This is a genomic window from Methanosarcina sp. KYL-1 (genome assembly GCF_024372725.1).
In the GTDB taxonomy this organism is placed as follows: Archaea; Halobacteriota; Methanosarcinia; order Methanosarcinales; family Methanosarcinaceae; genus Methanosarcina.
In genome coordinates this window covers 1-54121 of the sequence record NZ_VOUA01000027.1, presented here as the reverse complement: position 1 = coordinate 54121, position 54121 = coordinate 1, and the positions used below count along the sequence as shown (strand labels likewise).

40 protein-coding genes and 1 pseudogene are annotated in these 54121 nt (G+C 48.4%); 29 read left to right on the top strand and 12 right to left on the bottom strand.

Annotation, left to right across the window (positions count from 1 at the left end):
* The 5 genes from FTO70_RS14780 to FTO70_RS14760 all read left to right on the top strand — a co-directional run.
* Nucleotides 1-224, top strand: a 224-nt coding sequence (locus tag FTO70_RS14780; protein ID WP_255336533.1) for a hypothetical protein, incomplete at its 5' end; no start/stop codon positions are given.
* A gap of 77 nt (nt 225-301) precedes the next feature.
* On the top strand, nt 302-973 hold the full coding sequence (locus FTO70_RS14775; RefSeq protein ID WP_255336532.1) for a hypothetical protein: 672 nt from the start codon (nt 302-304) through the stop codon (nt 971-973).
* On the top strand, nt 970-4518 hold the full coding sequence (locus tag FTO70_RS14770) for a tubulin-like doman-containing protein (RefSeq protein WP_255336531.1): 3549 nt from the start codon (nt 970-972) through the stop codon (nt 4516-4518). Before FTO70_RS14775 ends, FTO70_RS14770 begins: the two co-directional genes overlap by 4 nt.
* Complete coding sequence (locus FTO70_RS14765) at nt 4515-6011, top strand: hypothetical protein (RefSeq protein WP_255336530.1); 1497 nt, start codon at nt 4515-4517, stop codon at nt 6009-6011. The genes FTO70_RS14770 and FTO70_RS14765 overlap by 4 nt, the downstream gene beginning before the upstream one ends.
* Nucleotides 5992-8154, top strand: a complete 2163-nt coding sequence (locus tag FTO70_RS14760; protein WP_255336529.1) for a hypothetical protein — start codon at nt 5992-5994, stop codon at nt 8152-8154. The genes FTO70_RS14765 and FTO70_RS14760 overlap by 20 nt, the downstream gene beginning before the upstream one ends.
* A gap of 688 nt (nt 8155-8842) precedes the next feature.
* Here FTO70_RS14760 and FTO70_RS14755 read toward each other — a convergent pair.
* Nucleotides 8843-9505, bottom strand: a complete 663-nt coding sequence (locus tag FTO70_RS14755) for a class I SAM-dependent methyltransferase (protein WP_255336528.1) — start codon at nt 9503-9505, stop codon at nt 8843-8845.
* Nucleotides 9506-9764: 259 nt separating this feature from the next.
* On the opposite strand from FTO70_RS14755, the gene FTO70_RS14750 reads away from it, so the two are divergent.
* Nucleotides 9765-9899 (top strand): hypothetical protein, encoded by a 135-nt coding sequence (locus FTO70_RS14750; protein ID WP_255336527.1) that lies wholly within the window; start codon nt 9765-9767, stop codon nt 9897-9899.
* A 383-nt stretch (nt 9900-10282) separates the two neighbouring features.
* On the opposite strand, the gene FTO70_RS14745 is transcribed toward FTO70_RS14750, so the two are convergent.
* The 3 genes from FTO70_RS14745 to FTO70_RS14735 form a co-directional block, all read right to left on the bottom strand.
* Nucleotides 10283-11878 carry a histone deacetylase gene (locus FTO70_RS14745; RefSeq protein WP_255336526.1) on the bottom strand — a complete coding sequence of 532 codons (1596 nt, stop codon included), beginning with the start codon at nt 11876-11878 and terminating at the stop codon, nt 10283-10285.
* Nucleotides 11875-13689 carry a hydantoinase/oxoprolinase family protein gene (locus tag FTO70_RS14740; RefSeq protein ID WP_255336525.1) on the bottom strand — a complete coding sequence of 605 codons (1815 nt, stop codon included), beginning with the start codon at nt 13687-13689 and terminating at the stop codon, nt 11875-11877. The genes FTO70_RS14745 and FTO70_RS14740 overlap by 4 nt, the downstream gene beginning before the upstream one ends.
* A gap of 348 nt (nt 13690-14037) precedes the next feature.
* Complete coding sequence (locus tag FTO70_RS14735; protein WP_255336524.1) at nt 14038-16983, bottom strand: PAS domain S-box protein; 2946 nt, start codon at nt 16981-16983, stop codon at nt 14038-14040.
* A gap of 382 nt (nt 16984-17365) precedes the next feature.
* Here FTO70_RS14735 and FTO70_RS14730 point away from each other — a divergent pair, with 382 nt between their 5' ends.
* On the top strand, nt 17366-17551 hold the full coding sequence (locus tag FTO70_RS14730) for a hypothetical protein (protein WP_255336523.1): 186 nt from the start codon (nt 17366-17368) through the stop codon (nt 17549-17551).
* A 224-nt stretch (nt 17552-17775) separates the two neighbouring features.
* Here FTO70_RS14730 and FTO70_RS14725 read toward each other — a convergent pair whose 3' ends face one another.
* Nucleotides 17776-17943, bottom strand: coding sequence for a rubredoxin (locus FTO70_RS14725; RefSeq protein ID WP_255336522.1), 168 nt, complete (start codon nt 17941-17943; stop codon nt 17776-17778).
* A 153-nt stretch (nt 17944-18096) separates the two neighbouring features.
* Nucleotides 18097-19347, bottom strand: coding sequence for a Glu/Leu/Phe/Val dehydrogenase (locus tag FTO70_RS14720; RefSeq protein ID WP_255336521.1), 1251 nt, complete (start codon nt 19345-19347; stop codon nt 18097-18099).
* 60 nt (nt 19348-19407) lie between these two features.
* On the opposite strand from FTO70_RS14720, the gene FTO70_RS14715 reads away from it, so the two are divergent.
* Nucleotides 19408-20742, top strand: a complete 1335-nt coding sequence (locus FTO70_RS14715; protein WP_255336519.1) for a tyrosine/phenylalanine carboxypeptidase domain-containing protein — start codon at nt 19408-19410, stop codon at nt 20740-20742.
* A 686-nt stretch (nt 20743-21428) separates the two neighbouring features.
* On the opposite strand, the gene FTO70_RS14710 is transcribed toward FTO70_RS14715, so the two are convergent.
* Both FTO70_RS14710 and FTO70_RS14705 read right to left on the bottom strand, forming a co-directional pair.
* Nucleotides 21429-22712 carry an NAD(P)/FAD-dependent oxidoreductase gene (locus FTO70_RS14710; RefSeq protein ID WP_255336518.1) on the bottom strand — a complete coding sequence of 428 codons (1284 nt, stop codon included), beginning with the start codon at nt 22710-22712 and terminating at the stop codon, nt 21429-21431.
* A 94-nt stretch (nt 22713-22806) separates the two neighbouring features.
* Nucleotides 22807-22980 carry a hypothetical protein gene (locus FTO70_RS14705; protein WP_255336517.1) on the bottom strand — a complete coding sequence of 58 codons (174 nt, stop codon included), beginning with the start codon at nt 22978-22980 and terminating at the stop codon, nt 22807-22809.
* 125 nt (nt 22981-23105) lie between these two features.
* Here FTO70_RS14705 and FTO70_RS14700 point away from each other — a divergent pair, with 125 nt between their 5' ends.
* From FTO70_RS14700 to FTO70_RS14660, 9 genes are all read left to right on the top strand, one after another.
* The gene (locus FTO70_RS14700) at nt 23106-25580 is read left to right on the top strand and encodes a phosphoadenosine phosphosulfate reductase family protein (protein ID WP_255336516.1); all 2475 of its coding nucleotides are present in this window, start codon (nt 23106-23108) and stop codon (nt 25578-25580) included.
* A 418-nt stretch (nt 25581-25998) separates the two neighbouring features.
* Nucleotides 25999-27117, top strand: coding sequence for an AI-2E family transporter (locus FTO70_RS14695; RefSeq protein ID WP_255336515.1), 1119 nt, complete (start codon nt 25999-26001; stop codon nt 27115-27117).
* 376 nt (nt 27118-27493) lie between these two features.
* Nucleotides 27494-29401 (top strand): threonine--tRNA ligase, encoded by a 1908-nt coding sequence (locus FTO70_RS14690; RefSeq protein ID WP_255336514.1) that lies wholly within the window; start codon nt 27494-27496, stop codon nt 29399-29401.
* A gap of 582 nt (nt 29402-29983) precedes the next feature.
* Nucleotides 29984-32197 carry a DEAD/DEAH box helicase gene (locus FTO70_RS14685; protein WP_255336513.1) on the top strand — a complete coding sequence of 738 codons (2214 nt, stop codon included), beginning with the start codon at nt 29984-29986 and terminating at the stop codon, nt 32195-32197.
* A gap of 357 nt (nt 32198-32554) precedes the next feature.
* Nucleotides 32555-33274 (top strand): carboxylesterase, encoded by a 720-nt coding sequence (locus tag FTO70_RS14680; RefSeq protein WP_255336512.1) that lies wholly within the window; start codon nt 32555-32557, stop codon nt 33272-33274.
* Between the two features lie 153 nt (nt 33275-33427).
* Nucleotides 33428-34246: a nitroreductase family protein gene (locus FTO70_RS14675; protein ID WP_255336511.1), complete on the top strand. Its 819-nt coding sequence runs from the start codon at nt 33428-33430 to the stop codon at nt 34244-34246.
* Nucleotides 34247-34955: 709 nt separating this feature from the next.
* Nucleotides 34956-35561 (top strand): TetR/AcrR family transcriptional regulator, encoded by a 606-nt coding sequence (locus FTO70_RS14670; protein ID WP_255336510.1) that lies wholly within the window; start codon nt 34956-34958, stop codon nt 35559-35561.
* A gap of 96 nt (nt 35562-35657) precedes the next feature.
* Entirely contained in the window at nt 35658-36650 is a 993-nt protein-coding gene (locus FTO70_RS14665; RefSeq protein ID WP_255336509.1) for a transposase, read from the top strand.
* Nucleotides 36651-36885: 235 nt separating this feature from the next.
* Entirely contained in the window at nt 36886-37533 is a 648-nt protein-coding gene (locus FTO70_RS14660) for a class I SAM-dependent methyltransferase (protein WP_255336508.1), read from the top strand.
* A 46-nt stretch (nt 37534-37579) separates the two neighbouring features.
* Here FTO70_RS14660 and FTO70_RS14655 read toward each other — a convergent pair whose 3' ends face one another.
* The gene (locus tag FTO70_RS14655) at nt 37580-38233 is read right to left on the bottom strand and encodes a TetR/AcrR family transcriptional regulator (RefSeq protein WP_255336534.1); all 654 of its coding nucleotides are present in this window, start codon (nt 38231-38233) and stop codon (nt 37580-37582) included.
* 204 nt (nt 38234-38437) lie between these two features.
* Between FTO70_RS14655 and FTO70_RS14650 the strand changes: the two genes are divergently transcribed.
* The 3 genes from FTO70_RS14650 (at nt 38438) to FTO70_RS14640 (ending at nt 41592) form a co-directional block, all read left to right on the top strand.
* Nucleotides 38438-39373 (top strand): SAM-dependent methyltransferase, encoded by a 936-nt coding sequence (locus FTO70_RS14650; RefSeq protein ID WP_255336507.1) that lies wholly within the window; start codon nt 38438-38440, stop codon nt 39371-39373.
* 78 nt (nt 39374-39451) lie between these two features.
* A complete protein-coding gene (locus FTO70_RS14645) occupies nt 39452-41041 on the top strand; it encodes an amidohydrolase (RefSeq protein ID WP_255336506.1) in 1590 nt (529 codons plus the stop codon).
* Nucleotides 41042-41256: 215 nt separating this feature from the next.
* Nucleotides 41257-41592, top strand: a complete 336-nt coding sequence (locus FTO70_RS14640; RefSeq protein WP_255336505.1) for a TrmB family transcriptional regulator — start codon at nt 41257-41259, stop codon at nt 41590-41592.
* Between the two features lie 43 nt (nt 41593-41635).
* Here the strand turns inward: FTO70_RS14640 and FTO70_RS14635 are convergent, their stop codons facing one another.
* Nucleotides 41636-41995, bottom strand: a complete 360-nt coding sequence (locus FTO70_RS14635; RefSeq protein WP_255336504.1) for a hypothetical protein — start codon at nt 41993-41995, stop codon at nt 41636-41638.
* A gap of 324 nt (nt 41996-42319) precedes the next feature.
* On the opposite strand from FTO70_RS14635, the gene FTO70_RS14630 reads away from it, so the two are divergent.
* Nucleotides 42320-43894: a dicarboxylate/amino acid:cation symporter gene (locus tag FTO70_RS14630; protein WP_255336503.1), complete on the top strand. Its 1575-nt coding sequence runs from the start codon at nt 42320-42322 to the stop codon at nt 43892-43894.
* Nucleotides 43895-43961: 67 nt separating this feature from the next.
* Here FTO70_RS14630 and FTO70_RS14625 read toward each other — a convergent pair whose 3' ends face one another.
* Nucleotides 43962-45746, bottom strand: a complete 1785-nt coding sequence (locus tag FTO70_RS14625; protein ID WP_255336502.1) for an aldehyde ferredoxin oxidoreductase family protein — start codon at nt 45744-45746, stop codon at nt 43962-43964.
* Nucleotides 45743-46357: a 4Fe-4S dicluster domain-containing protein gene (locus FTO70_RS14620; RefSeq protein WP_255336501.1), complete on the bottom strand. Its 615-nt coding sequence runs from the start codon at nt 46355-46357 to the stop codon at nt 45743-45745. Before FTO70_RS14620 ends, FTO70_RS14625 begins: the two co-directional genes overlap by 4 nt.
* A gap of 399 nt (nt 46358-46756) precedes the next feature.
* Here FTO70_RS14620 and FTO70_RS14615 point away from each other — a divergent pair, with 399 nt between their 5' ends.
* The 8 genes and pseudogenes from FTO70_RS14615 to FTO70_RS14580 all read left to right on the top strand — a co-directional run.
* On the top strand, nt 46757-46939 hold the full coding sequence (locus FTO70_RS14615) for a hypothetical protein (protein ID WP_255336500.1): 183 nt from the start codon (nt 46757-46759) through the stop codon (nt 46937-46939).
* A 1073-nt stretch (nt 46940-48012) separates the two neighbouring features.
* Nucleotides 48013-48150: a hypothetical protein gene (locus FTO70_RS14610; protein ID WP_255336499.1), complete on the top strand. Its 138-nt coding sequence runs from the start codon at nt 48013-48015 to the stop codon at nt 48148-48150.
* Nucleotides 48151-48499: 349 nt separating this feature from the next.
* Entirely contained in the window at nt 48500-49954 is a 1455-nt protein-coding gene (locus FTO70_RS14605) for an NAD(P)/FAD-dependent oxidoreductase (protein WP_255336498.1), read from the top strand.
* A gap of 283 nt (nt 49955-50237) precedes the next feature.
* Nucleotides 50238-51350 (top strand): IS200/IS605 family element RNA-guided endonuclease TnpB, encoded by a 1113-nt coding sequence (gene tnpB, locus FTO70_RS14600; RefSeq protein ID WP_255336497.1) that lies wholly within the window; start codon nt 50238-50240, stop codon nt 51348-51350.
* 233 nt (nt 51351-51583) lie between these two features.
* Nucleotides 51584-51937: a Rieske (2Fe-2S) protein gene (locus FTO70_RS14595; RefSeq protein ID WP_255336496.1), complete on the top strand. Its 354-nt coding sequence runs from the start codon at nt 51584-51586 to the stop codon at nt 51935-51937.
* A gap of 229 nt (nt 51938-52166) precedes the next feature.
* Nucleotides 52167-52337, top strand: coding sequence for a hypothetical protein (locus FTO70_RS14590; RefSeq protein ID WP_255336495.1), 171 nt, complete (start codon nt 52167-52169; stop codon nt 52335-52337).
* A gap of 307 nt (nt 52338-52644) precedes the next feature.
* On the top strand, nt 52645-53298 hold the full coding sequence (locus FTO70_RS14585) for a methyltransferase cognate corrinoid protein (RefSeq protein ID WP_255336494.1): 654 nt from the start codon (nt 52645-52647) through the stop codon (nt 53296-53298).
* A 21-nt stretch (nt 53299-53319) separates the two neighbouring features.
* Nucleotides 53320-54121, top strand: a pseudogene (locus FTO70_RS14580) (monomethylamine:corrinoid methyltransferase); the annotation flags it as partial.

The following is a 54121-nucleotide window of genomic DNA, read 5'->3' as shown; positions in this document are numbered from 1 at the left end:
ATTTCAAGACCATTTCAAGACCATTTCAAGACCATTTCAAGACCATTTCAAGACCATTTCAAGACCATTTCAAGACCATTTCAAGACCATTTCAAGACCATTTCAAGACCATTTCAAGACCATTTCAAGACCATTTCAGAATCATTTCAGAATCATTTCAGAATCATTTCAGAATCATTTCAGAATCATTTCAGGATCATTTTGATTGGGGGGTACAAGTATGAAAGCGGGTCATAGGGCCTTTAAAGTGACCACGTCATGTATTCTATTTTCGTTATGTATTCTATTTTTTATTTTGTTCATGCTTCCGGGGCCTGCAGCAGCAATTCAGGTCCAGGTGGAGGGGGAGCTGCCGACAGAGGTTGAGGAAAAGCAGGTAATAAGCAGCGTCCTGACGATAAGCAGCATTCCCAGTGCTGCCGATTTTATATATTTTGATACGGACCTGATAAAATCTGAAGACCAGCCGGTATATAATTTTACGGGCCTGGGACTTCAAAGTAATGAAAGCCACTATGTGCTTCCTGTTGAAGGCGGACAGGGAAAAATCGTTGTCCTGCTGAACGGCCAGGTGCCTGAAATTAGCGAGGTGAAGCAGTGTGATAAGCTTACCCTGGTAAAATACAACCCGAAGCTTACGGGATATGCCCACTACAGGATCAGGTTGACCGATGAAGACGGAAACCCCATAAAAGAAAGCGATACGCGCACGTTTTCGATCGTGGTCCCCGAAATCGAGGCGTTTGAACAGAAAATGACGCTTGTCGACGACTCTTTTTTTAATGCGTACCTGCAGGACATGTTTGATAAGGGGCTTGTTACCGAGGCAAACGAAATTGCGGACTACCTGATCAAAAAAGAAGAAAATTCTTTTAACTGGAGCTATCTTATCATCGGGCTCGCCATTGCGGCTGTGAGTTTTATACTGGGGGTAAGGACCGGCGGTTCTGAGGAGGAGGAGGAAGAGGAATGAACGCAAGGGAAAGCAGTTATTCTGCGCTTCAGCTCCCTACTGACCTGACCATCGTGGGGATTGGAGGCTGCGGAAAACGCCTGTGCAGGGAAATCTGCAACCATGACTGGATCCTTGGCAATTATCTTGCTTCCGGAAGAAGGCTCCGGATCTATACCATGGACACGGACGCAAATGAGAAAGTGGAAGATGAGGTGCAAAGAAGCGATATTAAGGCCAGGATCCAGGAAATCGGGGCAAGGGGAAATATCGAATACAAATACTATTACCTCCCTGCCCTTGCAAATATAAACCAGGTCTCGGACCTTGCAAGCCAGGAGGTCGCAGTAAAGATAAAAGAAAGGAAATCGGACCCCATGGTTAAGACCTGGTGGCTGAACGACCGGGGGGATTCCGGCCTGAGTTTTGAGGAACTCAGGACCATTGACCCCTTTTTGATTGACGATTTCGGAGGCGGGGTCCACCGGAGGCGGGCGATTTCCAAAGCAATTTTTTATAAGGTTCTGAGCCAGGGGCAGGCAAGCGGGTTTCCGACCTTTCCAAGCATCGGGACAACGGCAATCATTGTCGGTCTCGGGGGCGGTACAGGGTCGGGGATGTTTATCGACCTTGCCAGGTATATCCGGGCTCTCCGGGGAGAGGCTACCCAGATCTGGCTCTTTGCAGTAATCCCCACCACAAAAGAAGGGGAAAAGGAGCAGCTAAACGCCGCAATTGCACTTACCGAGCTCGAATACCTGAATTTGAACGAGAGGCTTTTCAACTACGTAATTCTCACATCCCTCGGGCCTACGGGCTATAAAAAAGGGGAAGAGGCAAGGGTGGAAGTGCATGAATTCGACGCCATGTTCCCTCACATCCTGACAAATTTATTCCATATCGAAAAAGGGGACATCAACCTCAGCGACTCAAAACGCCTGTATTCCTCGTTTATCTTTGCAGATGCCCATGTAATCGAGTACCCGGTAGAAGAGCTCAAGAGCCTGAAAAAGAAGTTTGAGGAAATTATCCTGGAACTTGAAAATATCACCGCTTCCAGGAAAGAAATCAACCGGGCCGTAAAAGCCCTGCTGGACAATTTCAACCGGTTCAGGGAGATGCCTCCCACCAGGGCAGATTCCGAGTTTATCAAAAAGGAATACGGAAACGTTGAAAAGCTCTGGAAAAACGAAATCGGTAAACTTCTCAATTACCAGAGCCCGGAAGCTGTCGAGTTTTACATACAGAACAACATCTCGACGGATGCAGGAATCGAAAAAATCACCAGCTATGATTCCCTGCTGGAATTCATCTCAAAGGTAAAAGCTTTCACAATCAGTGTAAAGGAGGACGAATTAAAAGACGAAAACGACAGGAAGCTGTTCAGGCTGATCCCCGAGGCTCTTCTGGGTGTCGAAGACACGGCAAAGCTTTTCAAGCGGGTTGCTGGCATCGAGGAAGAAGCAGCAAGAGGCGTGCTTATCAATGTCCTGAAAGGCAAACAGGAGCTCGTATCCTCTGTTGACCGCCTGAATGCAAAGTCCAGGGCCCTCAAGGAAGAGAGCCTGGAACTAAGATCCGTGATCGAAAGTAAGCAGGCCGAACAGGATTCCCTGAAGCAGCTTAACTCCCGGGTTGAAAGGGCTGTTGACAAAACCTTAGACGATAACGACAGAGACCTTGAACAGTACTTTATCCAGAAGAAGAAACTGAAAAGCATCCAGGAAAATGAGCAGGGCCTGCAAGCAAAAATTGACTTCTTCATCAGCAATTTAAAAACCGGAAACGTCAAAGCCGGGGATAAGGACAGCTGGCTGCGCCTGGCAGGGGTCCCTGAAATCCAGAGAGAAATCGACAGCCTCTCGCACGAACTCGAAATAGACCTCCAGGTCCTTTCCAGGCTCATGGAATCAATCGCCCTTTACTACTATTATGAGTACAGGATCGACAGGGTCAAAAAGGGAGGGTTTAAAGAGAAACTGGTCGGGGCCATAAAAGGGGATAAAAAGAAGGTCCTCAGGAAGTTTGAAGCGCAGAAAAGGAGTATGGAAGACTACATCAAAACTTCGGGAAAGGAGTATATCCAGATAAACGCTCCTTTTGAGCTTTTTGTCCGCGAAAATTTCCTGAGTGAAAGCCAGAACAAAAAGTCCGAAGAACTTAAAAACACTATCCTGGCTTCGGTTTTTCCCGGCATGGACGAAAAAGATCCCGCTTTTGATGAAATCGACCAGGCGTTTAAGTCCGGGGACAGGCCAAAGTTAAGAAGCCTCTTCAGGGAGGTCCTTACCCGGAACTACCTGCAAAAGGAAAACTATTTCGGGAAACTGGGTGCGATTGAGGCGGACTTCCATGCGCTGGAAGAAAGCGTGGAGGAAAAAAATACCCTCTCTGCTATGCTTGAGAAGCTCGAAGGCCTGACCGAAGAAACAATTGTGTACAGGAGAGACCTCAACCGGCAATATGATAAATTTTATGATGATGTTACGAAGATCAGCGACATCAAACCTTCGGGCAGCAAGACCTTAAGCAGCCTTTACCTGACAAAGTTCGGGGACATAAATCCCAAAATCCTCTCCCTGATTGACGCGAGTTCCGATATGAAGGACCTTGACTGGGACGAGAGCGGGAAGCGGGAACTTGACAAGCTCATTGATGAAGTCCTGGTCACGTACAAAAACCTGATCGAAAGCTATAAACTCGGGATCCACAACCTGATGATCCCGATCAGCACCACGGAACGCTGGAATTTCGGAAAAGCCGCCCTTGTCGTTTCCTCAAGGTCCTCGTACATCTCCAGCCGGATTGCAAGCGAACCCATAGCTGATACGATCAAAGACGAGATAAACGGGATCCTTGCCCTGAGCAACAGCAATGACGCAAAGCTTGCCACCCACAACCACACAAAGCCCTGGGACATTGCCCTTACCTTCTTTTCATCTGCAGGTTTCCTGGACAACATCTCTCCCCTTACCGCAGGAGGAGGCTTCTGGGAGATATACGAAAACAAGAAAGATAACGTGCTGCACCACGTGTTGAAGCTCCAGGAAGGAAAGTACGTGACCCGAAAAGCCCTTTTTGACCTTAAGGAAGCAGGGGAACTTGCAAACCTGGAAAAGAAAGGGATAAACGTCGGGGCGAGGATTAGCGAATTGTACGAGGAAAAGAACATAAGGGAGGCTCTGAAGAAAGAGGATGTGCTAGGGGATGTGCTTTTGAAAAAAAAGGAAGTACATTTGAAAAATGAGGGAGAGGGGCTGAAAAGTGAGGGAAGTTATTCGAAAAATGAGTGGGATGCAGCTTTAGAAAACGAGGCGCAAGATTCTGAAAATGAGAATGTGAATCTGAAAAATGAGTCGATAAATTTCGAAAATGAGGATGAGGATCTAAAAAATGAGGATGAGGATCTAAAAAATGAGGATGAGGATCTAAAAAATGAGGGAGAAAGCCTGAAAAATGAGGGGGAAAACTTGAAAAAAGAAAGAGAAAGTCTGAAAAAAGAAAGAGAAAGTCTGAAAAATGAAGGGGAAAATTTGAATAATGAGGGGAGAGGCTTTGAAAAATGAGGATCCACAGTAACAGGAAACTGTTCTTTGAACTCCTGGCAGTAGCTTTTGTCCTGCTTTTATCCTTCTTTTTTTTCAGGTTTGTAAGGGCAATAGGGTTTCCTTATACCTCCTGGTTAGGGGCGTTCCTGCTGAGTTTTTTGCCGGCTTTTTTTATTGCAAGCGCTTTAGGGCTGGCTTTACATGAGCAGTCGAGGAAAGGAAGTTTCTTTTTGTTTGCAGCCTTTTTGCCTTTCCTTTATGCCCTTTCCTTTGACCCGGAGGTTTTTAGCATAAACGGCCTGCTCCTGGGCCTCGTGACAGGGGGCCTGCTGGACTTACAGGCCCTTAGGAGTAACAGCTTCAATATCCTTGTAAGATACACAAGGGCAGGGTCCAGGATTTTCTTTTTTGCCCTGGCGGTTTACATCCTGGTCCAGCTGCTGGAACTAATATACCCTTTCTCTATCGAAGGAGTCAGGCAGTTATTCGAAAGCGGGTCAGAAGAGCCCGGAAACCTGGGGGCAGCCCTTCTGGTGGTGCTCGCGCTCTTTAAGTCGACTGACTTTATACGCGACATCCGGATTTCCGAGGTCTTCGTATACGGGCCTTCAAGGTCAGGCAAGACCCTGCTCCTGCTTGCCCTGTATAACCACTTTGTGAATTTTCACCATGGTACGCACCAGGAAGTTATCCTCTCGTATGACACGCAGGGAAACCTCTCAAAAGTGAACGAAAACAGGCTCAGGATCGAGTCAATGCTGGCAGAACTTGAAACCGGGAACATGCCAAAGAGTACCGGCCGCGCTGATATGGCGATGTATGTGTTATCCGGGAAAAGGGGGGCAATCCCGATTGAATTTTCCTTCATTGATTACAGCGGGGAGTACACGGAAGACCTCTACCCAGAAAAGTACGCCTCAGCCGTCCATTCCCTCACGGAAAAGCTCGAACGGTTCAATGTGAATACCGTTTACAGGCGGATAGGGACTATCAGCTTTATGGAACTGTTAAAAAACGAATATGCAGAAAAACTCAGGGGAGAATTCCACGACTTAATTCTTGCCTCCATCTACAAAAAAATGGAAACTGCCGGGAAAATCATTTTCCTGGTGGACGGGGACTTCCTGCTTTCCTACCAGCAGGGGGGAAGAAAGGAACTAACCCGCCTGTTCGGGCTTTATTCCCGGCTTGTGGACCTCCTGGGAAACGAGAAGTCATACGCCCTGGTGGTAACGAAAATTGATAAACTCAAAGAGCTCTCCGAAATCCCGGAAGATTCAAAGGATGCCCGGGATATAGAACAGGAAGTCTACGAACTCATGAGCCAGATGGATACTTTCAGGGAGATCATGCACAGGGCGCAGAAAGTCCCGATCTACTTCTACACTGTCAGCGTGGATGCAACGCTGTCTCCCCAGCTTTCAAACGGAGGAAAAACGTTAGAAGAACAGCAGAGGATAACCCAGATTTATCCCTGGAGGGTCGGAGAAATTGCACAGTTCGGCTTCTGATTTCAGGCCTGATTTCGGGGTATATAACTCAAGCGGGAAGCTGCTGGCAGGAAATGAGAGCTTTGAAGGATATGCCGAACTTGCCAAACAGCTGGACATTAAAAGAAGCGCCCTCTACGTTGAGACCAGGAAGAATGAAATCCTCCTCGGCTGCAGCCTCCTTGTAAAAATAAAGATGGGAAGGGAAGAACGGGCAGTCTTCATTGCAAACTATGCCCCGGAGGAGATAATTTCCAGGGCCACATCGTCCCCTGTTTCCATTTCAACTCCCACTTATGCTGCTTCTGCTGCTTCTGATACTTCTGCTGATACTTCCTCCTCCGTTTCTACTACTGCTTCTGATACAGCCTGGATCAAAAGGTTTTACGGGGAGGCAAAAACCCGTTTGGAAAACCTGGAAACGTTAAAATATCAGGTCCTCGGCCTCTGGGAAGCAGGAGACCTGGAAGAGATTCATGCAACCGATATCAATGCAGTAGGAATCCCTGAAAAAAGCCTGGCATACCCTGCAGGAAAACTCCTCTCCGGGCAGAGGGTTTCGGTCAGGACAGCCGGGCTTTCGGACGGGATTTCCTTTATGGGAAGCTTAATTTCAAAATTAGGTCCTCTGCATTCCACTGGCCTCAGCTTTGCCCTTTCCCTCTATCCTTCTCCTTCGGACGTTTCTGTAAGCCCGGGGGAACCTGATCCCGATTTCCATCTTGGCTCCGGCGAAATCCGGCCTGACCCCGGCCAGGCTTCATACGCGGTACGCTTTTATGGACTTTTATACGGAAGTTTCACCCGGCTTGCGGGAAATCCTGAGTTCCGGAAACTTCTTCAAAATAATGCCGGAAACCGGGACAAGGTTTCTGGCAGGATCCTGGAATCCCTGCTTGAAAATTCCCCCTCCGAAACGATCGATGCCTTCGCTTCTGCCGGGGCAATGGACAGTTTTTTCGGGCTGTACCGCAAAAACCCGAAAGCCCTGAAGGCAATTGTAGACGCGCTCTTTACCACCCACCTTACCTCCCGACTCATTATAATCCACGATAAAGGGCTTGCAGCCGACTTAATCATGGAACTCGGGGAAGCGCAGCCTGAAAATAAATGGCTGGAGGCTTTCCTGATAGAACTTTATCGGGGGCTTGACGACCGGGATACGAAAATAAGGATACACCGGCACTTCCTGGAAAATAAAGTCCTTTATGAAACTTTCATTGCCGAACTTATGCTACTGCTGGAAAAGCTCTCCCGGGAAAAACCGAAAGATCCCTCTCTGCTCAGGATGTGTGCAGGCACCTCTTTTTATGGAAACCGTCGCGGAAAAGAAGCTTTTGAGGCAGGGGTAAAAAAAGGACTGAAAGATCTGAGCCATTCCAGGACAACCGGTTTCCTGAAGTACGCCATCAATGTCCTGGACACTCCGGCTGAAGGGGGAAGAATCCTGCTTGAAGCCCTGGTTCCCGAAAAAGCTGCGGGCACAACCGGCGGCCTGACAGGAGGAGAGTACGGTCCTGCAGGCAGTGATTTTGCTTCGAGATTGAATAAAACGGAAGTCCGGAAACTTGATATGTGGCTTGGCCGGGATTATTTGAAAGAGATAAAAAGGAAAAAGTCCCGAAAAATGAAGAAAATTATAATTTATGCATGCAGCCTTTCGCTCATTTTGATATCCGGATTCCTGATTTTATCATACATGGCCCCAGGGCCGGTCCTCCCAGCTATCACATTTTCTGAAAATAACAGCACAGGTATGCTTCCTTTCACCATTCAGCTTGAATATCCGAACGGTAATGGGAACGAAAGCGGCATGAATGAAAGCGGTGTGAATGGAAGTGGCATGAATGAAAGTGGTGCCGCGGGCGGTTTTGGGAATGATACGATTGTAAACGATACGGATGGGAATGCAACCAACGTAAGCAATGCAACAGAAATCAATGTAACCAATATAAGCAATGAAACAGAAGTCAATGCAACCAATGTAAGCAATGCAACAGAAATCAATGTAACCAATGTAAGCAATGCAACAGAAGTCAATGCAACCAATGTGAGCAATGCAACAGACACCAATGAAATCAATGTGAGCAATGTAACAGGCACCAATGTAACCAATGTAAGCAATACGACAGACACCAATGAAACTGATACAAATGTAACATAAGTCAATACTACAGACACCAGTTAAACTGATGCAAGCAATTTTACCAGCGCAGCGGACTCCAAGGCAGCAAGATCTGACCCAGAATCGAGACCAATAAAACCTTTTTCGATTTGCTTTTCAGGTACCTGGACTCTCACCGGCCGACGAAGGAGGCCGGCCTTTTCCATAAAGTGTGGATAATATATTGATAAGCAAAAGAGTAGCCAGATGATTGAGAAGTGCACTGCGATTACTAAAAAAGTCATCGAGATGACCGGGAAGTACATGAGATAAACAAAAAGGAATCAAGTTTACTGGATTGAAGAGTTTGGATAAAATACACGAATTCAATTTGAAATTATTGCGCTAGCCGTCATAACCTAAAAATATTTTTTTTCAAACCCTTTTAAATTTTATTTTTTTGGAGAGGCGCCGCCAGGCAAGCTGGCGGTGTGTTCCTATTAATTGAAGTAAAAAAGGTTTCGGGGTAAAGTGAAGTACTTCCCGGACAAGCTGGCGAGGGAACTCCTGTATCACCCGGACTGAAAAACGGTTTAAGGTGTTGATGGCAAGTACTTAGCAGGCTGCTGGCGAGGACTCCTGTATTGTTTGGGGGTGAAAGGTGGTTTTCGGGGTAAAGTGAAGTACTTCCCGGACAAGCCGGCGAGGTAACTCCTGCACCGCCTGGAACGAATAAAGGTCTGTGGGGTCAATGGAAGCACTTCTCAGCCGCCGGTTTCCATGCCGAAATTACAGCCAGAAGCCCATCTCCGGTCCCATGTTTCACAGTTTCGATTTCCTCAATCTCTTCCGGTATTTTAAAGATTGTCTGGCAGGTCTTTATGTTTTCGAAACCCAGTTTAACCAGATGGGCCTTAAGCTCTGCTGCCGAAAGGAAGCGTGCACCTGAAGAGAATTTGCCCTCTTCCCTTTTCGATTCGTAATACTGCCCAGGTGGACTGTCCCTGTCAAGCATCCCTATTATTATCTGCCCTCCGGGTTTCAGGGCCCTTGCAGCTTCCCTGAGCCCCTGCAGGGGGTCTTTGAAAAAAGCAATTGCAGTGACTATAAGCACGAGGTCGAAGCTTCCGCCCTTAAAGGGTAGGGCCTCGGCAACCCCCAGTACGGCCTCCACGCCCCGTTTTTTTGCAAGCTCTGCCATCGCCCTTGCCGGTTCAACCCCGTATCCGATTCCCAGGGGGCCGGCAAACCTCCCTGTCCCTACTCCGATTTCCAGGGCCCTGAGCTTTCTCAGTTTTTTTGGGAGAAACTGTTTCAGGGCAAGGAGTTCGGATTCGTATGCCGGGCCGTACTTATCGTACCAGGCATCGTATTCAAGGGCATGCTTTTCAAAGGCTTCGAAAGATTTCATGATCCCCCATGTTTTTCCGTCCCTGTATTTCTGTTAATTATGCATTCTTTAATATGCATTATAAATTGGGGGATGCAGGCTATAAGCTTATTTTCGTCCGCTGTTGCCGGGGGCAGGTCTGTTTCAGGTCGCCCAACTTTACGCGGTTCACGGTTCTGAGTAAATAGAAATAAATGAAACATTTTTCAATTTGCTTTTCAGGAACCGGCGCTCTCACCGGCCGACGAAGGAGGCCGGCCTTTTCCAAAAAAAGTATGCGATGACTGAAAAAGGTAACCATTCTAACTTAAAAGGTTATCAGGATGATTTAAAAGGTTATCAGGATGATTTAAAAGGTTATCAGGATGATTTAAAAGGTTATCAGGATGACTTAAAAGGTCATCTCAGTAACTGAAAAAGGTAATCATTTTAACTTAAAAGGTTATCAGGAGGACTTGAAATATGCATTGGAATAAGCAAAAATTGCATCCAGATGACTGAAAGGATAAGTTAAGAAAGAATACAGGATTCAATTTGAAATTGGTGTAACAGCCACCACAGCCTAAAAAATATCATCATCTATTTTATTATATTTTTATACTTTTGAAGAGGCGCCGCCAGGCAAGCTGGCGGGGTTTTCTGATATAATATCGGATTAAAAAAAGGTTTCCAGGGTCAAGGAAATATTTTCCAGGCAAGGTGGCGGGTTTCATCTCTCCATATCATCTGGATTGAAAAACGTTTTTCAGGGTCAACAGAATTTAAAAAAAGGGCGGGGCGTAGAAGAAAAAGCCCCTTTCAATACACGGTTTCCTTTTTTGTCCTCATGTCGTATGCCCTGTACTCGTCCGCTTTCTTGTCCTGAAGGTAGACATGCTCATACACAGGGTCACGGATGCGCTTTTTATATTCCTCCCGGGCTTCAGCCTGGCAGTTTTTGCAGGCGTAGATCGGGACCGAGACCCCGAAGACCCTGGTGTCGTTTATGCTCCTATGGGCGTGGGAATCGATTGTTACGTAGCCCTGGCAGTCGGGACACATTTTTATGGTTTCGTCCTGGAACTCCTGGATCATGTCGGTGTCGTAGAAGATCTGTTTTTTCCGGTGGTAGAAGTCCCCGAGGCCTTTTACGGTCTCTTCGACCAGGAAGTCCCGGTTTTTCCAGTTTTCGAGCTGGGTTGCGACGATTTCGTCAAGGACTTTCCGGTCCCTTGAGGCCTGGACGAACATCCCGGGCGTGTAGTCGGGTTCCCGGACACAGGAGTAGTCAAGCCCGGCCATGGCCAGGATTATCCCGGTATTCACGTAGGGAAGGGCGCTCTGGATGGCATAGCCGCCTTCAAGCACGGCCATGTCGGGGGCGAGTTTCTCGTTCAGCCTGGCGTAGCCCTGGGCGGAAAAACGCATGTTTGCCAGGGGGTCGGTGTAGTGGTTGTCCTGCCCTGCCGAGTTTAAGACCAGTTCGGGCTTGAAGTCCCTGAGGATGGGCAGCACCAGGGAGTCGAGCACGTAGAGGATGCCCTCGTCCGGGGTTCCCGGGGGCAGGGGGATGTTTATGGTGCGGGCCAGGGCCTTTGGGCCTCCCAGCTCATTCATGAAGCCCGAGCCGGGATAGAGCGTCCTCCCGTCCTGGTGAAAGGAAATGAAAAGCACGTCAGGGTCGTTATAGAAGATTTCCTGGGTCCCGTCCCCGTGGTGGACGTCGGTATCCACGATTGCAATCCTGCGGATCCCGTACTTCCTGCGCAGGTACTCGACCAGGATGGCCTCGTTGTTGATGTTGCAGAAACCCCGGTTCCCGTGGGCAACGGTCATTGCGTGGTGCCCTGGCGGGCGGACCAGGGCAAAGGCGTTTTTGACCTCTCCCACCATGAGGGCATCGGCCAGGACCAGGCAGCTGCCTGCAGCGATAAGGTGGGGAGTCGTTGCCTGGGCTTTTATGTCCGGCACGCAGAAGTGGACCCTGGCAATGTCCTTGTAACCGGCCAGGCGGGGGGTGTACTCGGCGATTTGGGGCAGGTCCATGAGCCCTTCTTCAAAGATCTGGTCCCGGGTATAGAGGAGGCGTTCTTCCCTTTCAGGATGGGTCGGGGAAATGGCCCAGTCAAAGGCCGGGAAGAAGATCAGCCCGGTTTTTTCGGCTTTCGTGCGGTCTGCAGGGGCCAGGGGTTCGGGTCCGGACCCGGGCTCGTTCAGTTTCACGGGTTCTTTTGCTTCCATATTGAGCTCCTCGATAGTACCGGGTCCCTGTTCGGACTCGCTCATTTTTTCCTTTACTTCTCTTGCTTCTGAAATTTCTCTTTCTCTCTTCTCTTCTTCGTCTTCTTTTTCTCTTTCTTCCTTTTCAGCTACGCCTTTTAAGGCATCCTTAATTTTTCCAAACCCGAACTTCATGCCTTTTCCCTCCTCTTCCATTCAGGGATAAGGCCCGCAGGGATCTGCATGTTCACATCAAAAAGGCGCCCTGCAGTAAGCCAGCCCTTGACCACATTGAAGACCTCGCTGTGGGTGATTTCGGCTTCTCCTGCATACTCGGAAATCCCGAACCTTTCCGCCCTCTCCCTGAGGAGTTTTGCAGCAAGGGCTTCGGCATCCTCGGAGCGCATCTTATTGAAGTTGCTGATGTCGGTTGTGTTTAAACTCAGGATTTCTCCTTCTTCTGCCACCGAATACACCTTCTGCTCGGTATCGATGCGCAGGTTCAGGGTGAGGGTAGGCCTTGCAACGGCGGCCCCTATTGCGTTTCCTACTTCAGCGTGTTCCGGGATCAAGGGCCTTGCGTTGAGTTTTTCCGCAACCCCTGCGATCAGGCCTCTTGCTCCCCCTCCGACGCCCACAACGTTTTCAGGCCTTTCTTTTTTCTTCTGCAGCACTTCCCAGATCCGGTAGGCAGGTTCCTGTTCCCATTCCAGAAACATCTCCCTGACAGCAGATGCGATCATCTCCGTTGCGATGTCCACGATCCGGCAGGCAGTTTCGGTTTCGGCCCTGGTGTCATAATCGTACTCGGCTTCAATATCGGCCCCCAACCTGTCTTCATCTTTGCCTGCATCTTTGCCTTCATCTTTGCCTTCATCTTTGCTTTCGGTTTTTGCAATTCGGGAGGCAATGGATGCGACTGCTTCTTTTGCACGTCCCGGGTCTCCTATTTCAATGAGCCCGAGTACCCGGAGGGCGTCCGTAGGGGTCGGTTCCGGCCCTCCCATGCAGTAAGCAGGGCCCGCCCTGTCCGGGCCGACGGTGATTGTCCTTTTGCCCTCTCCTGCCTCCGCAACCCTGACGGCGCTGTCTCCTCCCACTGCTATTGAGCGAACGGCAAAGGCCCGGACCTGGGTCAGGAAAGCATCGAGTTTTGCGCCTCTGGAAGCCATGAGGGGCTTTCCTGAAAGGATAAGGGCAAGGTCGGTGGTCGTCCCTCCGATGTCCACTACCACTGAGGTCTGCCCTTCGGGGGTGAGAGCCAGGGCCCCGATGGTGCTGGCGGCAGGGCCTGAAAAGATTGTTTCTACTGGAAACTCCGTGGACTTTTCAAGGGGCAGGGTCCCCCCATCGGCCTTCAGGATGTAGACCGGGGCTTTGATGTCTCTTTCCGCAAGGGCTTTTTTTATTTCCGCAACAAAGGCCCGGTACTTTTCTTTCGTGGCCGAGGCAAACATTGTGCTTGCAACCCGCCTGGGAAAGTTCAATTTCCCCGAGACCCTGTGCCCGAGTTCTACTTTACATTCGGGGTGCATCTCTTCCAGGATTTCTGCAACCCGGAATTCATGGTCAGGGTTCCTCTGCCCGAATTTGCTCACGACTGCAGCCCTTAAAAAGCCCAGGTCCCGGATGCGGCTGACATTTTCCCTTACTTCCGCTTCGTCTAAGGCCTGGATTTCCCTTCCCCGGTAGTCCATTGCCCCTTTCAGGAAAAAGCTGTCAGGAAAGTTGTAACTTGCAGGGTTTAAGCCCGGGCCCGGGATGAGCAGCAGGGCCACATGGTCGGTTTTGCCCTCGGCAATAAGGTTTGTTATCACTGTTGTGCTGAAGACCACCCTTTTGATCCTTTCCGGGGGGATTTCCCCGCTGACCGCATCAAGGGCAGTAAGCAGGGATATCAGGAGGTTTTGGGGCTCTGTTGCAACCTTGGCGGTACTGTAAACTTCTCCGTTCCCGATGAGCACCGCATCGGTGGTGGTGCCCCCTACATCAATTCCGATTAACATTAGCTATTCGCCTATCCTCACCTTTTTTGAATGAATTACCTTACTATAGAAATAATTTGTGTGATGTGACGCCGCAATGATGTGCTACCGCAAAAAAACTAAAACATCCGGTTTCTACGGCCTTCCGATAGAAAGCCGTTTCGGAATCGTGTAAAAAAATCCGGCCCGAGAAATAATCCGCCCCGAAAAATACAACTGGAAACTTCCCTTGACCCCGGAAACCATTTTCAATCCAAACCTTAGATGAAAACCCCCGCCAGCTTGCCTGGCGGTGCCTTCCAATAAAAAAGAGATCCAAAAAAGAATGTTTTTGGGGTTTGTTTTTCTGTCTTTGTTTGTTTTCTGTCTTTAAGTTTGTCCGGGATCGGAAAAAATGATGGTAAATGCAGTTCCTTTTCCGGTTTCAAGCTCAATTTGCCCGTCGATTTGCTCCACCAGGGCGTGTACCAGCTGTAAGCCGAGGGTTTCGGTTTTTTTGAAATCGACGTTTTCGGGGAAGCCGGCTCCGTTATCCGAGTAGACCAGATTATAACGGGGAGAATTGAGGGATGAGTTAATGGAGGGGTTAATGGAGGGGTTAATGGAGGGGTTAATGGAGGGGTTAATGGAGGGGTTAATGGAGGGGTTAATGGATGAGTTAATGGATGAGTTAATGGATGAGTTAATGGATGAGTTAATGGATGAGTTAATGGATGAGTTAATGGATGAGTTAATGGATGAGTTAATGGATGAGTTAATGGATGAGTCAAGGGGCGAGGGTTCGGAATCCCGGGCAGCATTGCCGGAGCCCGTTCCGGGGTTAGGAGCCTGAGTTCCGGGTTCAGGTTCTCTGCGGAGTGAAATCAGGATGTTTCCTTCCGCGCCTTTCGGAAACGCATACTTCAGGGAATTCGAAAACAGCTCATTGATGATTATCCCGAGAGGAATTGCGGTGTCAATGCCGAGGAATATGTCGTCCACGTCCAGATGGAGGTGTATCCTTTCGTTTCCTATCCTGTACGATTGAAGCAGGTCCGCAGTCAATTTCCGGAGGTAGGCGGTAAAATCGATGCTTTCCATATCCCTTGATTTGTACAGTTCTTCATGGATCATGCACATTGAGATGACGCGGTTTTCGCTTTCCCGGAACGCCTCAACAACCTTCTTATCTTCGAACTTTTCGGCCTGCAGGTTGAGCAGGGAAGAAACCACCTGGAGGTTGTTTTTTATCCGGTGGTGGATTTCTTTTTTGCGCATTTCTTCAACTCTTGCCAGGGCCTGCTGTGCAATTTTTTTCTCGGTTATATCGTATAGTGCTCCCTGCACGAATTCCGGTTTTCCCGAAGCATCAGGGATGTTCTGGATTATCTCGTAAACCCAGCGGACCTTTCCGTCTTTCCGCATGATCCTGTAGTCCCGTTCAATGGCAGTCCCGGGGACTGACCTCAGGGCATTTGCATCTTCAATAATCCCCGGCAGGTCCTCAGGATGGACTATCCTGTCCCAGTTCAGTTTGCCTGAGTTAATATCCTCTTCCCCGTATCCCGTAATTTCCTTCAGGGTCCCGTGCATAAAGACGGGAGTGAAATCCATGTTGCCATGGAACACGATCCCTCTGAAGTTCTCCAGGAATGTGCGGTAGAGCTCTTCGCTTTCTTTCAGTTTTTCCGAGTAGAGCTTGATTTCGGTAATGTTTTTCATCACTCCGAGGGCTCTGCATATGCTGCCGTCTTCATCCCTGGTGAATACCCCTTTGTTTTCCACATAAAAATAGCTCCCGTCCTTCCGCAGGAACCTGAATTCCTCATGAAACTTTTCTCCGCTGCTCCAGCATTTCCTGAGCACCTGCTGCACTCTCCTGCGGTCCTCAGGATGAATGTGCTCCACCCAGTCATAATAATCAAAATTCTGGATCTCTTTAGAGCTATAGCCTGTAAGTTCTTCGAAGGCACCCCCCCATTCAGCCAGGCCGTTTTTCAGGTCAAAGCCGTATATCAGCTGTCCTGTCTGTTCAGCAATGAGGCGGTATCTTTCCTCGCTCTTTTGCAGGTTTTCTTCGGTTCTTTTGCGTCCGGTGATATCCAGCATCACCCCGACAAGCCCTTCAATCTTGCCCGAAAGGTCCCTGTATGTAGCTTTATTAAAAGAGAATTCCCTTTCCACCCTGTCAGCACACATCACTTTTGACTCATAAAACTGAGCCCCTCCCTTTCGCAGGAGCTGTGCGTCCATCTTTTTGTAAATGTCTCCCAGTTCGGCGGGAATAGCTTCCTCAAGCTCGTCTATTGAGCACCCTATCACTTTTTCTTTTGGAAGCCCAAGGATCCTTCTTGCAAACAGTTCGTTGCATCCCTGGTAAACTCCTTTCTCATCCTTGTAAAAAACGGGTGCAGGGATCGTATCAAGCAGGGTTTCCAGAAAACGGACTTTGCTCAGGAGGTTTTCTTCTATTTTTCTTTTCTCAAAGGCTTCCGAAACCAGGGCAGCAGCCGAACAAAGGAAGTATGCGTCTTCTTTTGTGAACTTCCTTTCTTCCTTGCTGTGGACTGCCATTATCCCCAGGGGTTTTTCCACGCTTCCGATAACAGTACTCATTCCAGTGGCAGTACTCGTCCCGCTGCCAGTACTCGTCCCTGTGGCAGTTCCACGGCACTTTTCGGGGCCTGCCTCCATGAAAATTTCCTTTCTGTCCCGCGGTTCCAGGAAGATAGGCCTGCTTGAAAGCAGCGTGTACCCGGCCTGGCACGCTGTCTCTTTTTTGACTATGGCCCCCAAATGTGAAGTTTCGGGTGTGGTCCCGGCTTCAAGGCTGAAATCTCCTTCTTGCAACAGTTTCAGGATTGCACAGAAATCCACTTCAAGCGCACCTGCAACAAGGGATGCTGTTTCTTTATGAAAAATCTCGGGGTCTGCGGCAGCCGTGGCCCTGGAAGCCAGTTCCCTCAGCCTTGAAAGGGCTTCATGCATTTTGACTCCCTTGCGCATTTTTTCTTCCATCAGTTTCAGGGAAGTGATCTCGGAGCCGCAAAGGGTTGCGTACTCGCCATCATTTGAAGGTATGAATGCAATCGAGTAAACCTTTCCCCCTACTTTGACTTCCAGGGTCTCCTGCCTCTTCCGGAGGATTGTTCTCCGGACGGTTTCCCTAATTCCCGGTGGAAGTCCTTCTCCCACGCAGGTTTCCCAGAGTTCCAGCAAAGGTTCACCTGACAGGTTTGCATAAAGAACCGTCCCCCCTTTTCCAGCCCTGATTATAGGGCTCGGGCTGGCTGAAAGGAATTCTTCCATCCAGTTTTCTCCTTTCCCATTTTCCATGCTACCAGTAAGGTTAATATTGAACACATCCGTTAATGCTGAAAACATCCGTGTTTTGAAGTCGTTTACATCAACTTCGTTTATATTATTTGTTCAAACTAAAGAAACCCCTCAATTTCCTAACTTCTCAGCGTTATTTTACATAATTGTTTAAAAATGTATCCTGTTATCTCCCTTCAAGATAATACCTGGCCCTTATGGTCAAGCACGGGATATATATAAAATACCGGATATTCTGAATATCCAATGGGATTTTTTCCTGCAAAGGACATTACATAAAAGTTTATTCTTTTACAGGCTTAACATTAAAACCAAATTTGAATACGAAAATAAAAGTAATCAGTTACGAAAACATTATGAGTTTTGAGGGAAGGTATCTGGCGTGGAAGACTTAAATCAGCTCAAGCGGAAACTTGACGACATGGATGTTTTAGAACTTTCGGAATATATAATGAAAAAATACCCTGAAAACCAGGAACTCTGGTATGGGTCCAAAAAAATAGTCGTAAGGAGAATCCTGAATTTCGAAAGAAACCTGATGAACGAAAGTGAGATGCCGATACAGTAATTTTTCTTCGTCTTTTCTTCGATTTTCTCATTTTTTTCTTCGATTTTTTTCTTTTCGTGCTTTCTTTATCCTGAACCAGGGATAGGAATTCATATCCTGTATATGAGGCATATGATGCACATATTGATGCGCATATGTTGTACCTGATGTACGCTTTTCTATTTTGTATTAAGTTGGCAATAAAGCCCGTATGCTCACGTTAGTTTCTTAGCCTTGTCGAATTTTCAGGGTCGCATCTTTTCGAACTTTTCCCTGGGAGCTCCGCATCTCGGGCATTTCCAGGACTTCGGCAGTTCCTTGAAAAGCGTATCGGGACCTATGGATTGTGAGGAATCCCCGCAGGTCGGGTTGTAAAGGTAACCGCAATTTATGCATCTGTACGTTAGAATCACCTGCCCGGTTTGGCCAATTGCTTAATTGCTTTGATGTTTGCCAGGCGTTAGAAACTGATATTAACTGGTGTTAACTGGTGTTAACCGGTGTTAACCGGTGATTTCAATTTTCCTTTTCCCTTCAGAGTCTCAGGATTTTTAAGGAAGTGTCCTTTAAATCCAGCCCCGAAGCTGCATGGCTTCAACTACCCTGCTGACAGCGAGGGTATAAGCAGCCTGGCGCATGCCTGTGTTGTTCATTTCTGCGAAATCGAACACGGAATGGTACGCTTCTTTCATCTTTTTTTCCAGGCGTTTCTGGACTTCGGCCTCGTCCCACTGCATGCTGTACTGGTTCTGGACCATCTCAAAGTAGGAAACAATGACCCCTCCGCCGTTACAGAGAATATCCGGGATCACATGGACCTCGTTTGTATAAAGAATGGGGTCGGCTTCCCTGGCTGTGGGGCCGTTTGCAAGTTCGGCAAGGATCCGGGGGGTGACCCTTCCGGCATTTTCTGTTGTGATCACGTTTTCCAGGGCAGCCGGGATGAGGATGTCCACTCCCAGTTCCAGAAGTTCTTCGTTGGTGATGTTTCTGGCTCCCGGGTAGCCGAGCACCGACCCGCTGGAAATCTTGTGCCCGGAAACGTCTTCAGGGTCAAGTCCCTCTTCGGCATAGACTCCGCCTTTGCTGTCGCTGACCGCAACGACCCTGCACCCAAAATGTTTTTTTGCAATGTAGGCTGCGTGGTACCCCACATTTCCGAAGCCCTGCACGGCAACCGTTGCGCCCTTAAGGTCCAGGCCCATCTTCCCGGCAGCTTCTTTTATTGCATACCAGCCTCCCCGGGCCGTTGCATCGTACCTGCCTGCGGAACCCCCCAGGCTTGTGGGCTTGCCAGTAATGACGCCGAAGACGTTTTTACCTGCCAGTTTCGAGTACTCATCCATCATCCAGGCCATGACCTGGGGGTTTGTATAAACATCAGGGGCAGGCACGTCCCTATCGGGGCCTATGACCTGGTAGACCCCCCGGATGTAGGCCCGGCTCAGGCGCTCAAGTTCCCGGTGGGAAAGCTCTTTCGGGTTACAGACCACCCCGCCTTTTGCTCCCCCCAGGGGCAGTTTGTGCAGGGCGCATTTCCAGGTCATAATGGCCGCAAGGGCCCGGATCGTCTCAATGGTCTCGTCCGGGTGGAAGCGGATCCCGCCTTTTGTAGGGCCAAGGGCTTCGTTATACTGGACCCTAAAACCCTTAAAGACCCTGACCGAGCCGTTGTCCATGTGGATCGGGAGAGCAACGAAGAGCTCGCGCATGGGCATTTTCAGGAACGCTTCGATATCAGGAGTAAAACTGAGGCCTGCAGAACAGGTGCATACGTGCTCCTTTATGTCATCAAGAAGGTTTGGCTCCGAACTCATCAATACCCCCATTGGAGTATGGGTTTTGTGTCATTAAATAGGTATTGCAGCGGTACTGTAATGGGTACTACCAAGGTTACTGCAATTGGTACTGCAATTGGTACTGCAATTGGTACTGCAACAGGTGCTGCCCGAATTGCCGTTTTCCCTGCTGCCGGAAAACTTTTTAAACTATGTTATTCAAATTTTGTCGGGGTCAAATTTCACGTGAGTTTTGGGGTGAGAAGAGTTTACGAAACCGATTTGAAATCCGAAAGCTGCGTCCTGGCATATGACTGGCGCCTCTTCGAGATCGAAGTGCAGATAAATATCCTCAGCTACCTGAACCCTGTAAATTCCGGCAGGGAAAAAGCGCGTTTCCTTAAAGCGTATGCCGCCGGAAAACACTATGACCCTATCTTTGAATACGAGAGTCCCGGTCCTGAGGTCGCAGGCCTCTGCAGGGAGCTGAAGCGGATAAAGGGAAGGCTTGAACTCTGCAAAAATTCCGTTTTTGCCCCTTACTACATCAGGAAAATCGACTATCTTCTTTATTCCCATGCCCTTTTAAAGCGCAGGGAATCCCCGGATTTTGGGGCCGAACTTGCCGCTTTTCACGGGAGCCCTCCCAAAGCCCTGCTCGCGGAGGCAAGAAAGAACCTGAAGAGCCTGAAACCTCCTGAGGAAGAAGAGGAAAACCTGGAACCTGATACTGTCCGCAGGCTTTTTCAGGACGAAATCCGGCGTTTAGGGCTGGAATGGGAAATCAGGCCCACCGGAGGCGGCGGGGCAAAAATAGCCGTAAGTGCTGCCCGCGGTGAAATTTACATCAACTTTTCCACCCTTTTTTCCAGGTCCGGGGTCAAACGCTACCTCTGCCATGAAATCGGCACCCACGTCTTCAGGGCTGAAAACGGGAAACGCCAGCCACTAAGGCTCTTTCTCTCCGGCTTTCCCGGCTACACGGAAACCGAAGAAGGCCTTGCGGTTTACAACGAAGCCCGGAGCGGACTCCTTGACCCCAAAACCCTTAAAAAATACAGTGCAAGAGTCGTGGCCGCAGCAATGTGCTCCGAAGCTTCATTTTCCAAAATTTTCGAAGAGCTTGTCTGCTATTTCCCCCCGGAAAAAGCCTTCACCCATGCCCAGCGGGTCAAAAGGGGGCTCATCGATACTTCCCACCCCGGGGGCTACACCAAGGATTACGTGTACCTGAGCGGCTTTCAAAAAGTCCGCTCCTTCTTGCAAAACCAGCCCTCGGAAGCGGAAACCTTAAAAATCCTCTACTGCGGAAAAATCGGGCTCAAGCACTTCGAACTTGCCCGTGACCTTCTGGAAAGAGAGATCCTGAAGCAGCCCCGCTACCTTCCGGAAATGCAACTTTCTTCCCCGCTTTCCAGGCCCGCTTTTTTATAAAAAGTTTCTCAGTTCACCCGCAGTACCCGATTTACTTTATTTCCTTTTTCCTCTCTTTGAAGAACCCCTGCGTCCTTTATTATTCTCAGCTTTTCAGTTCCCTGCAACCCATTTATTCTTCTCTTCGCAGAACCCCGGTGTCCGGTGTCATTCTAGTTTTTAAGTCGCCAGTGATCCATTTTTTTCTTCGCTTCGCAGAACCCCGAAGCACTCACCGGTTGCGAAGCAACCGGCGTTTTCCAAAAATGTCCTGAAATTCTAATTTAAAATAAAACAGGTATGTGTTCTGGCCTGCGAAGCCTGCCTGCGAAGTCTACCTGCAAAGAAGGTAAAAAGTAAAAGCATTTGATAGAAATTGTATAGGAGGTAAACAAAACAGGAATGAATAAAACTTAAACTATATTTTTCATATCTCTTAATTATAACCTGAAAATATTCCTTTTGAATTTATTTCTTATTTTTTTGGGGGAGGCGCCGCCAGGCAAGCTGGCGGGGGAATCCTCTTGCACCTTGACTGAAAAACGGTTTCCGGGGTTAATGGAAAATATTTTTCCATGCAGGCTGCAGGTTCATTCCCATAACGCCTGAACTGAAAAGCGGTTTACAGGGTTAAGGGATGTATTTACCGGGGCAGGAGGCCTTAATTCCAGTATTCTGCAAAAATACGCTCAGAATATCCGGTTTTTTCAAAAAAGGGTCCTGACAAACGTGCCGAAAGCCTTCATCAGCCGCAGGGAGTTTCCGGAAAGCATGAGCTTTTTCATCAGGACCGAGGGGTGGTCCATGTCCCCGTATTCCGTGATGGTATCGAGTATCCGGGGGGTGTTCAGGGAACCTATCAGTTCGTTTAACTGCCTGTCTTCCAGCTTTCCCATGTAGTCGTGGATTTTCATTCCGATTTCGAGTTCTTTTCCCAGGCCCTTTCTCCAGAGCCGATCGTATTCTGAAAGCCTGGCTGCGGAGCTGTCCCCTTCAAGGGCGGCTTCGGCTGCAACTTTTCCTGCAATCTTTGCGGCGAAAGCCCCGGTATACACCCCGCCTCCGGAGGTCGGTTTCGTCTGGCCTGCAGCGTCTCCTGCTACCAGGACTCCGTCCGCATACGTCTTTTCCAGGGGGCCGATGGGGATCCCGCCCATGACGAAGTCGAGCATGCCCCCTCCGTACCTGGCTTTAAGGTGTGGGTTTGAGCTGAGGAACTTTTCGAGGCAGGAAAGAGGGTTTTCTCCTTTCCCTAGGCGGTTTGCTTCCACCGCAAGCCCGATCCTCGAGACCTTTTCATCAAGGGGCACGGTCCAGGCGAAAAAGCCCGGGGCCGGGGAGCCGGGGAACAGTTCTACAAAATCGGTGTCCTCGGAGGTGTAGGGGGCTTCGATCTGGACTCCGGGAAGGATTCTTGCAGGTTTTCCCAGGCCCGCGTACTGGGCAACCCGGCTTTTTACGCCGTCTGCCCCTATCACCACGGCCGCGTTTATGGTCTCGGGTCTGCCGTTCCTGATGACCCGGAGTTTTGTTGGAAAGGATGGAGAGGCTGGGGAGACTGGAGAGGTGGGAGAGCTTTTCCGGTCAGCTTTTTCTCCGCAGGTCCCGCTTTCAAAATCCCTATCAAGCCCCACAGCCCTTGTTCGCAGGGAAATTTCAGCCCCTTCCTCCACAGCCCGGGCTGCGAGGGTGCGGTCAAAGCTTTTCCGCGAAACCACGTATGCCTTTGTCTTCTTTCCGTCAATCGGCAGGATCTGCCCGTCCGAGGCATGGACAAAAGCCCCGCGCACGGAATTGAACACGAAGTCTTCCGAAGGCCTGAGGCCGCATTCGGCGACTGCGCGGGTGCTCAAAAGCCCTGTGCAGCCTACAGGAGACCCTATGGAACTGTGTTCTTCAAGCAGGAGGACTCTAGCCCCATGCTCTGCCGCAGAACGGGCGGCAGTGGAGCCCACGGGCCCGGCTCCCACAACGACCACATCGTAATTCATGCTGCATCACCTTCAGGTAGCGGGTTTGGGAAAAAACTTAATATACATGTAAGTATGGTTATTATGTCTATCCAAATATACAATATAAGTATGGTCAAGTTTGGGTTTGAAGTTCTGTTTTTACACCCTTCACAATACCTTCACAATATTGATATAGCGCTAAACGCATCCTTCCTGAAAACTGAACAATAAGATACTTAACCATTTTCTTTGAATCACCTATACCACCACTAACCATACCACCTTTACCCGTACCATCGCTATCCATTACCACAGTTACCATCGTTACCCATTATTACAGTTACCATCGTTATCCATTATCACCTTTAACCACTATCAGTAAACCATTACCACCTTTAACCATCTTCTTTTAACCACCGGCCAGTGCTTTCCATGCAACAGAAAAAAGAAAACTCAAGGGCCCAGCGCCCGAATAAGCAGAGCCAGAACACCCAGGTAGGGAAAAGTTCCGGAGCTTCTGCCAGAAATACCCCGGAAATGGCAAGAAAGCCTTCGCCTGACAGGGGCAGCAGCGCAAAAAAGCGCTACGATGAAACTCCTTCAGGAAAGTATTCCTCTGGAAAATCTTCTTCTGGAAAATCTTCCTCTGGAAAATCTTCTTCTGGAAAATCTTCCTCTGGAAAATCTTCTTCTGAAAAGGCTTTCTCTGGAAAAGCTCCTTCCGGAAAAGCTCCATCTAAAAAGACTCCTTCCGGAAAGCCTCCCTCCGGAAAAAAGGATTCCGGACGCTTTGAATATGAAAACGACAGCATTTTCTGGTGCCGGGAGTGCAACCTGCCCCTGATAGGTGAGGAATGCGGGGCATGCGGAAAAGCCGGAGTTACGCTTCCCCTTTCCCAGCCTGCAGACGTCCGTTTCTGTTCCCCTTACGAAAAGGAAGTCCTGTCCGGAAAGCTCGTTTCGGATTTCGGCTGCGACCCCCTGGGAGACCGGATAATCCTCCTGAATAAAATCCCGGGGGAGGACAAGACCGATGAAATCATAGTTGACGGGCTGCATTTTGGGGTGCTGCGCTTTGAGCTTTCGAAAATGGACTACGTGTTTGAGCCTTCCGTGGAAGGAGCAAAGCTACTCCTGCAGCATGGGGCAGGAAAAAAAGTCGAGCTGAAAAAAGCGAAAAACAGGCATCTGAACGGGAAAAATGTGGGTGCCGGGCTTGTTGAGGCTTTTTCCGAAGATATCAGGGCAGGGGACTTCGTCCTGGTGGTTGCTGGCAGCCTTAGCGGGTACGGGATTTCTTACATTGACGGCAGGGATTTTGCAGTTATCGAAACCAGTCCTGAAACCAGTCCTGAAACCAGTCCTGAAACCAGCCCCGAAACCGGAGTCCTGCCAGAAACGGAGAATTCCTCAAAAGCAGGAGTCCCGCAAGAAGCGGAGAACTCCCCCGAAGCCGGGAAAAAGGTCATCAGGATCAGGAAGATTGACAGTGGGGATGCGGCCCTGCACCCGAAGGTGCCTGGCCTTGCAGCCTGCATCGAGGCGAACCGGAAGCACCTGCAGGCCCTTGGGAAAAATGCCATCAACACCATCCGGGGGATTGCTTTCCGCAGGGAGTACAGCCAGCTTCCGGTATATGTCTCCTTCAGCGGGGGAAAAGACAGCCTGGTCGTGCTCGACCTGACGCGGGCAGCCCTCAAGCAGAGGGAGTTTAAGGCTTTTTTCCTGAACACCGGGATAGAATTCCCGGAGACGGTCGAGTTTGCCCGGAGCTTTTGCCGGGAGGCGAAAGTTCCCTTCGAGGAAATGGGTGCGGGGTCTGCTTTCTGGGAGAACGTGGAAAGGTTCGGGCCTCCTGCAAAGGACTTCCGCTGGTGCTGTAAGGTCTGCAAACTGGCTTCGGCAGGGGACCTGGAAACGGGAAAAGGCGCATGTACCCTTCGCGGAGGGGAGAGTGGGCAGGAAAACAGACAGAAGAAAGGACAGGAGAACCTGCAGGAAAAACAGGATGCAGTGGCTTATCTTACCGTGGACGGGAAAAGGAAGCACGAGTCTTTCTCAAGGGCCAGGATTGCTGCAAGCGAGACCAATCCCTTTGTCCCGAACCAGCTCAACATCTTCCCGATCCGGGACTGGCGGGCGCTTGAGGTCTGGCTCTATATCCACTGGCGCGGGCTTGCCTACAACCCCCTTTACGACCAGGGTTTCGAGAGGGTGGGGTGCTGGCTCTGCCCCTCGGCCCTGGCTGCCGAATATGAAAGGGTTAAGGCACTTCACCCTGAGATGTATGCTAAATGGGACGCTTTCCTGCTGGACTGGGCAAAAGCCAGGGGGCTTTCGGAAAAGTTTGTCGAGCACGGGTTCTGGCGCTGGAAGGAACTTCCCCCCAAGATGCTGAAGCTGGCCGAAGAGCTGGGAATTTCCGTCCTTCCGGAAGAAAAAGCCGAAGCCTTTGAAATCGAAGTTGTGTCAGGCATTTCCCCCTGCAGGGCCGGAGGCTTTTCCGTGGAAGCCGGGGTAAGAGGCATAAGGCTGAAAGAAGCTGCCGCCTTCCTGAACGTGCTGGGGCCTGCAGTCTACGCTGAAGAACTGGGCATGCTGCTGGTCAGGACCGGTTCCGGGACCGTGAAGTTCTTCTCCAACGGGAACCTGCTTGTGAGCTCGGAAACAAAAGAAAAAGCAATCTCCCTTTTTAAGGAAGCAGCAAAACAGCTGGTCCGCCTTTCCCGCTGCACCCACTGCGGGATCTGTGTGAAAGCCTGTCCTGTGGGAGCGGTTTCGATAGATGAAAAAGGGCCTCATGTTAGCGAAGCCTGTATCAGGTGCGGGAAATGTACGGAGTCATGTGTTGTGACAAAGTATTTCAAGAAGCTTGTGCCTGATTTTGATGCAAGGTTAAAGGTTTGAGCATTCGACAACTTGAACAGTCAAAAGCTTGAATATTCGAAAGCTTAAATATTCGAAAGCTTAAATATTCGAAAGCTTAAATATTCGAAAGCTTAAATATTCGAAAGCTTAAATATTCGAAAGCTTGAACAGTGGAAAGCCCGGGTTCTCAGGTGGGAATAAGCCGTTTGCAAAATACTCCCGTGATCTCACAAAATATTTCCATTCCGGGTTCCCATTCTATGATATTTTTAAATAGTTCCTAATTATATTTCCTTATTGTTTTCCAGCAGGACACTTGCTTAAAATGCTTGCTTGAAAGACTTGCCCTAAATACTCGCCTTAAATACCCATTTGAAATGCTCATTTGAAGCACTGACTTGAAATACACTTTAAAGTGCCTGCTTCATTGTAATAAGATTTTCAACGGAACTGAAGAATGTTATTAAATCAACCCCCTGACGGTGTTAGCCAGCTGATTGCCAGCCGCTGGAAGATCGGAGCGGCCCTTGCAGTAGCTGTGCTGCTTTATTTTGCCTTTTTGATCCTGCTGCCCCTTGCAGACGGAATCGTGCTCGGGCTCGTCTTTGCCTACATTGCCCGGCCCATCCGCATGAAATTTAAAACCCGCAAAAAACTGGGGTCCATGGTCGCCAGCCTCTGCATTTTCATTCCTATTATATTCATTATCGGGGCAGGGATTGTTGAGATCCTGAACCAGATATCCTGGATTATTGACCACCAGGCGGCAGTCTTGGGCGGGATCTTTGATTTCGTGCGCTCCCTGGATATCCCGGAAATGTACCTCGAAAGGATAAATACGGTTGTCTGGAACCTTTTTTCCTCCCTGCTCCCGGCTTTTGGCAGCATCGGGCTGGTTTCCTATGCCCAGAGCATCGGGCTTTTTGCCATAAATTTCATAGTCTCGATTTTCTTCTGCTACTTCCTGCTTGCCGATGGGGACAGGCTCTACTGCGCCATGCTCTCCGTGGTTCCAGGGGAGTACCAGGGCACCGTAAACCGTTATTTTGCCCACCTTGACCTTATACTCAAGGGCATTTTCATAGGCAATGCCTATGCCGCACTCTTTGTAAGCGTGACCTCGGTTGTGGTTCTCTATGCTTTCGGGCTCCCCCACGTGCTGGCACTTGCAACCCTTATCTTTATAGCTTCCATAATACCGCTGTTTGCCGGGTATATGGTGCTTGTGCCGCTGTCCGTGCTGCGCTATTTCGAGTACGGTTTTGACAGTGCCCTCCTCTTTTTCGTGGTTTCCTCCCTTGTAATCTACGGGCCTCCCGAGCTGCTTCTCCGGCCTTTCCTTACCAGCTATAAGTCAAAGATTCATCCCATGCTCCTTATGCTGGCTTTTCTGGGCGGGGCTTTTGTTGGGGGGGTTGCAGGCTTTTTTGCAGCCCCAATCCTGCTGGGCGCCCTGGTTGCAGCCTACAAGATCTACCAGGAAAACATCCGCCCCGGGCAGGCAAGGGACCAGGACCCGGAACTCACAAACCCCGGAAGCTCCTGCAGGGCTGAGCCTGTAGGGAAAGCTGAGTGAAGGATAAGGGTTGAGCTATAAAAGTCGAGCTATAATGGTTAAGCTATAAAGGTCAAGCTATAAAGGTTGGAGATATAAAAGGTTCAAAGAGATAGCAGTCTAAAGAAGTTCAAAGGAGGATACAGGGACAGCCTGAAAGGGCCTGAAAAAATAAATGGAAATTAACGCTTTTTCGGGCCCGGCAAAAATGAATATCAGGCAAAAGGGATTGCTTTATATCATTGTAGGGTGTTAGGACTGTCATACATTCTTCTTTCATTTCCATAAACAGGATCTGCCGACAGGTACAGGCGGCAGGGAATCAAATAATTAATCAACGAACTTTGCTTAATCTGGAACCGAAATTCCAGGGCTTTGGAGTAACACAGGTGATGGAATGCAGTTATTACTCATTCACTCTGATTATATTGAATACGAAACCAAAAAACAAACCCCAGTTGCTGAAAAAATAGAAGAGTCTTTAAAATCCGGCAGGCTTGAGGAGGCCCTCACAGCTTTCATGGCTGTGGAGAGCGTAGACGAATCCAACCCGGATGAAACCGTAGAAAAGGCTGTCGCGGAAATCGAAAAGGTCGCAGCCCAGGTCAAAACCGACAGCATCATGCTCTATCCGTATGCACACCTGAGTTCGGACCTTTCCTCCCCGAAGGTCGCGGTGCAGGTCTTAAAAGGCATTGAAACCGCCCTTTCAGGCAAATACGAGGTCAAGAGGGCACCTTTCGGCTGGTATAAGGCCTTTAAGATCAGCTGCAAGGGACACCCCCTTTCCGAACTCTCCAGAAGCATCAGCCCCGAGGGTGCAGCCCCTGCAGCAGGCAAGGCCGCACCTGCCGGGGAAAAGGAGGAAGTGGTTTCCGAAGCCCTTAAAGCCGAGGGTACTGCCAGGTCTTACTGGCGCATCCTGACCCCCGACGGGGAACTCCATGAAGTCGAGGGCTTTGACCTCACCCCCTACCCAAAACTCCAGCAGTTTGTAAATTACGAAATTTCCAAGAGCAGGGCAGTTGAGCGGGCTCCTCCCCATGTGGAACTCATGCGGAGGCTTGAGCTTGCGGACTACGAGCCCGGGTCCGACTCGGGGAACATGCGCTACTACCCCAAAGGCCGGCTTGTCAAGTCCCTCATGGAAAACTACGTGCTTGACGTTGCAACCGATTTCGGGGCCATGGAAGTCGAGACCCCCCTGATGTACGACATGAACCACCCGACCCTGAAGAAGTACCTGGACCGCTTCCCGGCAAGGCAGTACTCCATCGAGTCGGACAAGCGGCAGATGTTCCTGCGCTTTGCAGCCTGCTTCGGGCAGTTCCTTATGAACCACGACATGACGATCTCCTACAAGAACCTACCAATGAGGATGATCGAAATGACCCGCTACAGTTTCAGGAAGGAGCAGCGGGGCGAACTCGTGGGCTTGAGGAGACTGAGGGCTTTTACCATGCCGGATATGCACACCCTCTGCGAGGACATGGACCAGGCCGTTAACCAGTTCAAGCAGCAGTACGACCTCTGCATCAGCGTGCTCGAGAACATGGGGATCTTTGTTGACGACTATGAAGTAGCCATCCGCTTTACGAAGGACTTTTATGAGTCCAACAAGGACCTGGTCGTAAGCATGGCACAGACCGTCAACAAGCCGGTGCTTGTGGAGATGTGGGACACCCGCTTCTTCTACTTCGTGCTCAAGTTCGAGTTCAACTTCGTAGACGCCCTGGCCAAGGCAAGCGCCCTTTCCACCGTCCAGATCGACGTGGAAAACGCTGAGCGCTACGATATTTCATACGTAAGCCCAGACGGCAAGACCGAGAGGCCGACCGTGCTCCACTGCTCCCCGAGCGGGGCAATCGAGCGCTGCATCTACGCCCTCCTGGAAAAGGCAGCCATGGAAACCGAAGAAGGAAAAGTCCCCATGTTTCCGGTCTGGCTTTCCCCCACCCAGGTCAGGATCGTGACGGTTTCCGAAAAGCACATGGACTTTGCCGAGGAAGTTTCAAAGAAACTGGACTGCAGGGTCGACATCGACGACCGCGACCTTTCCATCGGGAAAAAGGTCAGGGAAGCCGGCAGGGAATGGGTTCCCTACGTGGTGGTCATCGGGGACAAAGAAGTCGAGGAAGGCACCATCAACGTGACCATTCGGGCCGAGTCGGAACAGGACAAGCCAAAGAAAGTCCAGATGACGCCTGAAGAGCTCTATGCAAGGATCAAAGGCGAGATCGGGGACAAGCCATACAGGAAGCTGCCTCTGGCAAAATACCTTTCTGCAAGGCCAAAGTTCCTCTGAACCGCTTTTTACATTTCCCGGGAGAGGCAAAAGGTCCATTCAGGCCCTGAACCCTGCCCTCTCCCTCCGACTTTTCCCACCGGCTTTTTCCATTTTCATACATAACATATATATCGCCGTAGTTCTTATAATTGAAAGGGCTTACTTTTATATGAAAGCAGTTTAATCCATACATTTTTCCGTACCCAGGGTCCGGAAGGCAGTGATGGAAGGTTTTTGATGAATTACCCTTGAGTTGAATCCTGAGTTGAGTCCTGAGTTGAATCCTGAGTTGAGTCCTGAGTTGAGTCCTGAGTTGAGTCCTGAGTTGAATCCTGAGTTGAGGGGAGTTACTTCTTAGAATGTTTATGTTTGCATGCTGCATTTTTCCATCTGCATGCTTTATCTGCCCGATTTTCCGGTAGCTGCTGGAGACTGTTTAAATGGCAGTTTCCGGGCTTAAAGAAGCAGCGAAAAGGTACTTTGAAAATACACTTAAAGACACTTTGGAATCACTTTAAGACCCTTTGAAATTACACTTAAAGACACTTTGAAAAGACACCTAAACACACTTATTGTGAAAAGAATAAGGACAGCATACTAATGACAATTTCAGGTGAAGCCGCACTCGGCATGGAAACCGTCGAGCTTGAGCCTTTACGGGAAGATAAGCAAAAAATCTTCAAAGATATCCTGGCGTATCTTGAGACGCACCAGAGGGGTTACATAAAGGTCCCGACAGGCTGGGGAAAGACCTTCCTTTCGAAACACATAATGCAAAAATACTACACGGAAGGAAAGCTCGTGCTATTCCTGGTTTCGAAAAACAACCCTCTTCTGAACCAGACCTATTACGATAGGAAAAAAGAGAGCCCCCTTTTCCCGAACAGTGCGGTCCTTTCCTCGGAACATAAGACGGACCGAAAAGAGCTTGCAAAGGTGTTGAAAAAACACGGGGAAGGGAAGGGTAAGGGCTTTGTACTCTTTGCGTCCCTCCAGACCGTGCTGGGAAAGCAGAGTGAGGACATCAAGAAGCTACTCCTGGAATATACCGACCTTGCTGTTGTGGACGAGATCCACAATTTCATCAACAACAGGGGAAACGATTTCCTGAACGAGTTCGGGGGGCGGACAAGTATCCTGGGGATGACTGCGACTCCCTTCCAGGGCGTTGTCGGAAATGTCAAGTTCGTTGACGAGATCGCCGGGGATATGCGGGAGGTCTACGCAAAGACCCTTCCCGAATGCATCCTGGACGAAGAGCTTGCTCCCCTGAAATATGTGATTGCCGAAAGTTCGGAGGACATATTTGAAATCTTCGACTTTGATAAAGGGCTTGCCGAACTGGACAGGCAGGACCTCTTCCTGGACTGCAGCACCGCCGAAAAAATGAAAAAAGTTGTCCGGCGGACGCAGCTTGCAAAAGACGTGTACGATTCCCGGATAAAGGGAAGGAAAGCAAAGACCCTGGTCTTCTGCGCCCCCGTCCGGAAGCAGGTCTACGGGGCAGGGACCGGCCAGGAGATCAACGCTTTTCATGCAAAGCTTGCAGCTTCGGTTTTCAACGGGGAGATTTCGGCAGCCGAGTTCGAAAAGGACCGGGACCCCGTCCTGCCTTCCACTTTTGATAATTATGCAGAAGACGGTTCATTCAGGGATACCGCTTTCATTACCTCGGAGCTCCCGAAAGACGAGCAAAAAGCCCTCCTTGAGGCTTTTAAGGATACTACAACCCCTCCTTATGTCCTCTGCACCGTGGGCATGCTGATTGAGGGTTTTGACTTCCCCGCCCTTGAATCCCTTATCCTGCTGCGCCCAACCCTGAGCATGCGGCTTTTCGAGCAGCAGATAGGAAGGGTAACAAGGCTTTCTCCGGTCTCGGGGAAGAGGAAGGGCAGTGTCTTTGAGATTGCAGACAATATCGACTCCCTTTACCAGCGTTTCGGGGATGGGGTTTTTGGCGGGGAAAAGGTCGACCAGATCCAGATGCTCCAGCCCGAAATCCGCCTGGAGGAGCTCTTTTCCGAGGGGGATGCCGCCCGGGCAATCGAGGAAGGAAAGATCGAGATAAGCAAAATCGATTTCAGGCCCAGGGGAAAAGGAGACAGTAGAGGAAAGGGCAAAGGAACCGGAGAGGGGAAAGAAATGCAGGCAAGGGAAGTCCCCGTGCGCCTCCCCCCGACAGCCCTCAGGGCCAGGTATTTTTCCCGCCTGCTGGCCCTGACCGAGGAAAAGGACATAGGGGCTTTCGAGAGGGAAAAGCGGGAGCTCATGCGGGCAGCTCTGAGGTTCAGGGTCCGGGACCCTTCGGATTCGGAAGAGCTTTTTGAGCTCTGCACCCAGATAAACAAACTCAAACGTGAAGCCTATGAGGACCGCAGGCTTGGGGATGTCTCAAGGCAGCACAAGCCAAAAGTCTTCGGGGAAGTGGAATGGCTCCTGAAACTCCAGGCCCTAAACTCCCTCAAATATGCCTGCGACCACCTTTCCTACAATGAGAAAGCAAGGGTCCTCAGGACCCTGGGCTTTGAACCCGACTTCAGGAGGATCGACAGCCAGAGGCTCAAGTGCCTTAAAATCGGCTCAGCCCAGAAAACGATCCCCGACCTGGTCAAGGTCCTGGGCTTCGTAAGCCGCCTTTCGTCCTCCGAAACCTACCAGTTCCTCGACAAAAAGAAAAAAGAGCAGTGGAAGAGGGAGTTTTTGCCCGCGGTCTACTGGGGCTTCTGCTTTATCGAAGACTCTCCCGAACTGAAGGAACTTTTCGAGTCCACGGAATGGGACCGGCGGGTCAAGAATATCATCAGGCAGAAGTAAAGGCTCAGGCAAAAATCAAATTGCTGACGGCCACCCAGTCCAGTTTATTGGGAAGTGTTTAGTATCGTTTAACAAAGTTTCCTTAATATTAGAGTAGCAATTCGAACTCCTGTAATCATGATCCAAGAAACCTCAACTTAAAAGGGAGTAAGGGATTATCGATCTAAAGGGGCGCAAAAAAACGTGCGGGGGTTCACTTCATCCCCGACCTGAAGGACGGGGTATTCGTGACCCTCCGCGCTCCCGATGTAATAAAAAGTGTAATTTGTTGAGTCAGGAACTATAATCACCAGATTTTGGAACTGAGTCGAATAAATGCGAATAAAATTTATTTTTTGCTCGTAGATAAGTGAGAGAATGGAGAAAAGACATTTTTATATCTCAAATAATGAAATTCGTATTCCTGCCATACTGTGGGGAAAGCAGAGTGAAAAGCTGTTGATTGAGGTTCATGGCAACCTTTCTAATAAAGAGGATACCGTAATTTCCATGATGGCGCAAAAAGCCGTTGAAAAAGGTTACCAGGCATTAAGCTTTGACCTGCCCATGCACGGTGAGCGTGTAAATGAGGAATATGCCTGTATTCCAGAAAATTGCGTAAGTGATCTGGCTGCCGTTTATGAATATGCAAAGTCGCTTGCATCTGACATTCATTTGTTTGCATGCAGCATGGGAGCCTATTTCAGTCTGCTTGCCTATCACGACCTTAACATAAAACAAAGTTTATTTCTCTCGCCCGTCGTCAATATGGAACGCATCATAAGCAATATGATGGAAGGTTTCCAGGTAAGTGAAGAAAGACTAAAAGCAGAGCATGAAATCCGGTTGCCGATCGGACAGACACTGGAATGGAACTATTATTGCTATGTGAGAGAAAACCCGATTTGTTTTGAATGGAAAGCACCTACTGCCATTTTGTATGGTTCTGAAGATAATCTGTCTGAATGGAACGAGATCTCAGCATTTGCAGAGAGGTATCACTCAACAGTTAAAGTCCTGGAGCATGGGGAGCATTACTTCCATACGGAAGAGCAATTGAAGATATTTGATAGGTGGGCAGATGAAAACCTGCTGTAAAACTTGATAGCATACTGCAAACAGAGAAGCATCCGGCATTTTATTCTTTGCCTGGACGGTTATAGAATTAATGAAGCTTCACAGGTAGAGAAATAAAGAAAAGTAATAAATGCAGGCTGGTCGATATATCTACCTTTAACAGGATTTGATATAATGGCCCACATTATCGTTGATCAGGACCGCTGCACAGGATGCGGTGTTTGTGTAAAGGTATGCCCTTCGGGTATAATCGATCTGGCTGGTGAGGCCCATCTTCCACAGGTGAAGGACGAAAACATTTTACGCTGCCTTTATTGCGGTCACTGCGAGGCTTTCTGCCCGTCTGAGGCTCTCGTTCTTAACCTCCGTCCTGATGAAAAAGTTCCCCTGCCTGCCGGTGCAGGTACTATCTCTCCGGAAGACATGGCGTTCTATCTCAAGAAACGCAGGTCTGTCCGGCACTTCACCGGAGAGCCCGTGCCAAGGGAGAAAATCCTCGAAGTCCTCGATATTGCCCGCTACGCCGCTTCCGGGACCAACGGCCAGCCGGTCCAGTGGCTGGTCGTCCATGACCCGGAGAAAGTCAGGAAGATTGCCGGGCTCACCATCGAATGGATGAAGAGCCTGATCAACACCTCCCACCCTATGAGCGGCTACGTGCCTGCACTTATTTCAGCTTGGGAACAGGGAATCGATGTCATCTGCCGGAACGCCCCGCACATGCTCTTCGCCCATATTCCCGAAGGCAACCCTATCGCACCGGTCGATGCCATAATCGCCCTCACCCATTTCGATATTGCTGCGCCAGCATTCGGCATCGGCACCTGCTGGGCCGGCTTTGTTGCGGCGGCTTCCATGTTCTACGAACCTCTCCAGAAGGAACTCGGCCTGCCCGCGGGAAGGAAATTTGCCTACGCAATGATGTTTGGCAACCCGAAGTACAAAGTATGCGGAATCCCTCGCAGGAAGCCTCTTGAAGTGACGTGGCAGTAAGGCATGAAAACTGCCTGAAACTTTAAAATATTTGAAATTTTTCAAAAGATTCTAAGGGACGTGTTCAGTTCCTTTTCTTCAAATATTAGGGAGCCTGCGGGGTTTTGTGCATCATGCCGTATGACCTGCCCGACGGGTAGTACTCGGCCCCGAGCTGAATTTTCCCCGCCATATTTCACCTTCCACGTATTCAACAAATGCAAGCGCAAGGTCGATTCCTGCAGAAATGCCTACCGAGGGAAAATCCAGCGGAGGGCAGTTCGAGAAAGTAACATGAGGATTAATGGACATCCCTTTGCTACAGATTACAGGACCGGGATTTTCGGCAACTATGAGGCATTTCTCGGTTCCCTGAGCAAATTTGCTCCAGAGCGATATTATTTCCTACGGGCCGACAAGATAAAGTTCTTCGAGCCCGGGAAAATCAAAAATCCGAAATTCATATCACAGAGTTTGTGGATGTTTTGTAAATGTTTTTTCTCTGGAATAGCCTGGATGCAGCTCTGTACTCTGAGTTTTATTTGCCTCCAGGGACTGTTCTTTGATCTGACTTAGCTCCTCACCAGATCGTTTTTTCTTACAATTCAGGCTTTCGTTTTAAAATTCAGGCAAAAATTTTACTTTTTTATAAATGCTCTATCTCCAAAACGTTCTTATGTGATGGAGTACTTTTATTGATTGACAGTCAGTCAATAAGAGGATATAAGAGATGACCAGAATAATCAAAGACCCTGCGGAGAGAAGGTTGGAGCTGATTGAAGCGGCTGAGAGCCTTTTTGCAAAAAAAGGGTATGAAGACACGGCAGTCAGTGAGATCGTCAAAAAGGTCAAGGTTGGGCAGGGAACATTTTATCATTATTTCAGGTCCAAGGAAGATATTCTGGAAGCAGTAGCTGAGAAGATTGTAGCCCCGTATGTTGAAGACGTACGAAATATCGCAAAAGGCAATGAGGATCCCGCAACAAAGGTGAACTCCATACTGAACGGCATTTTAAAAGCTAACGATTCCGACCTGGGCATTATGAAGCTAATGCATCAAAAGGGAAACCATTTGCTTCACCAGAAAGTGGAGAAAGCACTTCAAGAGGGGATGTCGCCCATTGTAACTGAGATATTATCAAGGGGTATTGCAGAAGGAATTTTTAAAACAGAATATCCTGATGAATCTTTTGGATTTTTGATAGCCTCGACGCTTTATCTTTCTCATAATCTCTCATGGGATCGTGAGTCTCGTGAGAGAATGCGCACTGCTTTAGAAGAGATAGCATCCAGGGTTCTTGGGGTCACTGATTATAGGTTCCACCTTGAGATTTGATTTTGTAATTAGGACTTACGCACTTGAAATGCCGAAAAGTTAATTTCATTTAAAATATAATTATATTATAGTAATTCACCAAAAACGTACGGAGTTATGGACATAAATCCACCCAAGTGTAACGAGTTTGAATTCATTAATTTTCTCATTGCGGCTTCTAACGTTTTTAGTTGTACTGAAGCCGCTAGATGTTATCCAATCGTAGATAATGCTCCTTCTCATGACTCTTTTACTCGCTTACTTCAAAGGCAACCTCCAGACACGGAAACGCTATGGGAGGAAGTAAAAAGCTATGTTAAGCCTAAAGAAGGATTTCTGATTGTTGACGATTCAACATTAGATAAACCATACGCAAAAGAAATGGCTTTTGTTCGTCCTATGTGGAGTGGAAAACATCATCGTACTGTAAAGGGGATAGGTCTGGTCACCTTAGTTTGGACAGACGGTACAACCGTTATACCTATCGATTTTAGGATTTATAACATTGATGAAGACGACAAAACAAAGAATGACCATTTCCTCGATATGCTTGACAAAGCCGAAGAACGCGGTTTTAATCCAGAATTCGTTTTGTTTGATACATGGTATGCAAGTGTGAAAAACCTTAAAGCCATAAGGAAGAAAGAATGGCACTTCCTTACGAGGTTAAAGACTAATCGTTCGGTAAATCCTGACAACAAGGGAAACGTGCCACTTGAAACCGTAGATATTCCTACAAAAGGACTTGTGGTTCACCTCAAAGCATATGGATTTGTAAAGGTGTTTCGGATAGTTTCAAAAGATGGAGACACGCAACACTGGGTTACAGATGTGCAGGATATGGATGAATCAAAACGTGAAGATTTGGCAAAGAAGTCATGGAAAATTGAGGAATATCATAGAGGGATTAAGCAATTCTGTGGTGTCGAAAAATGTCAGGCAAGAAAGGAAGAGTCGCAAAGAGCACATATAATGTTCTCATTAAGAGCTTTTCTCAGACTGGAATTACAAAGGGTCAAAAGTGGAATATCCTGGTTTGAAAGTGCTATGAAAATTAGAAGAGTAGCAGTGACAGCATATTTAAATGACCCTCTATACACATTAAATTAATTAATGTAAAAGAGAGAGTGTTAAAAACGATATGCTGAGGCCCAACTGCGTAACTCCTAGTAATATTTCAATGATGTTTTTTTGAATCTGCTCCTGATTGACAGTCAATCAATAAGTGAATGGCAAATTCCAGGGTCTGTTGAATATAACGAAAACAGGAGTATGTTAATACTGTGATGTAAAAAACATTGATCAAATCTGAAAAAGCGAGGACATACCCCATGTTTGAATAAACGTGGAAAGATTCGCAGGCATATGGTTTTCAGTAACTCTCCCCAACTATCCAAAATTAAAAGGAGGAAGAAATATGGCGAACAAATCTACGGATGTATGCCCCTATCAGAGGGCATGGACTCTTGACAACTGGGTTCGCAGGCTTTTGCAAAACCCTTACAAAATTGTTAGAGATTATATAAAAGAAGGCCAGGTTGTTCTGGATCTGGGCTGCGGACCGGGATTCTTTTCCCTGGAAATGGCAAAGCTGGTGGGTGAGAAAGGAAAGGTCATCTCAGTGGATATTCAGGATGAGATGCTTCAGATATTAAAGAATAAAAGCGAGCTTAAGGAACTTAATTCTCGAATCGTCCTTCATAAAGCCCAACCGGAAAAGTTAGGTATCTCCGAAATGGTAGATTTTGCCCTTGCTTTTTACATGGTTCACGAGGTTCCGGATAAAAAGAGTTTCTTGGGCGAAGTCGCTTCCCATCTCAAGCCCGAGGGCAGATTTTTGATAGTCGAGCCAAAATTCCACGTCTCAAAATCCGACTTTGAAAGCACCCTGGAAGTTGCAAGATCCGTAGGCCTGAAACAGGTTTCCAAACCCGGGATTTCTTTCGACAGAGCAGTACTTTTGAAGCCTGGTTTTTCCGGTGAAGCCGCTTAAGTAAACGAATTGTTCCAAACCCCACTCTTTTTTCCTGTTTTAAATTTTACCTGGAACTTCCTGAAACACTATGGCAGTCCTCAAATCGTTTACAATCCCTGGGACACCCTGCCTGTTTTCTCTCTCCCGTTATCCCGAATAAATTCAGGACTATCTCGATCCAGCGAGAACGGACCTCATCCCAATCAACGCCAAGAAGAATAAGAACCCTCATCCCATTGAATAACGACACGAGAGCAACTGCAATGGTACGCGGATCGGTCCCGGAGGGGATTACGCCTTTTTGCTGTTGTTCTGCAATTTCTAGGGCTGGCTCTTCAATTCCGCGCTTCATGCCTTCGATCGACCTTTTCTGGACTTCAGGTTTGTGTGCTGTCATCCCGAGGATTTCTAAGTATAGTGCCTGTACTTTAATGTCAGGTGACATTACCTGGTCAAAAATTTCTATCCATGTGTCAACGGGACATGTATCGGAGTTTCGGGTTGTTTTTATCCCACGGTATTGTTTCTGAAGGTAATTTGCGCTTTCTATAACCAGTTCATCCTTATTCTTAAAATAGCGGTAAAGGGCGGGTTTGCTGACATCAAGGCGGCGGGCTATATCTTCCATTGTGGTGTTACAGTACCCTTTTTCATACATTACCTCCAGCCCTGCTTCAACAATTCTTTTTTTTGCCTCTTCCCTGTACTCAGGAAGCATCTTCGACAACACAATCACCTTCTCAGACTTTAGTTTCAACTCTTATATAACTTACCAATGAAGTACTAAAATTACTAGTGAGTAACTTTAACTACTATCAAGTATTATTGATACTATGGACCGGTCAACTATGAAGAAAAAGATGAAAATTTGGGAAAATCAGGATCAAGAAAAGAAGAAGCAGGTCCTGAAGGATGAGATATTATGGAAAAACCGGAAAACACCGAAAACAAAATTCTTGAAACTGGCGAGAAGAAAAAAGGATCAAGTGTTACAGCCGAGAACGTAGCTTTTGTCAGAGCTCTCGAATCTCTCAAGCCGGAGGGCGAACGCATCTGTTATGACCCGTACGCTGTCCGATTTCTTAGCCAGCAGTATTTGATGTTCATGAAAATGGCAGCTCGTGACCCATCCAGGACCCCGTTCCCCGGAGTGCATAACTCACTTTCAGCAAGAGTCAGATATTTTGATGATTTTGTAAACAGGGCTATTGATAATGGGGTTTGCCAGCTGGTTATCCTGGGTGCAGGGTACGATACCAGAGCATACCGAATCGAAGGACTCAGGGGTAAGGTCAGGGTTTTTGAGATCGACCATCCCGGAACTCAAAGCGTGAAAATGGAGAAGATCAAAGATATCTTCGGCTCACTTCCGGATCACGTCGAGTATGTTTCGGTTGATTTTGAGGCCGGAAACTTTGGTCAGCAACTGATAGAACACGGATACGAAAAGTCGCAGAAGACCGTTTTCATAATGGAAGGACTCATCTACTACCTCCCGCTGAAAACCGTTGACGGGATTCTGTCCTTTATTGCAAAAAATTCGGGCATAGGGAGTGCCATCATCTTCGATTATGTCCACGAATCCAGTATTGACAGGACAGATGGAATATGCGGCGTGCAGTGTACGGCATGCGACCAGAATGAAATTAAGAATGCTACAAAAGACATGGCAAAACAGGGAGAGCCTTATAAATTCGGCATCAAGGAAGGAATGTTAGAGTCATTCCTTGCCCAGCGGGGGTTTTCCCATGCTTGCAATGTAACCAGTGAGGATTATAAGAAAGCCTATTTCCATGGGATCAATGAAAGCCGGCCAGTATGCTGCCTGTCATATTTCGCCCATGCAGTAGTGAAGTAAGACCCAATCATCTGTTAAGACCAGATCATCTGTTGCTGGATCTATAAACAATAAAATGAGACTTTTAGGAGATGAATTATGGAAAACACCATTGACGTAAAAAACAATTCAACTATTGCATTCACAGGCGGCCGGATACTCACCATGGACTCCGAACAAAAATATGTAGAGGCCGTAGTTATCAGTGGAGACCGCATTGCTGCAGTTGGTGACAGCAGTATCCTGAAATCTTTTCCCGATGCAGAAATTTACGACCTGAAAGGCCGGGTTTTACTTCCTGCTTTCATAGATTCCCATAACCACCTGTCCTCATTCGGCTGCTTTTTCCCTGCCTGGGCAAACCTGATAGGCTTAGCGAAAAAGGAAGCCATACTGGAAGCTGTTCAAAAGCAAGCCCGAAAAGAACCGGGAAAAGAATGGATTGTCGGTTTCGGCTGGTTTGATGGCAGGATGGGGGGGGTTGACCTGACTAAAAAAGATCTTGATGAAGTCAGCTCTGACAGGCCGGTCCTTCTCATCCAGGCCACCTTCCATCAGAGCGTAGTAAATACCCGGGCACTGGAACTTCTGGGTATCAACCAATCTACTCCTGACCCACGCTGCGGGATTATTCTCCGGGAAAGTGACGGGACACCAACTGGAGTGCTTGTTGAGTCTGCTCAGGTTCCTGCGTTCAAACTGGTAATGGAAACTGACACCGGTACGCTTGCAGACCTCATCGAGGCGCGTGCTAAAGATCTCCTCCAGTTCGGAATCACCGCTGTCCACGATCCCGGAGTCACACCAGATGCTGAAGCGGCATATAAAAAGCTCCACGCTGAAGGGCGGCTTCCTGTTTCAGTGCTTATGATGCCGCACGGAGAGACTCTTCTTGATAACCGGCTGGGCCATCGGCTTCAGGGGCCGGTCACCGGAACGGGCGATGAAAGGCTGCGTGTGGGTCCTGTCAAATTATTCGCTGACGGTGCAACAGCAGAAACAGTGGCCTTTTCTCTAAAAATCGGAGGGCAGACTATAAACAGCGGTAGATACCGGGATGATTTTGAGGAAATGCTCTTTGCAGCGACAGAAAAGGGCTTCCGGGTATGCGTCCATTCTTTTGGGAACGCAACAACCGATGCGGTACTTACGGCATTTGAAAATGCTGCTCTTCGGGCTCCAGCAGGATTTGAAATACGCCCGCGCCTGGAACATGTAACTCTCATAAACGAACTGCAGATAAAACGCCTTGCTGCCATGGGCGGGTGTGCATGTATCCAGCCTCAGTTTCTGTCGAGGGCGCAAAATACAAAACAGGTTGTGCTGGATGATGGAAAGTGGTATGCCTACGGCGACCTTGTGAAGGGCGGAGTAACTGTGGCTTCCAGCAGTGACGATCCCGGGGGATTTATGGATGCTCGTGACCCTATTCAGGGTTCTGTCATGGGTTCAACTATGAGCGACGTAGCAGGCAATGTTATCTTTCCTGATCAGGTGCTTCCTTTTGAGAAGTGGCTCTGGATGTACACAGCAGGGGGAGCCTACACCGGCGGGCAGGAGAAAGAACGCGGAATGCTGAAAAAAGGTATGGTTGCGGACCTCATCATCCTTGAGGGCAGCCTTGACCCGAAAGATCCTCCTGTTGTTGCCGAAACCTGGGTAGCGGGGGAACGGGCATATTTACGATAGAGTAGTGTGCATGAAAGAGTAAAACCAGCATCGGAACTTTGAATGTTCCGCAAATGGTAAAAATATGAAGAGTTGCCAAAACTAAGGAATTTGTGTTATACTAAGGAATCATGTTTTTTGGAGGGCAAGGGCTTTTGCCCCCAATATTTTTGAAGAGACCTTTAATTAGCTTTCTCATCGAGGAATGAGAAAGAGGAATAGAAGGAGGAATGAGAATGACTCTGAAACTCATTACAAACCTGCAGAACCTCGGTTTTACGGAAAACGAAGCCCGAACCTACGCTGCCCTTGCAGGTTTGAAAGAAGCGACTGCAAGGGAGATTTTTGAAGCGAGCGGTGTTCCCAGGTCCAAAGTGTATAAGGTCCTCGGGAGAATGGCAAAGAAAGGGTATATACGGACCATTGGCGGGAACCCTACACTCTTCAGCCGTATCTCTCCTGAGGAGCTGACCTCAAGAATCAGGGAGGACTTTATGCTTTCTCTTGATGAGGTTTTCTTGGAACTCCATGCTTTAGGCCCCGGTGATGAAGCAGTTATTTCCGAAGCATAAAGGATAGAATACTTAAAGTGTAGTAACCATCCGGGCACTTGAATCAGGCCACTGCGACACTTATCTCAAAAGGATTTGAAAGGTTATCAGTGACTTCTATGTACAAAATTTCCGATGAGCTGACGTCTTCCGCATAGTCAGCCTTTGCTTCATAGGTTCTTGTTACATTTCCATCAAGGGTCAGGACATACGTGTAAGTCCCGAGTTCAACTTCAATTCCTTCTGTATGCACTTTTTCTTCAGGATCAAGTTCATAAGTCTCGCTGAATATCGAAACATTTTCGGCATCAAGGATTTCTACGGTGACCTCATGGGCTTCAATCCCCTTATTTGACAGATAAAACTGGAGTGGGTCAACTTTCCTGATCTCCGTACATCCTGAAAATGTGACCATTACTGCCATAAGAACCAGCAGAAATGTTAAGAACCCGATTTTCATCCTTCAACACCCTTGAAAACAAAGGGCTGATTCCATAAATAATCACCTGCAGGCTTCCTATTCTACGGATTTATCCTCTGCGAATAAATGTATCCTCTGCGAATAAATGTATCCTCTGCGAATTTATTATCTTCAAAGTTCGACCTGTTTCGTTTTACATACAAAACTTATTTTTTATATTTTCTGCATTATTATGCAGGTAAATAAGAAAGTAAAAATAAGATTGAAATAAATTTCTAATAACAGAATATAAATTTTGAAATCGAACCGGTTTTTTACGTGATCCCAATGGCTGAAAAGAAACACCACCATATCCCGGGTCCCAGAGAAATCACACATGAAATCGCTGAGGAAACGAAAGAAATCACACATGAAATCGCTGAAGGGATCACCCGTCTTTATTGCCCGGTGAACCTGAGGCATCCCCCTTCCCTTAAGAACATGAGCCACCACCTGCACGAGCTCATTGAATCGAGGCTCTGGCTCAAGATACTGCTCGGCATGCTGCTGGGGGTTGCGGCTGGGCTGCTGCTAGGGCCTTTCGGAGGGTTTGTTGAACCCGGTATGGCTGAGCTTATAGGGGAATGGGTTGCCCTTCCGGGGTACATTTTCCTGGGCCTCCTGAAGATGATCGTAATACCGCTCGTACTTGCTTCCATTATCCTGGGGGTTGCTTCAAGCGAGAGCATGAGCGACCTTAAGAAAACAGGGCTTTCAACTGCGGCTTACTTTGTCGTGACCACTGCCATTGCGACCTGTATCGGGCTCGGGATGGCGCTTTATATCCGGCCCGGCCGGTTCATAAGCGGGGATCTGTTACAGGCTGCAATGGCTGGAGAAGTCCCGGCAGGGGCACAGGATATGAGTTTTTCTTTCTCGCTGGGGACTCTGCCTTCAAAAATCGGAGGGCTCCTCCCCGCTAACCCCCTGGACGCCATGGCAAAGGGGGAAATGCTGCAGGTCGTGATAATTGCAGTCATCATCGGGGTCGCCCTGGTCTCCATGAGCCGACGGCAGGCAGCTCCCGTGGTCCACCTGCTTAACTCGGTGCAGGCTATCTGCATGACTGTAGTGAAGTGGAGTATGGCTCTTGCCCCGATTGCGGTTTTCGGGCTCCTGACCAAGTTTACTATCATGCTGGGAATAGATGCCCTTGTGGGCATGGCCGTTTATGTGGGGACAGTGCTTGCAAGCCTGGGGCTCCTGATGGGCATGAACCTGGTAATAATCTCCGTCCTTGCCCGGAAAAACCCCTTTGCGTTCCTGAGGTCCATAAGGGACGTCCTCCTCCTGGCTTTCTCCACCTCAAGTTCGGCGGCAGTAATGCCCGTTTCCATAAAGGCTGCGGAAGAAAAGCTGGGGGTCAGGCCTTCCATTTCCCAGTTCGTAATCCCGCTGGGGGCAACGGTCAACATGAACGGGACCGCGCTTTACCAGGGAGTTGCAACGGTCTTCCTGGCCGAGGTCTTCGGGATCCACCTGGGGATCGGGCAGTTGCTGCTTGTTATGGTAATGGCGGTTGCGGCGGCTATCGGCACCCCCTCGATTCCGGGGGTGGGAATTGTCATCCTTGCAATGATCCTGAGCAGCGTGGGCATCCCTACTACAGGAATTGCCCTTATTATGGGGGTTGACCGGATCCTTGACATGAGCCGCACAGCCGTGAACGTTGCCGGAGACCTCGTGACCTGCGTGGTTATGGACCGCTTTGTCGGGAAGAAAAGGGAAACTGTAGCCGAAAAAGTCAGGGGGATGGAAGGGGCTGTATGCGTACTCGAAGACGAGAGCAGGAAAGTCGAACAGGGCAGTCCAAAACAGGGCGTTCCAGCGCCTGTGGATGCGGAAACTCCAGGAACTGAGTGAAAACCGCTTTTCGGAGATGTAACAGCCCTTTCAGAGTTTCTTTCAGAGTTTCTTTCAGAGCTCCCTGTTACAGCCCTCTTTTTTTTCTATAAAGTTCCAGGGCCTTTTTCACCCTTTCTTCCTCAAGCATTCCTGTGGTGGAAGCCGTTTCAAAGAACCTTTTCGGGAGGGCCAGGTTTTCAAAGCTGAAGCCGAATTTCTTTTTCAGTTCGTATTTTTTCTTCAACGTGTCCCTGCCAAGTTCTTTCAGTTCCTCTTCGGTTTTGCGGATCCCTATGGCTGCAAGGGCTTCAATCACGTTTTCGTATGTATACACGTTTCGGGCAAAGAGACAGATGGTCAGGGAATTGAGCATGCAGCGCAGGTCGTCTTCTTTGATCAGCATGTCGATTATTTCTTCGTCCGACATCTCTTTGTTAAAGGCCTTCTGGTCTGCGGAATAGCCGGCGTTGTCCAGGTGGGAATGGCGGACGCCCATGGTGAGCCCAAGGATATTTCCAAGGCCAGTATGGTAGCCAGGGATTTCCAGCCCTCCCAGATGGATTGCAAACTCTTCCCCTCCGTATTTTTTTGAGGCGTATACCACGCCCTTTCCCAGGGCTGCATAGAATTCGTTTGGAGCCCGGACCACAAGTTCGATTGCCCGGAGGTAAGCTGCGGCATCTCCCCAGTTCAGCTCAAGCCCCAGGGTCTCTTCGGTCGAGATCTTCTTTTTCTGCAGCATCTCGGTTGCCCAGGCAAGCACGACTCCCATGCTGATTATGTCAACCCCGGTTTTTTCGCAGGCGTCGATGAGTTCGAGCACGGCTTTTGGGTCCTCAACTCCCAGGTTTGAGCCGAGGGCATATATCAGCTCGAAATCATAGGAAATGTTCAGGGTCTCGTACTCGTGGGCTTTTGAAAAGGGGCGCTTGAGCATGGCAACGTGGATACAGCCTATGGGGCAGCCGGCGCAGGAGACCCGGCGGATCAGGTAGTTGTCCGCAAAATGCTCCCCGGAGATTGTTTCTGCCCCCTCGAAGGAAGTCCCCTGCAGGTTCCGGGTGGGCAGGCCTCTGAGTTCGTTTAAGACCAGGACGTTTTCGCTTGTCCCCAGGTTGTGGTATTTTTCCATAAGCCCGGTCTTCACGATTGTATCGTAGAGCTTTTTATACTGCTTCTTGTAGGCCGTGTGGTCGGGGCTTCGGATTTCCTGGTCCCCGGAAATGACAATCGCCTTCAACTTCTTTGCCCCGAAAACGGCTCCCAGCCCCAGGCGCCCGAAGTGGCGGTAGGTGTCCACGTTAACGCTTGCGTATTTGACCCCCTTTTCTCCTGCAGGCCCTATCCGGATAATGCTCCGCCTGCCGGCCCCGGGTTCCACATCGCGGATGATTTTCCCGACGTCAATGGTAGAGGAAAGGTTCCAGATCGAAGACGCGTCCCTGAACCTGACTTTATCATTGTGGACTGAAACGTATAGAGGGTATTTGGAAGCCCCTTTGATGACAATTGTTTCGCACCCTGCAAAACGCATGGACATGGCCAGGTGCCCTCCGGCATAGGACTCCCCGAGTTCTCCGTTTAGAGGAGACCTGAAAAGGGCAACTGTTTTCGTGCAGGTCGGATAGACGCCTGAGAGGGGGCCTGTGCTGAGAATGACAGGCATTTCCGGGTCAAGGGGGCCTGTGCCTTCTTTGTACTCTTCGAGCATGAGGTTTACGGCAACCCCGGAACCCCCAAGGTATTTTTCGTAAAGGTCCCGCCGGTCCACAATTGAGTAGCTCCGGTCGGTCATGTCCAGGTACAGCACATTTGTAAGGCCCGGGATGGCGTACTTTTCTGTCGTCGTTATTACCTTTTCTGCTGTCATTTTACCTCCTCAGCCTCCTTTTTCCCGCTCCCTCTCTCAGCCTTTTTCTTCTCGTTTTCTTCCTCAGCCTCTTCCTTCCCGCTTTCTCCTTCCTCAGCCTTTTCCTTCCCGCTTTCTCCTTCCTCAGCCTCTTTTTTACCGTAAAGTTCCTTATGGGACTCAGTAGGGCTAACAGGGCCTGTATCAGTTACTTTTACTTCTCCGCTGTCTTCTACCTCAATCATTTCAAGCACGTCATGCGGACAAAACTTTGTGCAGACACCGCAGTGCTTGCAGATTACTGCTTTGTTTTCCACATCCAGGTGGATTGCTCCCATCAGGCAGGCTTCAACACATTTTCCGCACCCGTCGCAGATCTCCCGATTGAAATTAACTCCTCCCCCTTTTCGTTTGGTCAGTGCCCCGATAGGACATGCCCTCATACAGGGGGGGTCTACGCAAGCGTGGCAGACAATTTGAGCATAAGGAGTTTCGATTCCGCCTTTTGTCTGGATATTAATTCTGCTGTTTTTCAAAGATATGGTGTTGTACCAGGTCCTTGCACAGGCCCGCATGCAGGAGTAGCAGCCTATGCAGCGGGCCGGGTTTGCAACCTTCAGCCTTTTTGCCATACTTCCCTCTCCAGTCCCCTATTAAGGAAAATACGTGCCCCCGGCTTATATACTATAGCATTGCCAGGGCCCGAGATTTGTGGGATTACTTCTGGAATAAAAACCAAAAATATCTTCGAATAAAAAAATCTTCGATTATATATTTATTATGTTTTGAAACATATTCATGTTCGAATGTAAATCGAAAGGTCTTTATTCTCGGCTCGCATAATAGGATAGTGGATTCCGGTTTGTCAAATTATTTTATAAATAGTTATCGGAGATATTCTCACCTGGAAGGTTCCAAATGCAGCAAAATAAAATGATGCAGCATAACAAAATGATGCAGCAGAACAGGATGATAATCGGTGCTTTCGGTGTACTGTTCATGGTGGTAGCGTTAATCGGTTTGTTCTGGGTATGACCCTGAACATGCGCGGTTCGGGGTCCGGAGTTCCGGGAGATGCAAAAATTCCATTTTTGAATAAGTGGAACTTTTTCTCCCCGGGCCTGCCCCGGCTTCCCCTTAAGCACGGATTCGGAAAAGAAGTTATCAAGAACAAGGAACCGGTTATTTTCTTTGCGGCTCCAAGCAGTTACTGAAAGCTCACCCTGTATAAGCAGGAAGCCCCAGGTTCCCGGGCTTTCTCCGAAAGGTCGTACAGGGGGTTCCAGCTCAAGGCCGGCACGGCAGAGGACGTTGCGGGAAACATGGCCTGCCCGGAAGCTGAGAACTCGATTTAGCCTTACACTTTCACCAGGTCCGGAAAAAAGCCCCGGGAAGAAGATGTTGTGGAAAGAGGGGCTTTAAAGGCATGAAAATTGTTTGAAGACCTGGATATATTAAGGACAGGACATGCAGGAAGTGTGAACCTGCGAGAGTAATCGTTGAAAAGGTTCTGGCCGGTGAGGACAACGAAAAGGAAATTTCGTTTTCCCCCGGTTTCAGGGCCCCCTACTTTCAAAATGATCTTTTTTCAGTTCAAGAAATTTATCGGATTCTGGCCAAAAAACTTTTCGTATTTTGTAAATCGGAAAGTTTTTATTCCAATTTTACATTATTAATATTGTAGAATTAAACCTTTAACATTAAATGAACAGCTATCGAATATATTTAAAAAGATATCCGGTACGGAAGGTTCCCTATGCAGCAAAACCAGGTGATAGTTGGCACGTATGGTTTACTGTTTGCCCTTGTCTTGATTATCAGCCTTTTATGGGTATGACCCAAAATCTCCAGGTATTTCCCTGAGAATTTCGAGTCCGTCCCTGGTTGGTAATGAAAAAGAAGGGATGGCCTGATCTCTTCGGGCCCTGTAGAAAACTGGCAATTCTTGCCTGCGGTCCAGGTTTTTGGACAAAGCCTCTGCTGAAGAAGTTGTTGTAAAAGGAGGGGCTTAAAAACCTGAGCCTATTATCGTTTTTATGAAGTGCTTTTTTTATAAAAGTTGGTTTATTCTGGGGCTAGTTTATTCTTGAATTATTTTGTTGGTCGTCCGCAGTTATATTGCTAAGATATTTTTATGATTAAGTATAAAGAAATGGAATATGATGATGCTTTTTGATTTCGGCTCTTATTAAAAATCCATCTCGGTGAGTGGGAAAAGGTGTAAGTTTCTGGTTGACCCCTTCGTATTTATACCAAAACATGCATAATTATTCCGCGGGTGAAGGAAATGGCCAGATGTGAACACTGTGGAAAAGAAGTTGAGAATACGGTAAAGATAAAAGGGCAAAAACTCTGCACCGAATGTGTCGTTGAGGTACAGAAAAATATGGACCTGGACAGCCTGGGTTACAGTGCCTGCATCTAACTCCGGCAGCACAGCCGGGTCAACTGTTCCCCTTCAAATATCCCATTCAACTGTTCCCCTTCAAATATCCCATATTACTGTGAACTTTCCGTATATCTATGCGGTTTCCGCATATTCCGTGGTTTCCGGAAAGTTTTCAACTTCAGGTCAGTAAGATTATATATAAAGTAATTTTTAACATACCCTGATTCAAAGCTGAATTACGGCTTCATGGCAGCACTTTGATTTTATTCAAAGTTCCACAGCATGTGGAATTGTGTTGTGAGTTGTGTTTGTGAATTGAGAGAAATATGTGGACATGAATTAAACGGAGCTTGATTCACAGAAAGAAATAGAGGTAGTTTAGGGAATGAAGAAATACGATGTAGTTATTGTCGGAGCGGGTGTAAGCGGGCTTCTTGCTGCGCTTACGCTTTCCAAGCACGGAAAAAAAGTCCTTGTCCTTGAGAAAAACCGGTACCTGGGGGGAAACTGCAACAGCTATATGGTAGACGGCTACCAGGTAGACACTGGGGCACATGCAATTACCCACCTGCTTGAGGGCCCCCTCCGGAGGCTGATGGATAATTATTTTGATTTCCAGCCCGTGTTTGAGGACTACGGCCACTACTACGTGAGGACCGAGAACACTTTTTCAAAAGTCCCTTCCAACCTGAAAGATTTCGTGACTTTTGACGTGCTCCCGAGAAAAGACAGGCTTGTACTCTCCCAGGCTATTACGAAAGCCCTTACGTTATCCTCCTTCGGAATTGACCTCTCCCGCCAGTCCGTATACGATTTCCTGCCAAAAAACCTCTCCAAGGATACCTGCGACTTCGTGGACACCATTTCCGGTTTCCTTTCGGGAAAGTCTATGAAAGAAACCTCTGCCCAGCGCATCCTCTCGGGCAGTAGTTTTGTCAGGGACAGTATCACCCAGGAACAGTTTGACGCCATGATCGGAAAAATAGAACCGAAAAAGCGCCAGTCTGCCGAATCCATCCTTGCCTCAATTCTTCCCTCCCACCTCCATGCCTCCCTGCAGGCCAGGATGACCAGGGTCGCCCAGCCCTTTACGTCCCTTGAAAGGCTTGCCACAAACCAGGTCCATTACTCCCAGGGCTACCCCAGGAAAGGGCTAAAAGCCCTCTTAAACGCAATCGTCTATTCCCTCCCGGAAAATGTTGAGATAAAAACCGAGTGTAAGGTGACCGGGATCCTTGTGCAGGACGGAAGGGTCTCAGGCGTGGAAGCTGATGAAATCTATCCCGCCGACCTCGTGGTCTACACCGGCTTTGCAACCGAGATTCCCAAACTGATAAAAGACCTCCCTCCGGTTTATGCCGAAGACCTGGGGGGCATCGTCCACAGCAAGAGCCTGACAATCTGGCTGGGTATGGACAGGGAGCTTCCGGAATTCAACTACATTGGCTCAGAGATCTGGTTCAAAGACTTTGCCTACTGGGCAATGCCCATAAGCAATTACGACCAGTCCCTTGCCCCCAAGGGCAGGCAGCTTGTGGGCTTTTCCTTTGTGATCGACGAGCACAGGAGTGAAGAGCACGAACTCAAAAAAGCCTACGAAACGATCTTCCGGGCCCTACCCAACATTGAGAAACACATCGACCTGCAGCATGAGCAGATCATGATCCCCGAAAAAGCTGCAGTCACCATTGACGGGAAATTTGCAGACATCCGTACTCCCATAAAGAACCTCTACATAGCAGGCACGGACACGGACAGGCGCAGCATGGGGATTACCCGGGCAGCGTACTCAATAATAGAGCTTTTGAAAATCCTGAACGAGGACGGAAACCTCCATTGAGACACCCTTTGAGAGATTCCAATCTTTTTTCTTCTCTCTTCTCTCTTCTCTCCCTTTTTTCTCTCTTTTTTTCTCTCTTTTCTTCTCTCTTTTCTTTTTTTCCTCACACTTCTTTTCTCAAAACCTTTCTCGTTTTATCTCTTAAGGCGAGAAGACCCCCTTCCTCGCTAGTTCCGGCTTTGCCGGAAATGGCAGGGAGGGGATGAAAGCCGTCCACTTTCCTGCACTACGATTAGTTAACTTGCCTATATACATATAAATTCGTAAAACGTTTGGTAATATGATGTTAAAAGCCTATAAATTCAGGTTGTATCCTGCCGCCGAACAAAAAACCATGATAGCTAACCATATCGGTAGTTGCAGGTTCGTCTATAACTGGGCTTTAGAACAGAAAATCAAATCTTACGAGCAGGAAGGGAAATCCCTATCCCAGTATGACCTGAACAAACGGCTTCCTGAACTGAAAAAAGAACATGAATGGCTTAAGAAAGTAAATTCTCAGTCATTGCAGGGAATGACGAAAAACTTAGATTCCGCCTTTACCGGGTTTTTCAGGGAAAAGAATGGTTTCCCTAATTTCAAATCAAGAAAGAACCCCATACAGTCTTTTCCTATCCCTCAACACTACACTGTTGATTTTGAGAATAACGTTGTCAAACTCCCTAAAATCGGTAAAGTTAAAGCAGTTCTCCACAAGAGGTTTGAGGGAAAACTAAAAACAGCAACTGTTTCCAGAACCTCCACTGAAATCTACTATATCAGTATTCTTGTGGATAATGGTGAAGAGTTGCCTGAAAAACAGGAATTTTCGGCTGATACAACTGTAGGGGTTGACGTGGGTATCAAGGATTTTGCAGTTCTCTCAACAGGAGAAAAAATAGAGAATCCTGAGTACCTGAAAAACTCTATGAAACGCCTGAAAGTCCTGCAAAAAAGAGTAAGCAAAAAACCGAAAGGCTCAAAGAACAGGGAAAAAGCCAGATTAAGGCTTGCCAAACTCCATGAAAAAATCAGCAACCAGCGAAACGATTTCCAGCACCAACTTTCTTCTAAACTTATACGCGAGAACCAGGCAATAGCTGTGGAAACGTTATACATTAACGGTATGCTTAAAAACCATCATCTTGCACAGGCAATAAGTGATTCTTCATTGAGCAATTTTATTACAAAGTTAGTGTATAAAGCTGAATGGTTCGGGAAAACCCTGTTAAGGATAGGGAGGTTTGAGCCATCAACAAAACTTTGTAACGTTTGCGGGTATCACAATTCAAACATAACTCTGGATGTTAGGGAATGGGAGTGCCCTGTGTGTAAAACAAAACATGACAGGGACATAAATGCCGCTATTAATATCAAAAAATTTGCACTTCAAGCTCAAAATCTGATTGTAACTTGACACCTGCGGAACGTGGGGAAGAGCCTGTGGACTTGCGGAGCTTACTCCGGGGAATGAAGCAGGAAGCCCCTTCCTTAAAAACCTGAGCCGTCAGGCGAAGGTTTTAGGGAGGGGTAGTTCACTTCCTGTATCCGGCAAAACTTATCAGCTTGCCAGCTAATCTAATAGAAACAACTTGGAACGAAAGAAGAAGCAAGAGGTTAAGATTCCGGTTATGTGGTTGGTGGTAAAATATGTCGTCTGGAAAGGTGAATGAAACAGGTTCGATTTCAGGCTTCGAGCCTCCCTGGTATTACGCAGGGGAAGAAGCCGACTTAAAGGAAGGAAAACTCCTGCGTCTTGAGGCCGGGGGAAAAGATGTGCTTCTCATCAAGAATGAAGGGCAGGTTTACGTATTCTCGAACATCTGTCCCCATGCCCGCTGCCCGCTGGACAGGGGCAGGCTGGAAGACTTTACTCTCACATGCCTCTGCCACGGAAGGAGATTTGATATCAGGACAGGGAAATGCTTAAACGACATGCTGGAGCTGAAAAAGTATGAGTGGAAGCTTGAAGCCGGGAAAATAGGGGTGAAGATCGAGGGATAAACTGTTAATAAACTGTTAATAAACTGTTGATTAATTGTTAATAAACTATTACTCTAATTTCAAATGAGTGGCACTCTCAGGTCCTATATTTAGGTAGGTCCTTATGTTTAGTTTTTGAAAAGGAGGGAGCAGAATTAGTAACGGCTCAGGAATTACGGGAATCTTAAGTCTTGTGTGTGGGTTAATCAGTGTCTTTATTTCCCTGTCTTTCTGGTTCGGGGTAGCAAGTGTGTTTCTTACATCTTTTGCCATACCTTTTGCCCTTATAGGCATCGTCCTTGCCCGGTCCCGTCTGAAAAAAGGCCCGGACCCTGTTGCACAGGCAGGGCTTACTGCAAGTGTCTTCGGGTTTATACTCAATATTGCGGCGTTTGTGATGTTTCTCATATTTTTCAGGTAAAGCCGGGGTCTCCCCTTATATTTTCCATTTTTTGGTGCTTGTTCTGCCCGGGAAATTGGTTCAGTTTTTAATCCTGCCTCTGGTTCTGCTTCTGGTTCTGTTTTTTGTCCTGCGTTTGATTATGCCTTTTTCCAAATTATATTTATATCAGGAGTTTACAGCTCGGTTTTTTATATGGAAATTTATTTATACTTATTAGTTCTGATAAAAAGTTATATATATTACTTATAGGTAATAAGATTCCGTTCACCGCTAATCCTGCCAGTACCGGGCAGAAACAAAAAAACTAAAAAAAGAAGATGATGGGATGACAAACCAGAAAATTTTTGACGATTTACGCGATGCAATCGCAAGCCAGAATATTGCAGGCTGTGCGCAGTTGACCCAGGAAGCCCTGGATGCAGGAATTCCGCCCCTCGAGATGATTACAAAGGGCCTTTCCGCCGGGATGAAAATAGTAGGAGAGAGGTTCGAAGCCGCCGAGATTTTCCTGCCCCAGATCATGATGTCTGCAAAAGCAATGGAAGCAGCCATGAAGATTCTCACCCCCGAGCTTGAAAAGACGAAGGGTGAATCCGAGGGGACCGGGCTTGCAGTCACTTTTGTTGCTGAAGGAGACATCCACGACATCGGACACCGCCTTGTCACCACCATGCTCGGAGCAAACGGTTTTGAGATCCTTGACCTTGGAGTGGATGTCCTCAATGAAACCGTTGTTGAAGAAGCTGCAAAGCACAAAGGTGAAAAGGTCGTTCTTGTGGGTTCTGCCCTTATGACCACCTCGATGCTCGGGCAGAAGGACCTCATGGACAGGCTCAGGGAAGAAGGCCTGAGGGACAGCGTAAAGTGTATGTTCGGAGGCGCTCCCGTATCCGGCAAATGGATTGCGGAAATCGGAGCGGATGCCACGGCAGAAAACGCGGCAGAGGCTGCAAAGGTAGCCCTTGAGATCATGCAGTAACCCGAAGGGACGGCTGGGACTATGACATTCAGAAAATCATTTGATTGCTATGACTTTTATGACAGAGCAAAAGTCGGAGAGAAGTGCACCCAGGACGACTGGGACCTTATGAAAATCCCTATGAAGGCAATGGAGCTCAAGCAGAAGTACGGGCTTGACTTCAAGGGAGAGTTTATCCCGACAGACCGGGAAATGATGGAAAAGCTCTTCTCCGCCGGCTTTGAGATGCTGCTGGACCTCGGTATCTACTGTACCGACACACACAGGATCGTAAAGTACACTGAAGCCGAAATCTGGGATGCTATCAACAACGTCCAGAAGGAATTCACCCTCGGGACCGGCAGGGACGCAGTCCGGGTCTCCAAAAGGGAAGTCGGGGACAGGAAGAAGCCCATCGTCCAGGGCGGTCCTACAGGGTCCCCTATTTCCGAAGACGTTTTCATGCCCGTCCACATGAGCTACGCCCTGGAAAAGGAGGTTGACACAATCGTAAACGGTGTCATGACCTCCGTCCGCGGGAAACCCCCGGTTCCGAAAAGCCCCTACGAAGTGCTTGCCGCAAAGACCGAGACCAGGCTCATCAAGCAGGCCTGCGCCATGGCTGGCCGCCCGGGAATGGGCATATAGGGCCCTGAGACCTCCCTGTCCGCTCAGGGAAATATTTCCTCTGACTGCGCCGGCGGGATGCAGAGCACCGACAGCCACGAAGTCTCCCAGCTCAACGAACTCAAGATCGACCTCGATGCAATCGCCGTAATTGCCCACTACAAAGGAAACAGCGACATCATCATGGACGAACAGATGCCGATTTTCGGCGGCTACG

What these genes read in the sequence shown, in the direction of transcription:
- FTO70_RS14775 (WP_255336532.1), top strand. Translation starts at nt 302, where the DNA reads ATGCTTCCGGGGCCTGCAGCAGCAATTCAGGTCCAGGTGGAGGGGGAG.
- FTO70_RS14770 (WP_255336531.1), top strand. Translation starts at nt 970, where the DNA reads ATGAACGCAAGGGAAAGCAGTTATTCTGCGCTTCAGCTCCCTACTGAC.
- FTO70_RS14765 (WP_255336530.1), top strand. Translation starts at nt 4,515, where the DNA reads ATGAGGATCCACAGTAACAGGAAACTGTTCTTTGAACTCCTGGCAGTA.
- FTO70_RS14755 (WP_255336528.1), bottom strand. Translation starts at nt 9,505, where the DNA reads ATGAAATCTTTCGAAGCCTTTGAAAAGCATGCCCTTGAATACGATGCC.
- FTO70_RS14750 (WP_255336527.1), top strand. Translation starts at nt 9,765, where the DNA reads ATGACTGAAAAAGGTAACCATTCTAACTTAAAAGGTTATCAGGATGAT.
- FTO70_RS14745 (WP_255336526.1), bottom strand. Translation starts at nt 11,878, where the DNA reads ATGAAGTTCGGGTTTGGAAAAATTAAGGATGCCTTAAAAGGCGTAGCT.
- FTO70_RS14740 (WP_255336525.1), bottom strand. Translation starts at nt 13,689, where the DNA reads ATGTTAATCGGAATTGATGTAGGGGGCACCACCACCGATGCGGTGCTC.
- FTO70_RS14735 (WP_255336524.1), bottom strand. Translation starts at nt 16,983, where the DNA reads ATGGAAAATGGGAAAGGAGAAAACTGGATGGAAGAATTCCTTTCAGCC.
- FTO70_RS14720 (WP_255336521.1), bottom strand. Translation starts at nt 19,347, where the DNA reads ATGAGTTCGGAGCCAAACCTTCTTGATGACATAAAGGAGCACGTATGC.
- FTO70_RS14715 (WP_255336519.1), top strand. Translation starts at nt 19,408, where the DNA reads ATGGGTACTACCAAGGTTACTGCAATTGGTACTGCAATTGGTACTGCA.
- FTO70_RS14710 (WP_255336518.1), bottom strand. Translation starts at nt 22,712, where the DNA reads ATGAATTACGATGTGGTCGTTGTGGGAGCCGGGCCCGTGGGCTCCACT.
- FTO70_RS14705 (WP_255336517.1), bottom strand. Translation starts at nt 22,980, where the DNA reads ATGGATAGCGATGGTACGGGTAAAGGTGGTATGGTTAGTGGTGGTATA.
- FTO70_RS14700 (WP_255336516.1), top strand. Translation starts at nt 23,106, where the DNA reads ATGCAACAGAAAAAAGAAAACTCAAGGGCCCAGCGCCCGAATAAGCAG.
- FTO70_RS14695 (WP_255336515.1), top strand. Translation starts at nt 25,999, where the DNA reads ATGTTATTAAATCAACCCCCTGACGGTGTTAGCCAGCTGATTGCCAGC.
- FTO70_RS14690 (WP_255336514.1), top strand. Translation starts at nt 27,494, where the DNA reads ATGCAGTTATTACTCATTCACTCTGATTATATTGAATACGAAACCAAA.
- FTO70_RS14685 (WP_255336513.1), top strand. Translation starts at nt 29,984, where the DNA reads ATGACAATTTCAGGTGAAGCCGCACTCGGCATGGAAACCGTCGAGCTT.
- FTO70_RS14680 (WP_255336512.1), top strand. Translation starts at nt 32,555, where the DNA reads ATGGAGAAAAGACATTTTTATATCTCAAATAATGAAATTCGTATTCCT.
- FTO70_RS14675 (WP_255336511.1), top strand. Translation starts at nt 33,428, where the DNA reads ATGGCCCACATTATCGTTGATCAGGACCGCTGCACAGGATGCGGTGTT.
- FTO70_RS14670 (WP_255336510.1), top strand. Translation starts at nt 34,956, where the DNA reads ATGACCAGAATAATCAAAGACCCTGCGGAGAGAAGGTTGGAGCTGATT.
- FTO70_RS14665 (WP_255336509.1), top strand. Translation starts at nt 35,658, where the DNA reads ATGGACATAAATCCACCCAAGTGTAACGAGTTTGAATTCATTAATTTT.
- FTO70_RS14655 (WP_255336534.1), bottom strand. Translation starts at nt 38,233, where the DNA reads ATGCTTCCTGAGTACAGGGAAGAGGCAAAAAAAAGAATTGTTGAAGCA.
- FTO70_RS14650 (WP_255336507.1), top strand. Translation starts at nt 38,438, where the DNA reads ATGGAAAAACCGGAAAACACCGAAAACAAAATTCTTGAAACTGGCGAG.
- FTO70_RS14645 (WP_255336506.1), top strand. Translation starts at nt 39,452, where the DNA reads ATGGAAAACACCATTGACGTAAAAAACAATTCAACTATTGCATTCACA.
- FTO70_RS14640 (WP_255336505.1), top strand. Translation starts at nt 41,257, where the DNA reads ATGACTCTGAAACTCATTACAAACCTGCAGAACCTCGGTTTTACGGAA.
- FTO70_RS14635 (WP_255336504.1), bottom strand. Translation starts at nt 41,995, where the DNA reads ATGGCAGTAATGGTCACATTTTCAGGATGTACGGAGATCAGGAAAGTT.
- FTO70_RS14630 (WP_255336503.1), top strand. Translation starts at nt 42,320, where the DNA reads ATGGCTGAAAAGAAACACCACCATATCCCGGGTCCCAGAGAAATCACA.
- FTO70_RS14625 (WP_255336502.1), bottom strand. Translation starts at nt 45,746, where the DNA reads ATGACAGCAGAAAAGGTAATAACGACGACAGAAAAGTACGCCATCCCG.
- FTO70_RS14620 (WP_255336501.1), bottom strand. Translation starts at nt 46,357, where the DNA reads ATGGCAAAAAGGCTGAAGGTTGCAAACCCGGCCCGCTGCATAGGCTGC.
- FTO70_RS14615 (WP_255336500.1), top strand. Translation starts at nt 46,757, where the DNA reads ATGACCCTGAACATGCGCGGTTCGGGGTCCGGAGTTCCGGGAGATGCA.
- FTO70_RS14610 (WP_255336499.1), top strand. Translation starts at nt 48,013, where the DNA reads ATGGCCAGATGTGAACACTGTGGAAAAGAAGTTGAGAATACGGTAAAG.
- FTO70_RS14605 (WP_255336498.1), top strand. Translation starts at nt 48,500, where the DNA reads ATGAAGAAATACGATGTAGTTATTGTCGGAGCGGGTGTAAGCGGGCTT.
- tnpB (WP_255336497.1), top strand. Translation starts at nt 50,238, where the DNA reads ATGTTAAAAGCCTATAAATTCAGGTTGTATCCTGCCGCCGAACAAAAA.
- FTO70_RS14595 (WP_255336496.1), top strand. Translation starts at nt 51,584, where the DNA reads ATGTCGTCTGGAAAGGTGAATGAAACAGGTTCGATTTCAGGCTTCGAG.
- FTO70_RS14585 (WP_255336494.1), top strand. Translation starts at nt 52,645, where the DNA reads ATGACAAACCAGAAAATTTTTGACGATTTACGCGATGCAATCGCAAGC.